This window comes from endosymbiont of Galathealinum brachiosum, assembly GCA_003349885.1.
Classification (GTDB): Bacteria; Pseudomonadota; Gammaproteobacteria; order SZUA-229; family SZUA-229; genus SZUA-229.
The window spans coordinates 230686-288356 of record QFXC01000013.1; the positions used below are offsets into that span (position 1 = coordinate 230686).

The 57671-nt window shown below is 38.9% G+C and carries 48 protein-coding genes, 3 tRNA genes and 1 pseudogene (2 of these 52 only partly in view); 11 read left to right on the forward strand and 41 right to left on the reverse strand.

The features are described from left to right. From DIZ80_13840 to DIZ80_13905, 14 genes are all read right to left on the reverse strand, one after another. On the reverse strand, nt 1-799 hold the 5' portion of the coding sequence (locus DIZ80_13840) for an NADH-quinone oxidoreductase subunit F (GenBank protein RDH81186.1). Its footprint begins 491 nt before the window's first position; the window shows 799 of its 1290 coding nt (coding positions 1-799); it begins with the start codon at nt 797-799; its stop codon lies beyond the left edge, outside the window. A 2-nt stretch (nt 800-801) separates the two neighbouring features. After that, on the reverse strand, nt 802-1293 hold the full coding sequence (locus DIZ80_13845; GenBank protein RDH81187.1) for an NAD(P)H-dependent oxidoreductase subunit E: 492 nt from the start codon (nt 1291-1293) through the stop codon (nt 802-804). Nucleotides 1294-1297: 4 nt separating this feature from the next. Continuing rightward, the gene (locus tag DIZ80_13850) at nt 1298-2551 is read right to left on the reverse strand and encodes an NADH-quinone oxidoreductase subunit D (GenBank protein RDH81188.1); all 1254 of its coding nucleotides are present in this window, start codon (nt 2549-2551) and stop codon (nt 1298-1300) included. Between the two features lie 2 nt (nt 2552-2553). Further along, nucleotides 2554-3273 carry an NADH-quinone oxidoreductase subunit C gene (locus tag DIZ80_13855; protein ID RDH81189.1) on the reverse strand — a complete coding sequence of 240 codons (720 nt, stop codon included), beginning with the start codon at nt 3271-3273 and terminating at the stop codon, nt 2554-2556. Nucleotides 3274-3278: 5 nt separating this feature from the next. Next, complete coding sequence (locus DIZ80_13860) at nt 3279-3761, reverse strand: NADH-quinone oxidoreductase subunit B (protein ID RDH81190.1); 483 nt, start codon at nt 3759-3761, stop codon at nt 3279-3281. Continuing rightward, nucleotides 3752-4111 carry an NADH-quinone oxidoreductase subunit A gene (locus tag DIZ80_13865; protein RDH81191.1) on the reverse strand — a complete coding sequence of 120 codons (360 nt, stop codon included), beginning with the start codon at nt 4109-4111 and terminating at the stop codon, nt 3752-3754. Before DIZ80_13865 ends, DIZ80_13860 begins: the two co-directional genes overlap by 10 nt. A gap of 275 nt (nt 4112-4386) precedes the next feature. Further along, nucleotides 4387-4472: transfer RNA gene (locus tag DIZ80_13870), tRNA-Leu, on the reverse strand. Nucleotides 4473-4704: 232 nt separating this feature from the next. Next, nucleotides 4705-5127: a preprotein translocase subunit SecG gene (locus DIZ80_13875; GenBank protein RDH81192.1), complete on the reverse strand. Its 423-nt coding sequence runs from the start codon at nt 5125-5127 to the stop codon at nt 4705-4707. A gap of 13 nt (nt 5128-5140) precedes the next feature. Beyond that, complete coding sequence (locus DIZ80_13880; protein ID RDH81193.1) at nt 5141-5893, reverse strand: triose-phosphate isomerase; 753 nt, start codon at nt 5891-5893, stop codon at nt 5141-5143. Nucleotides 5894-6078: 185 nt separating this feature from the next. Beyond that, nucleotides 6079-7431: a phosphoglucosamine mutase gene (locus tag DIZ80_13885; GenBank protein RDH81194.1), complete on the reverse strand. Its 1353-nt coding sequence runs from the start codon at nt 7429-7431 to the stop codon at nt 6079-6081. Between the two features lie 103 nt (nt 7432-7534). Further along, nucleotides 7535-8359: a dihydropteroate synthase gene (gene folP / locus DIZ80_13890; GenBank protein ID RDH81195.1), complete on the reverse strand. Its 825-nt coding sequence runs from the start codon at nt 8357-8359 to the stop codon at nt 7535-7537. 275 nt (nt 8360-8634) lie between these two features. Further along, nucleotides 8635-10566: an ATP-dependent zinc metalloprotease FtsH gene (locus DIZ80_13895; protein RDH81196.1), complete on the reverse strand. Its 1932-nt coding sequence runs from the start codon at nt 10564-10566 to the stop codon at nt 8635-8637. 121 nt (nt 10567-10687) lie between these two features. Then, the gene (locus DIZ80_13900) at nt 10688-11308 is read right to left on the reverse strand and encodes a 23S rRNA (uridine(2552)-2'-O)-methyltransferase RlmE (GenBank protein RDH81197.1); all 621 of its coding nucleotides are present in this window, start codon (nt 11306-11308) and stop codon (nt 10688-10690) included. Between the two features lie 38 nt (nt 11309-11346). Beyond that, on the reverse strand, nt 11347-12441 hold the full coding sequence (locus DIZ80_13905; protein RDH81198.1) for a hypothetical protein: 1095 nt from the start codon (nt 12439-12441) through the stop codon (nt 11347-11349). 170 nt (nt 12442-12611) lie between these two features. On the opposite strand from DIZ80_13905, the gene yhbY reads away from it, so the two are divergent. After that, nucleotides 12612-12911, forward strand: a complete 300-nt coding sequence (gene yhbY, locus DIZ80_13910; protein ID RDH81199.1) for a ribosome assembly RNA-binding protein YhbY — start codon at nt 12612-12614, stop codon at nt 12909-12911. Between the two features lie 7 nt (nt 12912-12918). Here yhbY and DIZ80_13915 read toward each other — a convergent pair whose 3' ends face one another. The 5 genes from DIZ80_13915 to DIZ80_13935 all read right to left on the reverse strand — a co-directional run bounded on the left by DIZ80_13915 (nt 12919) and on the right by DIZ80_13935 (nt 20077). Continuing rightward, nucleotides 12919-14328 carry a hypothetical protein gene (locus DIZ80_13915; GenBank protein RDH81200.1) on the reverse strand — a complete coding sequence of 470 codons (1410 nt, stop codon included), beginning with the start codon at nt 14326-14328 and terminating at the stop codon, nt 12919-12921. 264 nt (nt 14329-14592) lie between these two features. Continuing rightward, nucleotides 14593-15069 (reverse strand): transcription elongation factor GreA, encoded by a 477-nt coding sequence (locus DIZ80_13920; protein ID RDH81201.1) that lies wholly within the window; start codon nt 15067-15069, stop codon nt 14593-14595. Between the two features lie 153 nt (nt 15070-15222). After that, the gene (gene carB / locus DIZ80_13925) at nt 15223-18456 is read right to left on the reverse strand and encodes a carbamoyl phosphate synthase large subunit (protein RDH81202.1); all 3234 of its coding nucleotides are present in this window, start codon (nt 18454-18456) and stop codon (nt 15223-15225) included. A gap of 5 nt (nt 18457-18461) precedes the next feature. Further along, on the reverse strand, nt 18462-19595 hold the full coding sequence (locus DIZ80_13930; protein ID RDH81203.1) for a carbamoyl-phosphate synthase small subunit: 1134 nt from the start codon (nt 19593-19595) through the stop codon (nt 18462-18464). Between the two features lie 406 nt (nt 19596-20001). Further along, nucleotides 20002-20077: transfer RNA gene (locus tag DIZ80_13935), tRNA-Glu, on the reverse strand. Between the two features lie 821 nt (nt 20078-20898). On the opposite strand from DIZ80_13935, the pseudogene DIZ80_13940 reads away from it, so the two are divergent. Then, nucleotides 20899-20985, forward strand: a pseudogene (locus DIZ80_13940) (PEP-CTERM sorting domain-containing protein). Nucleotides 20986-21056: 71 nt separating this feature from the next. Here DIZ80_13940 and DIZ80_13945 read toward each other — a convergent pair. The 16 genes from DIZ80_13945 to DIZ80_14020 form a co-directional block, all read right to left on the reverse strand. Continuing rightward, nucleotides 21057-22742: a glutamine--tRNA ligase gene (locus DIZ80_13945; GenBank protein ID RDH81204.1), complete on the reverse strand. Its 1686-nt coding sequence runs from the start codon at nt 22740-22742 to the stop codon at nt 21057-21059. Nucleotides 22743-22905: 163 nt separating this feature from the next. Continuing rightward, the gene (gene galE / locus DIZ80_13950) at nt 22906-23886 is read right to left on the reverse strand and encodes a UDP-glucose 4-epimerase GalE (GenBank protein ID RDH81205.1); all 981 of its coding nucleotides are present in this window, start codon (nt 23884-23886) and stop codon (nt 22906-22908) included. 174 nt (nt 23887-24060) lie between these two features. Next, complete coding sequence (locus DIZ80_13955; GenBank protein RDH81206.1) at nt 24061-25350, reverse strand: hypothetical protein; 1290 nt, start codon at nt 25348-25350, stop codon at nt 24061-24063. Nucleotides 25351-25669: 319 nt separating this feature from the next. Continuing rightward, complete coding sequence (locus DIZ80_13960; GenBank protein ID RDH81207.1) at nt 25670-27100, reverse strand: undecaprenyl-phosphate glucose phosphotransferase; 1431 nt, start codon at nt 27098-27100, stop codon at nt 25670-25672. A gap of 79 nt (nt 27101-27179) precedes the next feature. Continuing rightward, a complete protein-coding gene (locus DIZ80_13965) occupies nt 27180-28292 on the reverse strand; it encodes a glycosyl transferase (GenBank protein ID RDH81208.1) in 1113 nt (370 codons plus the stop codon). Then, a complete protein-coding gene (locus DIZ80_13970) occupies nt 28282-29427 on the reverse strand; it encodes a glycosyl transferase (protein RDH81209.1) in 1146 nt (381 codons plus the stop codon). The genes DIZ80_13965 and DIZ80_13970 overlap by 11 nt, the downstream gene beginning before the upstream one ends. Further along, entirely contained in the window at nt 29424-30308 is an 885-nt protein-coding gene (locus DIZ80_13975) for a hypothetical protein (GenBank protein ID RDH81210.1), read from the reverse strand. The genes DIZ80_13970 and DIZ80_13975 overlap by 4 nt, the downstream gene beginning before the upstream one ends. Then, a complete protein-coding gene (locus DIZ80_13980; protein ID RDH81211.1) occupies nt 30286-31764 on the reverse strand; it encodes a hypothetical protein in 1479 nt (492 codons plus the stop codon). The genes DIZ80_13975 and DIZ80_13980 overlap by 23 nt, the downstream gene beginning before the upstream one ends. Then, entirely contained in the window at nt 31761-32528 is a 768-nt protein-coding gene (locus DIZ80_13985) for a hypothetical protein (GenBank protein RDH81212.1), read from the reverse strand. Before DIZ80_13985 ends, DIZ80_13980 begins: the two co-directional genes overlap by 4 nt. Beyond that, the gene (locus tag DIZ80_13990) at nt 32521-33825 is read right to left on the reverse strand and encodes a hypothetical protein (protein ID RDH81213.1); all 1305 of its coding nucleotides are present in this window, start codon (nt 33823-33825) and stop codon (nt 32521-32523) included. The genes DIZ80_13985 and DIZ80_13990 overlap by 8 nt, the downstream gene beginning before the upstream one ends. 362 nt (nt 33826-34187) lie before the next feature. Next, nucleotides 34188-35063, reverse strand: coding sequence for a dTDP-4-dehydrorhamnose reductase (rfbD, locus tag DIZ80_13995; protein RDH81214.1), 876 nt, complete (start codon nt 35061-35063; stop codon nt 34188-34190). Beyond that, on the reverse strand, nt 35056-35631 hold the full coding sequence (rfbC, locus tag DIZ80_14000; GenBank protein ID RDH81215.1) for a dTDP-4-dehydrorhamnose 3,5-epimerase: 576 nt from the start codon (nt 35629-35631) through the stop codon (nt 35056-35058). The genes rfbD and rfbC overlap by 8 nt, the downstream gene beginning before the upstream one ends. 3 nt (nt 35632-35634) lie before the next feature. Continuing rightward, nucleotides 35635-36513 (reverse strand): glucose-1-phosphate thymidylyltransferase, encoded by an 879-nt coding sequence (gene rfbA / locus DIZ80_14005; GenBank protein RDH81216.1) that lies wholly within the window; start codon nt 36511-36513, stop codon nt 35635-35637. After that, a complete protein-coding gene (rfbB, locus tag DIZ80_14010) occupies nt 36510-37574 on the reverse strand; it encodes a dTDP-glucose 4,6-dehydratase (protein RDH81217.1) in 1065 nt (354 codons plus the stop codon). The genes rfbA and rfbB overlap by 4 nt, the downstream gene beginning before the upstream one ends. Before the next feature lie 36 nt (nt 37575-37610). After that, nucleotides 37611-37686: transfer RNA gene (locus tag DIZ80_14015), tRNA-Ala, on the reverse strand. A 236-nt stretch (nt 37687-37922) separates the two neighbouring features. Continuing rightward, entirely contained in the window at nt 37923-39317 is a 1395-nt protein-coding gene (locus tag DIZ80_14020) for a glutamate--tRNA ligase (protein ID RDH81218.1), read from the reverse strand. A gap of 217 nt (nt 39318-39534) precedes the next feature. On the opposite strand from DIZ80_14020, the gene queG reads away from it, so the two are divergent. After that, nucleotides 39535-40602: a tRNA epoxyqueuosine(34) reductase QueG gene (gene queG / locus DIZ80_14025; protein ID RDH81219.1), complete on the forward strand. Its 1068-nt coding sequence runs from the start codon at nt 39535-39537 to the stop codon at nt 40600-40602. A 154-nt stretch (nt 40603-40756) separates the two neighbouring features. Here queG and DIZ80_14030 read toward each other — a convergent pair whose 3' ends face one another. After that, nucleotides 40757-42427 carry a glucose-6-phosphate isomerase gene (locus DIZ80_14030; protein ID RDH81220.1) on the reverse strand — a complete coding sequence of 557 codons (1671 nt, stop codon included), beginning with the start codon at nt 42425-42427 and terminating at the stop codon, nt 40757-40759. Between the two features lie 150 nt (nt 42428-42577). On the opposite strand from DIZ80_14030, the gene DIZ80_14035 reads away from it, so the two are divergent. The 8 genes from DIZ80_14035 to DIZ80_14070 all read left to right on the forward strand — a co-directional run bounded on the left by DIZ80_14035 (nt 42578) and on the right by DIZ80_14070 (nt 54189). Continuing rightward, the gene (locus DIZ80_14035) at nt 42578-45391 is read left to right on the forward strand and encodes a phosphoenolpyruvate carboxylase (protein ID RDH81221.1); all 2814 of its coding nucleotides are present in this window, start codon (nt 42578-42580) and stop codon (nt 45389-45391) included. 159 nt (nt 45392-45550) lie between these two features. Further along, nucleotides 45551-46951, forward strand: coding sequence for a hypothetical protein (locus DIZ80_14040; protein RDH81222.1), 1401 nt, complete (start codon nt 45551-45553; stop codon nt 46949-46951). Further along, nucleotides 46951-47406 (forward strand): hypothetical protein, encoded by a 456-nt coding sequence (locus tag DIZ80_14045; protein ID RDH81223.1) that lies wholly within the window; start codon nt 46951-46953, stop codon nt 47404-47406. The genes DIZ80_14040 and DIZ80_14045 overlap by 1 nt, the downstream gene beginning before the upstream one ends. Nucleotides 47407-47418: 12 nt before the next feature. Next, nucleotides 47419-48690, forward strand: a complete 1272-nt coding sequence (locus DIZ80_14050; protein RDH81224.1) for a hypothetical protein — start codon at nt 47419-47421, stop codon at nt 48688-48690. A 4-nt stretch (nt 48691-48694) separates the two neighbouring features. Next, nucleotides 48695-49354, forward strand: coding sequence for a hypothetical protein (locus DIZ80_14055; protein RDH81225.1), 660 nt, complete (start codon nt 48695-48697; stop codon nt 49352-49354). Nucleotides 49355-49364: 10 nt separating this feature from the next. Next, nucleotides 49365-52079: a hybrid sensor histidine kinase/response regulator gene (locus tag DIZ80_14060; protein ID RDH81226.1), complete on the forward strand. Its 2715-nt coding sequence runs from the start codon at nt 49365-49367 to the stop codon at nt 52077-52079. Nucleotides 52080-52088: 9 nt separating this feature from the next. Then, entirely contained in the window at nt 52089-53075 is a 987-nt protein-coding gene (locus DIZ80_14065; GenBank protein RDH81227.1) for a chemotaxis response regulator protein-glutamate methylesterase, read from the forward strand. Between the two features lie 112 nt (nt 53076-53187). Beyond that, nucleotides 53188-54189: a diguanylate cyclase response regulator gene (locus DIZ80_14070; GenBank protein RDH81228.1), complete on the forward strand. Its 1002-nt coding sequence runs from the start codon at nt 53188-53190 to the stop codon at nt 54187-54189. A 21-nt stretch (nt 54190-54210) separates the two neighbouring features. Here DIZ80_14070 and DIZ80_14075 read toward each other — a convergent pair whose 3' ends face one another. From DIZ80_14075 to folK, 5 genes are all read right to left on the reverse strand, one after another. Continuing rightward, the gene (locus DIZ80_14075; GenBank protein RDH81229.1) at nt 54211-54591 is read right to left on the reverse strand and encodes an aspartate 1-decarboxylase; all 381 of its coding nucleotides are present in this window, start codon (nt 54589-54591) and stop codon (nt 54211-54213) included. Between the two features lie 154 nt (nt 54592-54745). Continuing rightward, a complete protein-coding gene (locus DIZ80_14080; GenBank protein RDH81230.1) occupies nt 54746-55591 on the reverse strand; it encodes a pantoate--beta-alanine ligase in 846 nt (281 codons plus the stop codon). 33 nt (nt 55592-55624) lie between these two features. Further along, the gene (panB, locus tag DIZ80_14085) at nt 55625-56443 is read right to left on the reverse strand and encodes a 3-methyl-2-oxobutanoate hydroxymethyltransferase (GenBank protein RDH81231.1); all 819 of its coding nucleotides are present in this window, start codon (nt 56441-56443) and stop codon (nt 55625-55627) included. Nucleotides 56444-56546: 103 nt separating this feature from the next. Further along, nucleotides 56547-57191, reverse strand: a complete 645-nt coding sequence (locus DIZ80_14090) for a deoxynucleoside kinase (protein ID RDH81232.1) — start codon at nt 57189-57191, stop codon at nt 56547-56549. After that, nucleotides 57178-57671: the 3' portion of a 2-amino-4-hydroxy-6-hydroxymethyldihydropteridine diphosphokinase gene (gene folK, locus DIZ80_14095; GenBank protein ID RDH81691.1), read on the reverse strand. 7 nt of this gene lie beyond the right edge of the window; only the last 494 of its 501 coding nucleotides appear in the window; the start codon falls outside the window, past its right edge; the stop codon is at nt 57178-57180. Before folK ends, DIZ80_14090 begins: the two co-directional genes overlap by 14 nt.

Here is a 57671-nt window from a genome sequence, read left to right on the forward strand (position 1 = left end):
ATTCTTTAAATGGTATACCCATGTTAACTTCAAAGTTACCGGGATTTTGCACATGACCGGAAACTGAAAAACATTTTGTCCCACCTGAATTTTCAACACCAAAGTTTTTAAACCACTCTGCACCTTCACGCACAATGCTTGGTACCGAAGCAAGTGATTCAGTATTATTGATAGTGGTAGGTTTTCCATATAAACCCACATTCGCGGGGAATGGCGGCTTAAATCTTGGTTGACCTTTTTTACCTTCAAGTGATTCTAATAACGCGGTTTCTTCACCACAGATATAAGCACCTGCACCGAGTGTTGGATACAAATCAAAATCAACACCCGAGCCATTAATATTTTTACCTAAGTGACCTTTTTCATAAGCTTCTTTTACTGCGCCAGCGAAATGATCATATACATCATCCATAAACTCGCCGCGCATATAGTTGTAACCCACGGTTGCACCTATGCAATAACCTGCAATCAACATACCTTCAACTAAAGCATGTGGATTAAAACGTAGTATATCTCGGTCTTTACACGTACCCGGTTCTGATTCATCCGAATTACATACAATGTATTTTTGTACCGGTGCATTGCGAGGCATAAAGCTCCACTTCAAACCGGTTGGAAAACCTGCCCCGCCACGACCGCGTAAACCGGAAGCTTTTACAATTTCGATCACATCTTCCGGAGATAACTTTTCTTCCAGAATTTTATTCCATGCCTGATAACCACCTACTTTCAGGTAATTTTCATAGGACCATTGCTCGCTTTCAAATTGCAGCGTTGCGTAGCAAACTTCGTTAGCCATGCTTACTCCAGCCCGTCGATGATCTCATCCACTTTTTCAGGGGTGAGCTCTGTGTAATATTTATGATTAACCTGCATCATTGGGCCACCGGCACAGGCTGCAAGACATTCTTCTTCAACTTTTAAATAAATACGACCATCATCGGTGCTTTCACCAAGCTTAATGCCTAGTTTTTTCTCAAGGTGATTAACAATCGTATCTGAACCCATTAGCATGCAACAAACATTGGTACAAACCGCAACATTATTCCTGCCAACCGGATTTAATTCATACATAGAATAGAAGCTAGCCACTTCATAAACTTCTATTTTTGAAAGTTCTAATTTTTTTGCTACTGCATCCATTAAAGGCACGGTTAAGAAACCTTTATTTTGATGTTGGGCAGCATTTAATGCCGCTAACAACGCAGATTTTTTATGCTCGGGCGGGTAACGAGATTCCCACTCGGCAATTTCTTCTAAGGTATGTGCTGAGAGTATTTGTTCGTCTGTCATAATCTTATCTATCTATCTCGCCAAATACGATGTCCTGCGTACCAATAACTGCAACCACATCGGATAACATATGTCCGCGAGTCATTTCATCTAGTGCAGACAAATGCGCGAATCCCGGTGCTCTAATTTTCATACGGTAAGGTTTATTCGCACCATCTGACATCAGGTAAACACCAAATTCACCCTTAGGATGTTCAACTGCACCGTAAGCCTCACCTTCTGGCAAACAGTAACCTTCAGTGAACAATTTAAAGTGATGAATCAGAGATTCCATATCACCTTTCATTTCTTCTCGTCTGGGTGGTGTTACTTTATGATCCTGAGCCATTACGATACCCGGGTTAGCCCTTAACCAGTCAACACATTGCTTGATAATGCGATTTGACTGGCGCATTTCTTCCATACGCACAAGATAGCGATCATAAGAATCACCATTTGTACCAACAGGAATATCAAAATCTATTTTGTCGTAAACAGCATAAGGCTGTTTTTTACGCAGATCCCACTCAATACCTGAGCCACGCAACATGGGGCCGGTAAAACCTAACTGCATAGCTCGCTCAGGCGAAACAATTGCAATATCAACCAGACGTTGTTTCCAGATACGATTGTCTGTTAACAGTGTTTCATACTCATCAACATAACCGGGGAAACGCGTTGTAAAATCTTCTATAAAATCAAGAAGAGACCCGCTACGAGTATCATTTAATCGACTAACTTCTTTCTGGCTATGCCATTTAGATGCTTTGTACTGAGGCATTGAATCAGGCAAGTCACGAGCTACACCCCCAGGGCGATAATAAGTTGCGTGTAAACGCGCACCGGATACCGCTTCATATACATCCATTAAATCTTCACGTTCACGGAAGGCATACAGAAACATGGTCATCGCGCCCACATCCAGACCGTGAGCACCTATCCATAACAGATGGTTTAATAATCGTGTAATTTCATCAAACATCACTCGAATGTATTGAGCTCGCTCTGGCACTTCAACACCTAGAAGTTTTTCTAACGCAAGAATATAACCATGCTCATTTGACATCATGGATACATAATCAAGACGATCCATATAACCAATACTTTGATTATAGGGTTTTGACTCCGCCAGTTTTTCAGTTGCACGATGCAACAAACCAATGTGTGGATCGGCTCGCTGAATAACTTCTCCATCCATTTCTAAAATTAGACGTAGCACACCATGGGCTGCAGGATGCTGGGGACCAAAATTCAGTGTGTAATTGCGAATTTCAGGCATGTTTATTCTTCACTTTCCGATTCATTAGCAGACAGGTCTTGACGATTATTATTTTCTCTAATAACCCGTGGCACAAGAACGCGTGGCTCAATACTCACAGGCTCATATACAACACGTTTCTGTTCTTCGTCATAACGCATTTCAACATTACCTGACAAAGGAAAATCTTTTCTAAAAGGGTGACCCACAAAACCGTAATCGGTAAGAATACGACGTAGATCAGGATGCCCGTCAAAATGAATACCAAATAGATCAAACGCTTCTCGCTCAAACCAGTTAACACCATTCCAGATATCTACAACTGATTTAACAACAGGGTAAGCATCATCTTCAGCAAACACGCGAACACGAATACGTTGATTATTTTTAATTGATAATAAATGAGACACGACTGCAAAACGTTTACGGTCAGACTGGTTTTTAGGAAGCTCGTCACCAAATTTTAAACGACCATGCTGCGCACTATCAATACCCCGGCTAAAGCCGTTTGCGGATGCATCGGTTTTCCATTCATCCTGACCATAAGCAGAATAATCAACACCACACAAATCTATTAGAATCTCAAAAGCAAAAGCGTCATCATTATGCAATTTTTTACAAACCGCGAGATAATCACTTGCAGATACTTCGATTGTGATCTCACCCAGCTCTAATGTTTTACTTTGCAGCTGACTTCCAAAGGACTGTTCAAGCTGTTCTGATAACTTTTCAATCTTGCTCATATTTATTAAGCCTGACGCGCAATAGTGCAGGTGCGCTTAATTTTGTTTTGCAATTGAATGATGCCATATATCAGCGCTTCAGCTGTCGGAGGACAACCGGGCACATAAATATCTACGGGAATAATTCGATCACAGCCCCTGACCACAGAATAAGAGTAATGATAATAACCACCACCATTGGCACATGACCCCATTGAGATAACCCAACGTGGTTCTGGCATCTGGTCATAAACTTTGCGAAGTGCCGGTGCCATTTTATTTGTCAGGGTACCCGCAACAATCATTACATCTGATTGACGAGGTGAACCGCGAAATATTATACCGAAGCGATCCAGATCATAACGTGAAGCTCCAGCTTGCATCATTTCTACTGCGCAACAGGCCAGACCAAATGTCATTGGCCACATAGAACCAGTACGCGCCCAGTTAACAACCGTATCAACAGAGGTTGTTACATAACCTTTTTCCAGAATGCCTTCTATTCCCATTCTAGCGCCCCTTTTTTCCACTCATATATAAAACCAATCACTAATATTCCAAGGAAAATGCCCATTGCAACAATGCCGAATAAACCAACATCTTCAAGCACAATAGCCCAGGGGAATAAAAAGGCGATTTCTAAATCAAAAATAATAAACAGGATAGCAACCAGATAGAAACGCACATCAAACTTCAGTCGCGCATCTTCAAATGCGGAGAAGCCGCACTCATATGGTGAATTTTTTACCTCATCGGGCTTGCTGGGAGCAAGAATAAATCCACCAAGCGCAATCATAGCGACACCAACGAATAAACCAACACAGATAAATATTAAAACGGGTATGTAATTTTCGAGCATTTTATAATTTTCTCACAGCCAGTAACGACGAGGTAAAGCTCTTGTAATATTTTTTCAGCACTGACTTTAGTCAAAAAGTTTGCGATTGTCATCACTTATTATGTGTATTCCATGATAAGTGCGATTTATAGTAATTGTTATGTAAGTAAGGTTTGCTGAATTTTTGAATTTTAAAATGCGTTATTCTTTTTAAGAATATTATTATTTTATTATTTTGCTTTTATAAATATCAGGTGTATTTTAATGTTAAAAATGAACCTGATATTTATTAAATATGGTGCCGATGACTGGAGTCGAACCAGCACGAGCAAAGCCCACTACCCCCTCAAGGTAGCGTGTCTACCAATTTCACCACATCGGCGTGATTTATACTTTATTATCTTCACGAACGCTCGGGCCTCCTGCCCTCCCTTAATTTTACGCATACCCGGCACAACATCCTGTTGTGCGTGAATGGCTCCTTGCCCGCCATTCACCCAATTTCACCACATCGGCGTGAAATATATTACAAACAAAATCGCGATCTAAAGACCGCTCCTACATTTGAGGTTTTCACAGTAGGAGCGATCTTTAGATCGCGATAGAGTAACTTTCTATTCTGAAGCAGGAATATCGCTAGCTGGAGCTTCATCAGCTACAGGAACATCACTTGCCGGTGCTGAGTCTACAGGCGCAGGCATTTCTGCATCAGGCATATCAGCTGGCATAGGCATATCTGTTGCCGGTAACTCAGCAGGCTGCTCAAGTACTGAACCATTATCCACACTACTTTCGCCACCCAACTGGGCAGAAAAATAAGCTAAACCCAGACTGGTTGAGAAGAAAGCAGCAGCAAGTATCGCTGTAGTTCGACTCAGAAAATTAGCTGCACCACGTGCACCAAATACCGAGCCCGATGAACCGCCGCCACCACCTAAAGCTGCACCTGCATCAGCACCTTTACCGCGCTGAAGCATTATCAGGCCAATAATGACCAGAGAAAGCAACACATGTATAACAAGAAGAATTGAAATCACTTAGTTTTTACCCTTAACCTGCCGCCTGGCAGATTGCTAGAAAATCGGCAGGCTTCAGTGACGCACCACCAATCAGACCACCATCGATATCAGACTGACCAATAAGCTCTTTTGCATTACCTGCATTCATTGAACCGCCGTATAATATTTGTAAACCTTCAGCCACTTCAGCATTAAGCGCAGCTATTTTGCCGCGAATAAATGCGTGTACTTCCTGAGCTTGTTCAGGAGTTGCTGTTTTGCCCGTACCAATTGCCCATACAGGCTCATATGCAATAACACCATCAGCTAGCGCTTCAACACCCTCTAGTGAAATTACCGCATCAATTTGACGTGAACAAACATCATTTGTTACACCAGATTCACGCTCTTCAAGCGTTTCACCAATACAGAAGATAGGCTTAAGACCATTACGACGAGCCGCAGCAAAACGTTTTGCAACCAGCTCATCACTTTCGCCATATAAAGCACGGCGTTCAGAGTGACCAATAATGGCATACTCACAACCAATTTCTTTCAGCATTTCACCTGAAATTTCGCCAGTAAACGCACCTTTATCTTCATCACAGATATTCTGTGAACCAATTTTGATATCAGAACCATCAGCTGCACCTGATACGCGTGGAATAAATACCGCAGGAGGACAAACCACTACAACCGCATTATTTATCGAACCCATACCTTCTTTGATACCCGCAACAAGCTCTTTAACCGATTCACATGAACCATTCATTTTCCAGTTGCCAGCTACCATTGGTTTACGCATAGATCCACTCCGAATTCTTATTTTTAAAGGGGGCACAGTTTATAGGGCTGAACGCCTTGTTGCAAGCTGGAAGTGACCGTCTTATGTCGTAAGTTAGAAGCCTTAAGTCAATAAACACAAAAAAAGCGAACCTCCCCGAGGGTGGCTCGCTTTTGACTTCTAACTTACGCCGCCTGACTTACGGCTTAGCTCGGATTGGCATGCGCCACAGAAGCTGATACTGCATCTGCAATTTGCTGCGCATAAGCTGTAACCTGCTTACCTTCTTCTCCTTCAACCATAACCCGTATCAAGGGTTCAGTACCTGAAGCACGCAATAATACACGACCCCGTCCATTTAACTGCTTTTCTACTTCTTCTACAGCCTGCTGCACTTTAGGCTCACCAATCGGATTGGTTTTAACCGGCAGGGGCACATTAATTAATATTTGAGGCATCATCGTCATATCCGCTAATGCTTCTACCAAAGTAGAATTCGAATCAGCCAGATACGCCATTACCTGTAAGGCAGATACGATACCATCACCCGTTGTAGTTCTATCAAGACAAATGATATGACCTGAGTTTTCTCCGCCTAATGACCAGCCTTTCTCCCTCAGGCACTCCATCACGTAACGATCACCCACATCAGTACGTACAAACTCAAGACCCAGTTTCTTAATAGCAAGCTCCAGCCCCAGGTTACTCATCATCGTTCCTGCGACACCACCCTGGGGCTCACCAGCAGCCAGTCTGGCTTTGGTAATAATATACAGAATTTCATCTCCATCTATAATCTGCCCCTTACTATCAACCATCATCAGTCGATCACCATCACCATCAAAAGCAATACCAATATCAGCTCGATTCTGCAATACGGCTGCTGCTAATGTATTAGGGTGAGTTGAACCGCAGTTCTCATTAATATTTACACCGTCAGGTTTATCAGCAATGGTTATTACCTCGGCACCCAGCTCAGCAAATACATTCGGTGCTATGTGGTAGGTTGCTCCATTAGCACAATCCAGCACAACTTTAATACCTTTAAATGTTGTGCCAATCGGTATTGTTGCTTTACATGATTCAATATAACGGCCCTGCGCATCTTCAATACGTTCAGCTTTTCCAAGCGATGCCGAGTCAACAATTTCCATTTCTTTTTCGAACATTGCCTCGATTTCATTTTCAATATCATCTGGCAACTTGGTACCTTCTGCAGAGAAAAATTTAAGCCCGTTATCGTAGAAAGGGTTGTGTGAAGCTGAGATAACAATACCAGCCGAAGCGCGTAATGTTCGCGTGAGATATGCAATACCAGGTGTTGGCATTGGACCAATAATCTTCGAATCTACACCTGCAGCAGATAAACCCGCTTCAAGTGAAGCCTCAAACATATATCCGGAAATACGAGTATCTTTACCAATAACCACCAGATTATTACCATGATTTGCCAGCACTTTACCGACAGACCAGCCCAGTTTCATTACCGCCTGAGGCGTCATCTGCCCCTGACCAACACGCCCACGAATACCATCTGTTCCAAAATATTTTTTTGCCATTCAATTTTCCATTAATTACTTTTATATTTATGCCGTAAATCCGTTATCAGTATTTATTTTTTAATCAATCTGATAACTAGCGCTTAATAAGTATAGATCATCATTACACAGCATTCATAACATCACAAACCTTAAGCGCCTCAACAGTCGGCTGCACATCATGCACCCTAAAAAGACTAGCCCCGTTTGTTCTGGCAAGTACCGCAGCAGCAACACTTGCATATAATCGCTGATCAGACGGTGCATTTTCAAGTATTGCACCCAGCATACTCTTACGTGATAAACCGACTAATAATGGCAAATCAAAAGATTGAAATTCATTCAGATTTTTTAATAACTGTAAATTATGTTCAAGACTTTTACCAAAACCAAAACCCGGATCCAGTATTAAATTATTACGTTTAATTCCAGCGTCAACACACGATTTAATACGCTGCTCAAAAAAACACTTAATATCATCAACTACGTTTTTATAATGTGGATTTACCTGCATCGTTCTCGGTGCTCCCTGCATGTGCATTAAACAGACCGGCACATTTAATGACGCACAAGCCTCTAAAGCTCCATTCGCGCGCAAACCATTTACATCATTTATGATATCAGCACCCGCGTTAACTGCTGCACTCATCACTTCAGGTTTACTGGTGTCAATTGAGATACACACGTCACTTTGCTTTCTGATCAGCTCGATAACAGGAATAACTCGCTGCAGCTCATCACTAACAGACACCTCTTCAGCACCCGGACGAGTAGACTCTCCACCCACGTCAATTATTACTGCACCCTGGCGATGCATTTCCAGAGCCTGTGTCAGCGCCGATTCAACAGTGTTAAATCGCCCCCCATCTGAAAAAGAATCCGGGGTTGTATTGAGAATACCCATAACCAGAGATTTATTAGATGACAACAAAGAATAAAAACGACTCATAATATTTAAATTAAAACTCTACTTATTATTTATTTGCTACTTTAATTCCAGACAAATATTAAAAAACATGCCCCAACTCAATAAACCATAGCATCAACAATTGCCCCGTCAAATCACAATAGCTTTACTACACTTTAACAACAACCTTACCAACAGACAGCTTTGATTATGCACATGACTTCAGACAATAAAATACTATCACCATTAACAGGCACCATAAAACGAAAAAGGGCACCTATATCAGGTGCCCTACAATACTAAGATTACTGTATTCGTTAGTGAAGACTGGCTGGACCACCTATAGACCCATCACCTTTATCTTCTTTTTTAGCTTCTTCTTTTTTTGAAGAATCTGGTGTTGATGGCTTATCATCATCACTCCAGTCTTTTGGAGGACTCACGTCCTTACGTGCCATCAATTGATCGATCTGGTCTGAATCAATCGTTTCATACTTCATTAAAGCATCTGACATGGAATGCAGAATATCCAGATTATCATTCAACATTTCTTCAGCGCGCTTGTAATTACGATCAATAAATTCACGAATCTCTTCATCTATTACTCGAGCAGTATCATCCGCAAGATTTTTATGCTGAGTCACAGAACGCCCCAGGAATACTTCACCTTCATCTTCAGAGTACGCCAATGGACCTAACTTTTCTGACAATCCCCACTTGGTAACCATATTACGCGCAATATCGGTAGCACGTTCTATATCATTTGAAGCACCAGTAGTTACATTATCAAGACCAAAAATAACTTCTTCAGCAATACGTCCACCAAATAAACTGGAAATCTGACTTTCCAGACGACGTTTGCTATAGCTATAACGATCTTCTGTAGGCAAGAACATAGTCACACCCAAAGCACGACCGCGGGGAATAATACTAACCTTATAAACCGGGTCATGATCAGGCACTAAACGACCAACAATGGCATGACCTGCTTCATGGTAGGCTGTTAACTTCTTCTCGTCCTCAGACATAACCATTGATTTACGCTCAGCGCCCATCATGATTTTATCTTTAGCTCGTTCGAAGTGATCCATATACACTTCTCTGGCATTCTCACGAGCCGCAAACAATGCCGCTTCATTCACCAGGTTAGCCAGATCAGCACCTGAAAAGCCCGGTGTACCACGAGCAATCAAAGACGCTTTAACATCATCAGAAGCGGGCACTTTACGCATATGAACCTTAAGAATCTGTTCACGACCACGCACATCAGGAAGCGGCACAACGACCTGACGGTCAAAACGACCAGGACGTAATAATGCAGGATCAAGCACATCAGGACGGTTAGTTGCTGCAATAACGATTACACCTTCATTACCTTCAAAACCATCCATTTCAACCAATAACTGATTCAGTGTTTGCTCACGTTCATCGTGACCACCACCAACGCCAGCACCACGATGACGACCTACCGCATCTATTTCATCAATAAAGATAATGCAAGGTGCATGTTTTTTAGCCTGCTCAAACATATCACGCACACGAGACGCACCGACACCTACGAACATTTCAACGAAGTCTGAACCTGAAATAGTAAAGAATGGAACTTTAGCTTCACCTGCAATAGCTTTAGCCAGTAAAGTTTTACCTGTACCAGGAGAGCCCACCATCAAAACACCACGTGGAATCTGACCACCCAGTTTCTGGAATTTACCCGGATCACGCAGAAACTCAACCAACTCACCAACTTCGTCTTTGGCTTCTTCAACACCCGCCACATCTGCAAATGTTGTTTTAATTTCTTCTTCGCCCAGCATACGCGCTTTGCTCTTGCCAAATGACATAGCACCACGACCACCGCCGCCGCCCTGCATCTGACGCATAAAGAAGATCCAGATACCAATTAACAACAGGAACGGGAACCAGGATATAAAGATATTCATTAATAACGAAGGCTGCTCAGGCTCTTTCGCAACAATTTTTACATTATTCTCAAGCAAAACACCTAACATAGCCGTATTGTCAGTTTCAGGACTATAAGTACTAAAAACCTTTAGATCACGCGTTTTACCAGTGATTTTACGACCTGCTATAACAACTTCTGAGACATTTCCATTCTTTACTTCAGAAGTAAAATCGGAATAGGCAAATTCAGCCTCTTTATTTGCTCGTTGAGAGAAATTACTGAATACAGATAACAGAATAAGGGCAATAACACCCCATAGAATCAAATTTTTGACCAGGTCGTTCAAGACAACACCTCGGTTAATTAAACATTATTATAAAAATACTACACAGACAGGCTAAAAGCTAGCATCAAATACATCTCTGAATGCCTTTTACAATGGGGGCATTGGAGAGAAAAACAACCGCCTAACCTTTAAACCCCGTAGCAAGGCCGTATACTTCCTTGCTTCGCGCCCGAGACGCCTTAGGCTTACGCATAACAACACGATTAAAGTGAAGCCGCATCTGTTTGACATACTCATCAAAACCTTCACCCTGAAAGAGTTTGACCAGTAAACCCCCTTCAGGTTTCAATACCTGCTGAGATAAATCAAGCGCCAGTTCAGCCATATACATGGCTCGGGGAATATCTACTGCCTGCTGCCCACTCATATTGGGGGCCATATCACAAATTACAAGGTCCGGTTTATCAGATCCCAGTGTATTTAACAGCTCATCAAATATCTCCTCTTCAAGGAAATCACCAGTAATGATCTCTACACCCTCCATTGGGTCCATAGGAAGAATATCCAGAGCAATTATACGCCCCCTGCCTTTAAGTTTGCGCACAACATACTCACACCAGCTACCCGGGGCCGCGCCTAGATCTATAACAACGCTTCCCGGTTTGAGCAGGTAATCTTTTTCATCGATTTCTTTGAGTTTATATACGGCACGTGAACGATAGCCGTCTTTTTGAGACTGCTTGACGAATTCGTCGTCAAAATGCTCTTTCAGCCAGTTACCGCTTGATTTGCTTCTTGCCACAATAATTTACTTTGTAAACTCTGAATTAAGGAATTAGATTATGCAGTGGTGGCCTGCTTTTTAACTTTTTCAAGAAACTCTGCGAAAAAACCAACAAATAAGGCAATACACAACCCCGCAAAAAACGATACAACAACTATTATTATCCGCCCCATACCCACCGACTTTAATGATTGCAGAGGCTCTGTAATCGCACGAGTCTCTAACAAGTTGTTTTGCTGTATAACTAACCTTTCAAGCTCTTCATTTGTCTGAAGCTGTTTTCGGTGGTTTTCAGTGAGTTTATTGCTGTTAATTTCACGTGTATTTTCTAAAGTTATCTGTAACTGCTCTTCTAACCTTGCCAATGTATTACGGTTTTTTCTAATCTCAGCATCGACCATCATTAATGAAATAGCCTGCCCTTCAGTACCCACTTCCCTCATTGCTTTTCGTTTTATCTTTGTCGAAGCCTTTACAAAATCACCCGTTTCTTTTATTCGGTTTTCCAACAGAACTTTCTTCGTATCTAAACGTTTATTTTGCGAAACCAGCAAACCTTCTTGCTCTTTCAACATCATAATTTCATTTTTAAATTGATTTTCTGACAACTCTAGGTCTTTTCTTTTTAATAATGAAACCCTTTGATGATCTTGTTTTATCTTGAGAATAAGAGAATTAAGTAATTCAATATAAACATCGGCGTAGTCTTCCTGCCCTTTTAAATCAATAAAAATGATATTACTGTTTTTTTCTAATTTAACTTTTATATCGGGCATTTTTTCAAATTCAGGATGAAGAACCAAATACTCTTTTGCCATTAACGGTATGTAACTCTGCTTAATTTTAGCTAACAGGCTTGATGGCTTTTCTATATAAACCGGTTGACCCGATGTCCCATAAGACATAGCTCCGATTTCAATTGCAGTTGAATAATTATACTGCTTTGGCATCGAAAACGAAAAAATGAGACCCGCAGCAGTAAACACCAGCATTACTGTAAACAACAATATTTTTCGTTTAGCCAGCACCAACCATAAATCAATCAGGCTAATTTCATCATCCTGCTGAGCTGAATTCAGCATCACAAAACGTACATTTGACTCTAATTCGTACTGCGAAGCCATATGATCGGTGTTTTTCAAATCACTCATATTAATAATATCTTCCAATTTTTATGATTCACTACTACTTTAACGCGCAAATTCTACCGTTATAAGAACCGACATATCAACCTCTATTTAGTATATAATTATGACCGCGTTTAGCATTTGCTAACAGAACACTCCACATTTAAACGAGCCCTTGTGACGACTAAAGCCATATGCCACTTTTAAAACATCAACTAAAACACCTTAAAACCCTGACACATAACCTCAAACCCGTGATAATGATTGGCCAGAACGGCGTCACAGACAATATTCTAAAAGAACTCGAGATTGCGCTAGACTTTCATGAACTAGTAAAAATCAAGATAGCTGGCGAGAACAAAGCCAGCTGCGCATCTGTAATTGAACAGCTGATTAATACCTCTTCGGCTGAAACAGTTCAAAAAATTGGTAAAACATTAACGCTATATCGGCGCAATCGTGAAAAACCCAAAATTGAATTACCTAAAAAATAACCATTAATTAAACAGTTTGAGCACGTTTTTTGACATTCGACAGGAACTCAGTAAAAAACACAACGAAAATAGCCACAAACAAGCCGGCCATTAACGACACAATTACAATTAATTTCTTACCTATACCAACAGACTCTAATGACTTCATTGGTGCAATTACTGCTCGTGTATCCCTTAAACCGTTTAACTCATATTGAAGACCGGCTATTACTTCTTTTTTTAATAATATATTATTTTGATGATCAAGCAGCATTTTAGCCAAACCCAATTGTAAAGCAGATCCCTTACTTTTTTCTATTTGCTGAGCCTGCTCATTATCTATATCTTGCTTTTGCAACTTATTATCTATATCCGATATTAATTGCTTGTGATAATACTGGGATCTCTTATTCGACTTTATTTGATTATTAAGTTTTTCTCGTAAACTTTTTTGCTTAATCGTTAAGCGTTCTTCAATATCCGATAATTTATTACGGTTAGATTGAATTTGATTATCAAGCAATAATACGGTCATTGCCTCAGGTCCTGAATTAATATTGTTAATCGTTTTCTTACGGCTATGTAGTTCTTTTTCGATCGTATCAGACAAATCAGTAATACGACTTTCCAGAAGCTTATCAACCTCATCTATACGACTTAAATCAGCTGTAAGTTTTCCAAACTCATCTGATAATGCGGCTAGCTTAATACGATTATTTTTATTCTGCACAATCAATTGCTGTTTATGCACGCTAACTAATAATTCATCATTTAAATTCTGAATAATAATATTCGAATTTAATATTTTTGTTTCAAATGTTTTTTTCTTCAATTTCAATGTAACCGGATCGGTAAGCACCTCAAGGGCCATCACCTCCTTCTGCAATGCAAACTCATACTTATTTTTAAAAACATCTAATTGTGGCTGATGATCCTTCTGAATAGAGTCGACAACACTCTGAATCACAGCTAAGTAAATTAATGCATCACTTTCCTGACCTCGAGTAGTAACAACCAGTAAATCACTATTTTTAGACAACTTAACTGTGATTTTAGGCGCCTGAGTTAATTGAGGGTTTTCATTAAGATATTGAACTTGCGCAAGTGGAATATAACTCTTATTAAGTTTTTCAAGCACATTACCAGGAGACTCAATAAATTCTAATGATTTCACACCATCATTATCGACTAGTATTTTACCAATTTGTAATACAGCCGTGTATTCAAAAGCAACAGGCTTAATAAATGAAAAAGCAATACCCGCTATTAAAAAAGCCAGAAATATAGCAAACAACATAAAACGACGTTTAGTTAAAACAAGCCACAAATCAAGTAGATTAATTTCATCATCACGGTCAACATTCATAAGCTGTACAAATTGCTGTTGATTATCCTGACCTAATACATGAATTTTAGACAATTCTTCTTTATTAGTCATTTTGACTGTTCCACGCTTCTACTCTGTAAACCAGATTGGTATTATTCATACGTGTTTTAGCTGTTTTTGAGATGAAAGTCTATCAGTAATCAGGTGTTTACTCTTATTCACTAGATGTTTATGATATAAACGCATTTTTTCAAATACATTTCATAATAGAATTTTATACGCGGCCTGACTCGAGTCACTGAGCGATAACTTAGAACAAAACCAGAATCATTACATTTTTATTGATTGGAATTCTAACCAATTTATTAGCGTACTTTAAATATAATGAACTTCAACAACCTCCAGCCCACGAATACCACCTGGCGTCTTAACTTCAGCAACATCACCTTCCTGCTTGCCAATTAATGCTCTGGCAATAGGTGAATTCACAGAAATCATATTTGCCTTTATATCCGCTTCATCTTCACCGACGATTTGATAGGTAATATCTTCACCTGTTTCTTCATCACACAAATCAACAGTGGTACCAAAGATTACTTTGCCATTGGCATTTTGCTTAGTTACATCAATAACAACAGCAACACCTAATTTTCCATCAATCTCTTTTATTCGCCCTTCACAAAAACTCTGCTGCTCACGAGCTGCATGGTATTCTGCATTTTCCTTTAAATCACCGTGCTCTCGTGCCACAGCGATTGCTTCTATAATTCTCGGACGATCAACCGTCTTTAACTGCTTTAATTCATCCATTAGCATTTTTGAGCCACGGACAGTCATGGGTACTTTATCCACTTCGTTATCTCCTTATGAGAAAATTTCACGAAACATATATTCTATATTTCAGTTTTATTACTGAATATTAGTGACTTCATTCATATCTAAAGTCGCTGGATCCTGAGTATAAAAAAATACCAGGATAATTAGGTTTTTATTTTTAAATAAAGACTATCTAGACGCTATCTCTTGATGAAGATCCTGCAATCGGTTTACCTGGTTTTCCGATTGAGACTTAAGAGCCATGCAGGTAGCTTTTGCACCTGCAATAGTAGTCGTATAACTCACCTTATGCTGCAATGCGGCAGCACGAATAGTAAATGAATCAGAAATCGCCTGTTTACCTTCAGTGGTATTTACAATCAGCGCAATCTCATCATTCTTAATCATATCCACAATATGAGGACGACCTTCATACACTTTGTTTACCACTGTGCAGTCAACGCCATTTTCATTTAATTTCGCAGCGGTTCCTCGAGTTGAAAGCACTTCAAAATTCAACTCATTTAATAATCGCCCAACCTCAACAGCCGCTTTATGATCACGCTCACGCACACTCACAAATACTTTGCCTGAAGTTGGTAAATCTACACCTGCACCTAACTGAGCTTTCGCAAAGGCTTCGCCAAAAGTACGACCAACACCCATTACTTCACCCGTTGATTTCATCTCAGGACCCAGCAAAGGATCAACACCCGGGAATTTAACGAATGGGAATACCGATTCTTTTACTGAATAATAATCAGGAACTACTTCTTCAGTAACACCCTGGTCTTTCAGCGAAACACCCGCCATACAGCGTGCAGCTACTTTAGCTAAAGGCACACCTATCGCTTTAGAAACAAAAGGCACAGTACGAGATGCACGAGGATTAACCTCTAACATATAAATTTCTTCACCCTGAATCGCAAACTGGATATTCATTAATCCAATTACCTGCATTTCAAGCGCAATTTCTTTTGTTTGTTCACGCAATCTATCCTGAATTTCTTTAGATAAACTGTAAGGCGGTAACGAACAAGCAGAGTCACCGGAGTGAACACCTGCTTGCTCGATATGCTCCATAATAGAACCAATTAAAACGTCAGTACCGTCACAAATTGCATCAACATCTACTTCGATTGCATCATCCAGGAATCGATCCAGTAAAACTGGCGCATCATTTGAAACGCTCACTGCTGTTTTCATGTAGTGAGCTAAATCTGCTTCGTTGTGAACAATTTCCATAGCACGACCACCTAAAACATAAGATGGGCGCACAACAATCGGATATCCGATTTCTTCAGCTTGACCTGTCGCTTCTTCTGCAGAGCGAGCAAGACGATTTGGTGGTTGCTTCTGACCCAGTTTTTCAATTAACTGCTGGAATCTTTCACGATCTTCTGCCAGATCAATTCGATCAGGTGACGTACCAATTATAGGCACACCAGCTGCTTCTAAATCACGAGCCAGTTTTAATGGTGTTTGCCCACCGTACTGAACTATCACACCTTTGGGTTTTTCCAGCTCCAGCACTTCAAGCACATCTTCCAATGTTAATGGCTCAAAATACAAACGATCTGAAGTATCAAAATCGGTAGAAACTGTTTCAGGGTTACAGTTAATCATAATGGTTTCATAACCATCTTCGCGCATTGCTAAAGCAGCATGAACACAACAGTAATCAAATTCAATACCCTGACCGATTCGGTTTGGGCCGCCGCCTAGAACAACAATTTTTTCCTTGTTGCTGGTTTGCGCTTCACATTCTTCTTCATACGTCGAATAAAGATAAGCTGTTTCAGTTGAGAACTCAGCCGCACAGGTATCAACACGTTTGTAAACCGGACGAATGCCCAGAGATTGACGATGCTCGCGTACCGTATTTTCAGAAACGCCCATCAATACAGCCATACGACGATCAGCAAAACCTTTACGTTTTAGCTTAAACATTTCATCTTTATCAATATCGGTTAACTTACGCGTGCGTAAATTTTCTTCAATATTAATAATGTCCTCAACCTGCACCAGGAACCAGGGATCAATATGAGTTAACTGTTGAATGGTATCGTAATCCATTCTCCCCTTACGGAAAGCTTCAGCTAAATACCAGATACGATCGGCACCGGGTTGCTGTAACTCCTGACGTAATGTGGTTTCTATATCTTCATCAGACATATCTTCAGGTAAAATTTCACTGAAACCATCCACATCCACTTCAAGACCGCGCAAGGCTTTTTGCATTGATTCCTGGAAAGTACGACCAATCGCCATAACCTCACCCACAGACTTCATCTGTGTAGTTAAGGTATTTTCGGCCTGCGGGAATTTTTCAAATGTGAAACGTGGAATTTTTGTTACCACGTAATCAATTGAAGGTTCAAATGATGCAGGCGTCGCACCGCCAGTTATGTCATTGCTTAATTCATCCAGCGTATAACCTACCGCTAACTTTGCTGCTACTTTTGCAATTGGGAAACCCGTTGCTTTTGAAGCTAATGCAGATGAACGTGAAACTCGTGGGTTCATTTCAATAATGGTCATACGGCCATCAGCAGGATTTACTGAGAATTGAACATTTGAACCACCGGTTTCAACGCCGATTTTACGTAACACCTTCAATGAAGCATCACGCATAATCTGGAATTCTTTATCCGTTAAGGTTTGTGCCGGCGCAACCGTTATAGAGTCACCTGTGTGAATCCCCATAGGGTCAAAGTTTTCTATTGAACAGATAATGATGCAATTATCATTTTTGTCTCGCACCACCTCCATTTCATATTCTTTCCAACCGAGAATAGACTCTTCTACTAATAATTCTTTAGTTGGTGAAAGATCTAAACCGCGCTTACAAATTTCTTCAAATTCTTCTTTGTTATACGCAATACCACCACCGGAACCACCCATGGTGAATGATGGGCGTATGATCGTTGGAAAACCTACCATTGCCTGAACCTGATAAGCTTCTTCCATGCTATGCGCAACAGCAGCACGGGGCATATCTAAACCAATTTCTTCCATCGCAATTTTAAATTTCTCGCGATCTTCAGCCATGTCGATGGCTTCTTTTTGCGCACCGATCATTTCTACATTAAATTTTTCCAGCACACCTTCACGATCTAAATCAAGCGCACAGTTCAATGCGGTTTGACCACCCATAGTAGGCAACAATGCATCCGGTTTTTCTTTTTCTATAATTCGTGCAACCGTTTTCCAGGTGATCGGTTCAATATACGTCGCATCCGCCATACCCGGATCGGTCATGATTGTTGCTGGATTCGAGTTAACCAGAATGACACGGAAACCTTCTTCACGAAGCGCTTTACAGGCCTGGGCGCCGGAATAGTCAAACTCACACGCCTGACCAATTACGATTGGGCCTGCGCCTATAATTAATATACTTTTTATGTCGGTGCGTTTTGGCATGGTTTCTATCTTTTCTCAATCAGTTCAATAAAGTGATCAAATACGGGTGATACGTCATTGGGCCCCGGACTTGCTTCAGGGTGCCCCTGAAAACCAAATGCTGGTTTGTCGGTACGGTGAATTCCCTGCAAAGACCCATCAAACAGTGAACGATAAGTCGGTTTCAAATTATCCGGCAATGTCTCTTCATTCACAGCAAAACCGTGGTTCTGGCTTGAGATCATAACCGTTTTAGTTTCTGTATCCTGTACGGGATGGTTTGCACCGTGATGTCCAAATTTCATTTTTTCCGTTTGTGCGCCACAGGCTAAAGCCAGTAACTGGTGACCCAGGCAAATACCAAACATGGGTATATCAGTTTCTAAAACTTCTTTGATGGCGGTAATTGCATAATCACATGGCTCAGGATCACCTGGACCATTTGACAGGAACACCCCGTCTGGAGACATAGCTAACACATCAGCAGCAGATGTTTTTGCCGGTACTACCGTTACCTTGCAACCACGATCAACCAGCATATTTAAAATATTACGTTTGATACCAAAATCGTAAGCAACTACGTGATGAGATAAATCTTTAGCCTCAACCTGTTTATGAGTATTTGTCTCTATTCCCCAGCTACCCTGAGTCCACTCAAATGCTTTTTCAGTGGTTACTTCTTTTGCCAGATCCATGCCTTTTAAACCGGCAAATGCCTGTGCTTTTTCTATTGCTGCTTTTTCATCAATATTATCACCCGCAACGATGCAGGCATTTTGTGCACCTTTTTCTCGTAAGATGCGAGTTAAGCGACGCGTATCAATATCTGAAATCGCGACTACATTGTGCTTTTCAAGATATTCTGACAGTGTCATTTCACTGCGCCAGTTGCTAGCGACTAACGGCAAGTCACGAATAACCAGACCCGCGGCATGCACCTGAGCAGATTCTTCATCGCCTGAGTTAACACCCGTATTACCAATGTGCGGATAGGTAAGCGTGACTATTTGTCTCGAATAAGATGGATCGGTAAGAATTTCCTGATAACCGGACATGGCAGTATTAAATACACACTCACCGATTGACTCACCGGAAACACCAATGGATAAACCCCAGAACAGGCTACCATCTGCTAACGCTAACAGCGCTTTTTGACTCATTATGCCTCCGCTAAACATACGAAACGGGAGCAACCAATGAATGACTGCCCCCGCCTAAGAATAAAGTATTAAAAATCGTGTAAAAATCCGGCTGAGTATAGCAAATATATGGAATCGCCTCCATTACTATTTGCTTATCTAGGTTGGTATTTTGTGGATAATTTTCCTGATTTATTTACTCAAAGTCAGGCCCAACTTTTTACAAATCTAATTCTTTGAGGTAATTCCGCTCAAATTAAGCACTCAAGTAAGTGACTTCGTATTACTTTTGATGGCATCACAGCAGGGGGACAGAGCGCAAAAAGCGGCAATCTTTCCCCGATGGAGTCATGTTATAACAGTGTAATTAAAGTTTTTTATAGACATAAAAAAAGCCGGAACTCGTAAGTTCCGGCTTTAGTAATAGTGGCGTCCCCAAGGGGAGTCGAACCCCTGTTGCCTGGATGAAAACCAGGTGTCCTAGGCCTCTAGACGATGGGGACGCAGTCCCATCTCGATCAGCACTCAAATAAAGAGACTCATCAAAAGAGAGCGCGAATTATAGGGAGCAATTTACCACCCGTCAACAATATATTTAAGAAAATCCCCTTTATTTAAGTAATTCCTAATACTTAAAAGATGCTTGCCATTTAAAACGGCCATAGGTTAGGGTTTGCGAGCTACTTTTCACAGGTAGCTCACATCCGCAGTGGAGCACATGATGTGATCAAATTTAATATGGAGGTTTCAAATGAAACACTTAAAAGTATCATTTACCCGATTATTTTTTTCTACGGGTTTTGTATTAGCGTGTATTTTCTCATCAACTGCTCAAACGGCTACTGTCAGTGATTTATTAATTACCGAAATCATGGCAAACCCGTCAGCCGTTTCTGACACTCAGGGAGAATGGTTTGAATTATTTAACCCTACCAGTGAAAGCATAAACTTAAGCGGCTTAATGCTTTCAGACGACGGCAGTAATAACCATACCATTTCCACAGACAGCAGTTTACAAATAAGCTCTGGCAGTTACTTTGTAATGGCTCGTAATGGTAACAGCACCTTAAATGGAGGGTTCACTGCAGATTATGTTTACAGTGGCTTCTCATTAGGGAATAGCAGTGATCAGATTATTTTTTCTGACGCACTGGGAGAGTTGCTACGCCTGGATTACGACTCTGGTTTCGCACCAGCAGGTGCAAGCATGGAATTAATTGACGCAGTGATGCTGCCATCAAATTATGCGGCAACAACAACCGCATTTGGTTCAGGCGATTTTGGTACACCTGGAACTGCGGGCTCATTTAACCACACAACCCCGTCACCTGTTCCATTACCCGCTAGCGCATGGCTTATGGGCTCAGGCTTACTGGGGCTAATTGGCCTTAGTCGTAAGTCACAGACCTGATAAACAGTTTTTCTTTTAACCCTTCCAGTTTCCAACCACTGCGGGAAACTGGAAGACTTACGATCAATGACTTAAGACTTCTTTTCTTCCTTAGCCCATGAGTCACGAAGCGTCACAGTACGGTTAAACACCAGATCATCAGGCGAACCCGCATCACGACAAAAATAACCTTCACGCTCAAACTGAAAACGCTCACCTGATTCAGCATCTGCCAATGCAGGCTCAAGCATGCATTGTTTTAACACAAGAAGTGAACCCGGGTTCATACGCTCTTTAAAATCAATACCGTCTTTACCATCATCAGGCGTTGGATGATTAAACAGGCGATCATATAGGCGCACCTCTGCCTGTATAGCATGAGCTACTGATACCCAGTGAATAACCCCCTTCACTTTACGACCCTCCGGTTTTTTACCTAAAGTATCAGGGTCATATGAACAACGCAGCTCTGTAATTTCACCCTGCTCATCTTTAATAACCTGATCACAACGAATCACATAACCTGAACGCAAACGCACCTCTTTATCCAACACCAGGCGTTTAAATTTATTATTGGCCGATTCGCGAAAATCCTCTCTATCTATATAAACTTCACGACTAAAAGGCACACTACGTTTACCAAAATCTTCGTTTTGAGGGTGATTAGGAACATTTAACTCTTCGACTTTATCTTCAGGATAGTTCTCAATAACTACCTTAAGCGGATTCATAACAGCAAGGCGTCGAGGCGCGTTAACATTAAGGTCTTCACGAATGGTTGCTTCCAACATGCCCATTTCAACAGAGTTTTCGACTTTACTTATACCAATACGAATACAAAACTCACGAATAGAGCCCGGAGTAAAACCACGTCGCCGCAAACCCGCAATAGTTGGTAAACGAGGATCATCCCAACCACTAACCAGTTTTTCATCAACCAACTGAGTCAATTTACGTTTACTCATCACCGTATACTGCAAATTCAAACGAGAAAATTCGATTTGCTGTGGATGACATTCAATTGAAATATTATCCAGCACCCAGTCATACAAAGGGCGATGATCGGCAAACTCAAGTGTACAAAGAGAATGAGTAATACCTTCAATTGCATCTGAAATGGGATGAGTGAAATCATACATTGGATAAATAGACCACGCATCTCCTGTTTGATGATGCTCAACCCCTTTTCGAATTCGATAAAGCATTGGGTCACGCATATTTATATTGGGCGAAGCCATATCAATTTTGGCACGCAAAACCCGCACACCATTATCAAATTCACCCTTTTTCATACGCTCGAACAAATCAAGATTCTCTTCAACAGAACGATCACGATACGGACTGTTCTTACCCGCTTCTTTTAACGAGCCACGATATTCACGGGTTTCTTCCGCATTTAAATCACAGACATATGCCTTTCCTGCTTTAATTAACTCAAGCGCATACTCAAACAACTGATCAAAATAACTCGACGAATAATACAAACGATCCTGCCAGTCAAAGCCCAGCCACTTAACATCTTCCTGAATCGAATTAACGAAATCAACATCCTCTTTTTCAGGGTTGGTATCGTCAAATCGCAGGTTACAGGTGCCGTTATAATCTTCAGCAACACCAAAATTCAGCACTATAGATTTAGCGTGCCCAATATGTAAATAACCATTTGGCTCAGGTGGAAAACGAGTAGCGACTTTGCCATCATTTTTATTTGCGGCGAGATCCGCATCGATGATATGACGAATAAAATTTGCAGGTTTTGTGGTTTCTTCTGTGCTCATTACTTGTTGATTCTGTGGTTAATTTTGAATTGGCGGGTATTTTAGCCTTTATTAATGAAAGTTATAAGATGCAAAAACAAAATCCCCCTCTTTTTCAAGAGCGGAATTAAGGAGAGTTAGCATTATTTAATTTATAACTCCAGGCAAACTACTAAGGTGATACCTAACCCCACTCGGAGTATTTCAGCTCCCACTCCCAGGCATGCCGTAAAATCACATCTAGCCCGGCAAATTCTGGCTTCCAGCCTAACTCCTTCTGCAATAAAGAAGAATCTGCTACCAGTCGAGCCGGATCACCATCACGTCGCTCGCCCATCAATACTGTAAAATCTTTACCTGTGACTTCTTTAGCTATATCGATCAACTCTTTAATAGAATAGCCAAGACCATTACCCATGTTGTACGCTTTTGTTTCACCACCAGCAACCAGATGCTCCAGCCCCAACAAATGCGCACTACATAAATCATTAATATGTATATAATCACGTATACAGGTCCCATCGGGCGTATCGTAATCAGCACCAAAAATAGTAATATTGTCACGACGGCCTGAAGCGGCCTGCAACACAAGAGGGATTAAATGAGTTTCTGGTATATGTCGCTCACCCAACTCTCCATCAGGATCAGCACCCGCAGCATTAAAATAACGCAAACTAACTGACTTCAAACCATAGGCATGGTCAAAATCGCGAAGAATTTGCTCAACCATTAATTTACTGTGACCATACGGGTTAATAGGTTTCTGAGAATGCGCTTCATCAATGGGCGTATAATCAGGTTCACCAAATGTGGCCGCAGTTGATGAGAAAATAAAACTCTTAACTCCATGATCAACCATCGCATCAAGCAATACCTGCGTATTGCTTACATTATTACGATAATACATAGATGGCTTTTCAACGGATTCACCCACCTGGATATAAGAAGCAAAATGCATCACTCCATCAAAGTTATTATCAGAAAATAACTTATCTAATAAACTTTCATCGGCAATATCACCTTCTACAAACTCACCATACTTAACCGCATCTTTATAACCATTTGAGAGATTATCTAAAGTAATTACATCATGACCTGCTTTGTTAAGCATTTTCACCATGTGGGAACCAATATAACCCGCACCGCCGACGACTAAAACTTTCATTTAATTATCCTGTAAACCAGTGTGTTTTTATAAAAAATATATTTCCACAAGAACCACTTTACATAAAACAGCCTATAAGAATAAATTCACACCTATAACCATCACTCGATTCTTGCGTGAAGGGAAGCTGTTAATGATACAGGCACGATACAAAAACAAGCCAGAAAAAAATGACTAATGAGCAATAACCTTTTTATCATCATTATGATTAAAAACTTCATCACCAGGGTCGCGAATACCCGCCATAAACAAAGCCAAATAAAAGATAAAAAACGAAACCGTACGAGAACGCTCAAGCAAGCTTTCTGACATATTGAAAATAATAAAGCCTACCATCAATAACAGTCCAGCTAATGCAATAGCTTTAGTATCATCAGATTTTTCTGGTGATCTACAAGCGTTATAGAATATTCGAGAAGGTATAAAAAATAACAGAATAATAGCTAATAATGCGAATACTCCACCACTTACCATTGCAGAAAAATATTGGTTATGCGGGTGACTCCAGTTACTAATCGATTTATTTCTTTCACCTTTAGACACCAGTATTTTAGCATTTTCCTGATAATGCCCCCAACCAACTCCAATCAATGGGTTATCTATAAAAATAGACCATGAGGCCTGCCACATTTCAAAACGAGATGTAACCGAGGTACCCCCAGCCGTTTTCATTTCTTTTACTGTGAAGTATTTTTGCATATTATCAATCGTTCTATCCATCCTCACCTTAACACCAGATTGCGGCACATGATAAGCGGCAACAAATATACTTCCCACTACAACTAAGCTTAATAAAATTTTTAACTTTGATAAGTGAAGTGAAGAAAAACGTAAAAACACAATTGCTAAAAAAGGAATAGCTACCCAACCACCACGAGATTGAGACAAAATACTTGCCAGAAGACCACAAATCACAGCAACCACAGGCAGTAACGTAAACCAACGCCCCTGTGATTTAAACCAGGAAAGCCCTGCTAACGACATTACCCCCATTAACAATGCTAAGTTACCATAAATAATAGGATGCGTAACACCATAAGCTCGTCCACGATATTTAGGGTCATAATAAATACCATTTGTAATTTGATAAACACCAACAAGAGCAGAAATAATAGCCCCTAAAGCTAGACCATACCAAATCCATTCTGGTTTAATTCGAACTGTTTTAAAATAATAATAAACTGGAATAACCATCAAAAGATATACGAATTTCCCAAGCTTTTTAGAAGCCATATGGTCGATTCCAGACAATGCAGTAGACAATACCGCCACAATCACAACAAATACGATCGAAAAATAAAACACCCGATCTTTATGTTTGATTCGCTGAACCACTTCAAATGGAAATAAATATAAGGATACTGAACTGAAAAAAGCCAAGACAACAACCAATCCGGAGACAGAATGCAACACAGTAGAAGAAAGAGGGAAAATCAATAAGTAAATAACAGACATCAAGCTCATTACTCTATACCGAGTAGAGCTAACGGCTAACGCCTGATCCTGTGAATTAAGATAAATATCCAAAAAACATCCGCAAATAGCTAAAAAGAACACTTGCCTTTATTTACTTTAAAATCAACAAGTTACAATATAAACCATCTAAAAACAAACCGAATTATAACCGTTATTTAAACAACTATCTACTTTCACTCTCTCAAAAAAAGAGGAAACACAAATAATACAGAGGTCTACCAGATAAACTATAAGCTACGCATATATAGCCGAATATTTTGACTTTCATTCCCCCCTTAGAAAAAGAGAAACAAAGAGGAATTAATATCTAATAAGCATTCTTACCAACAAATCCCTTAAATATAGTCAAAAAAATAATTTTCAAATCAAACCAAAGCGACCAGTTCTCAATATAAAACAAATCAAATTCAACCCGCTTCTTCATCTTATCCAAAGTATCCGTCTCACCACGATACCCATTAACCTGTGCCCAGCCCGTAATTCCAGGCTTCACCATGTGGCGCAACATATACTTATTAACCTGATCTTTGTACATTTCATTATGTTGTACAGCATGGGGCCTTGGTCCAACAATAGACATACGCCCCTGCATTACATTATAAAACTGGGGCAATTCATCTAAACTGGTACGCCGTAAAAAAGCTCCTAATGGCGTTATACGGCTGTCGTTTTTAGATGCCTGAGTAATACAACCTTCGTCTTCTGCATGCACCTCCATAGTTCTAAACTTGTACACATTAATAATTCTACCATCCCAACCATGACGCCTTTGTTTAAATAAAATAGGCCCTGGAGATATCGCTTTTATAGCAATAGATATAGCTAAAAGAAGTGGACAAATTAATATAAAAATACACAAGGCCAACAATCTATCTTCAATAGCTTTTATCAACTGATTAGACCCACCCATAGGCGTATCAGATAAATTAACCGCTGGTAAACCAGCAATTTCAGTCATTGAGTGATTTAATAATGAAAAACCAAAAATATCAGGGATTAGTTTAATGTTTACAGGGTGATGCCTAAGCTCATACAGTAACTCTTTAACTCTCTGCTCTGCCCTTAATGGTAACGCAATCCAAACCTCATCTACATGGACATGGCCATTATTAAAAAAAGCCTCAACATCAGATATCCCGCCCGTTACCTTATATTCACCTACCATTTCACCATGTAAATGCTCATCATCATCAAACAAGGCTACTATATTAAAACCCATCCAAGGCGATTCATTTACCTGATTAATCAATCTTTCGCCTAAATCACCCGCACCAACAACGATAACTCGGCGAAAGTTTTTACCTTTCATACGCTGGTATTGTAAAAAGCCAAAAATAAACATACGAAAGGTAAGCAAAGAAGCCAGTCCGAGCATCATCCACCAACCTAGCCATAATCGAGAATAATCAGCTGAGATTTTCAAACTAAATAAGATAATTATCATCAGCAATACAACGGTTAACCATGCCAAGAATATACTTCTAGCTTGCTTTAAAAGACTTTGACCACGCCAAGAGGCATATAAACCAAATGATGGGAATATTATTACAACACAAAAAATGGCGAATAAAACAAGAGAACGATAATCATGAGGCAATAAAGCCTCATTAAAAGGAAATCGAACGAAATATGCAGCAATTGCCGCTATAACAACAACCAGTGGATCTGCAACTCGTGAAAAGAGATTTATAAAACCAGAGTAACTTTTAAATATTGATTTGCCAAACACGCTGTGGATGAGTCCTGATAGAATTTAAGGACATTATAAGCCAATTTATTGAATTGAAATAGGCGATTTCTATATATTGAAATAAAAACTATGCTTCAGGTAAGTATCTCAACAATAAAGCTTCATACTGCTTTAATATATCATCCCACTGAAAATTAGCTTCAAAATTACGTCTAGCAGCAGCCTTTAATGGGCTAACTAACTCATCATCTATTAAAAACTGATCAAATAATTTTTCAAGTGAACTTATTCCATCAAAGTAAACTGCTGCATCTTTTGCAACCCATTGATTAAAAGGGTTGTCGTGTGCTATGACAGCACCCCCTGCTCCTAATGCTTCGACTAATGATGGATTAGTACCTCCTACTTGATGCCCATGAACATATACTCTAGCAAAAAATCGAAGTGCACTTATAATCTCAGAATCATAAATAGCCCCTACAAACAAGACCTCGTCACTAGCCGCATCAACAACCGCTCGATGATACGCATTACCCTCTAACTGATAGCTCCCTAAAACCACTAATTTAAAACTACGTTTAATAGCTGAAAATGCAGTAACCACTTCAAGAATTGAATTTTCAGGTTCTGGACGTGCAATGAGGATAGCATAGCCATTCTTTTCTAGCCCATATTCTGACAATGCGGACTCATTCGCTTCTGTAATTTTACAGCCACCATAAGCTATCATAGTAATTTTCTCACGTGAAACCCGTACCGCCAAGTGATCCTCTATACAAGGATGATCAGCCACTAAATGATTACCAAACCAACATCCAAACCGCTCATTAAGCCAAAACCATGCCTTAGATACAACACCCCACTTTTGTCGTTTCCACTCTATTCCGTCCATGTTAATGATATTAATCTTACCTTTTAAACGATGTAAAGCATTAAAGATTGCAGTGTTATATCCTAGAGTCAAAAACACTCCATTCTGACGAAGGGAGTGAATGACAGATTTCCAATCAAAGATAATAGTACCTAGTGGCCCAGCAATATCTACGGGTATATGAATACGCGTTACCCCCTCCCACTCAGACTGATAAATGCCCCCCCCCCCTTTTTCTTGACAGTAGACTAATATATTCCAATCACGTGCAATCAAATAACGACAAAGGTATTCAGCAAATGTTTCAAAGCCTCCGTGTTCAGCTGGAACGCCACGAATTCCTAACACAACAACTTGTTTACTTGCCATAACAAATGGTCTCATAAACCTTACAAGTCATACTACCTATTTGACTCCAATCATGTTCTGTAACTACAGTCTTATGCCCTGCAACACCCATTTTTGTTAAATCTTTTGGATTCATTAGTATTTTTTTTAACCTCATGCTCATATTATTTACATCCTCTGAAACAAACAAGAAACCATTATTCCCATCTTGAACAATTTCAGTCATTCCTAAAATATCAGATGCCAATACGGGTACACCATAGCTCATTGCCATGAGCAAAACGCCACTCTGATATATCTTTCTATAGGGAAGAACAACAAGGTCCGCAGAAAGATAGTAATTAGCAACATCACTATCAGAAATATATCTAATATGGCTAATAACATAATTTTCCAATTTGTTATCACTAATAAGTTTTTTATATATTGAAAAGTCATCTTTCCATACCTTCCCAGCTATTACCAGTTTAAGATCAGGATGTATTTTTATTACCCGAGGAAGTGACTTCAATAAAATATCAAGCCCTTTCACCTTCTTAATCTGACCAAAAAAGAGAAGCACCTTATCATCAACTGATAAACCTAACTTCTCCCTTGCTAGTGTTTTATCAGGCAAAATCCCAATTGAGTCAAGGTAATGACCATGAGGAATAATGCAAGTAGAATCTTCTGACAATAACACTTCGGCAACCAATTCACATTTGCTTACCTCGTTATGAGCAATGACTTTATCAACACTTTGAAGAATTTTTTTAGCTCTAGACCCACCTCGCTTAACAGCAAAGCTTTCAACATCATGAGCAGTAACAACCACTTTAAAACCAAATTTTTTCGCAAGCTTTACACTTAAAACTTCGAGAACTGTATAATGAAAAAAATGAAAATGAATAACAGCAACATCATTAACCTTGGCATCCTTTAAAGAGTCATAAAGCCCATAGACAAATCTAACAGCTCTCAATACCTTAGGAGCTTTCCCCCAGACACCTTTAAAAGTTTTTTTAATTTCAAATGCACTCACTCCTTCAGAACTTGTTTCTTCAGAAGTATACAATATGACTTGGCAATTTGATTTCACTAACCCATTAGCAAGCCCAAAGTCGTAATAATTCATCCCGCCATGAGCGCCAACAGGCTCAATAATACCAACTTTCATTTAGCATCAACCCAATGCGACAAGTCACGATTGATAAGTTTTTGCAACTTACCTATATCATCTTTATAAAAACAAAATAACTTTTCTTTTATTTCACAGTCAACTGTTTTTTTAATTGATTTTTTAAAGAATAAAGCCTTTAAATACAACTTAATATTTTCAGGAATAAGTTTTGATACAAAACACCTAAATGATGTATTTCTATAAAGGAATGAGATATATTTATTCTTACCCTCAATTGCATCATTATAAATCACCCCATCAAAACAAAACTCAGATTCGTCTACGTTTAAAAACAACAAAATCTGTAAAAAAACAGAATACGAGTCTTCCACTATCTCATCAAAAAGAAATATTTTCACTTGATCCTCTCCAAACACATCCAAATACCTTTTGACTTGATCGTAATAAAGCCCAAGCTTAATATACTGTTGATAAAAATTATCATCCCCCCCTTCAAGAACTTGATTAAGACTTTTATCTACATAACCCAATCTAGAGTCCATTTCAAAATGTGAAATAGCTCTTTCGACGGGATTTCGTAACGCAATTATTATTTTTGCATTTTGGTTATATCTATATATTTTAGAGGCCACCTCAGGATAATATAAATATGAGACACTAGCCTCCCCACGCAACTGCTCTGTACTCGCATTCCCGAATAGAGATAAGTACTGGTCATAATCACAGACACTTTTTACTTTATAATAAAGATTTTGATTTTTTATATCTGAGCAAGAAAAATAATTTGGTTCCTTTATATCGCTCATGTATATCTCATCACAACCATCAAGATAATGATAAAACGATGTCGTGCCAGACTTTGGCGCTCCTACAATAAAAAAATCAGGACATTTATTATTTTTTTTGTAATTGGACATATTTATGCTCGACTTTTTCTCGAATTGTTATTATAGAGCCAGACACCAAAAGAACATTTATTATTACAATTGGAGAAATACTTGAATTCGCTAGAAATGACGTTAAAAAAACCCCAAACATAAACGCCGAAGAAAATCTTGATATCAAACCAACAGCATTACCTCCCACAAATTTTATAGTATTACTCAAATATCGTATAAGAGCCACCATAAAAACAACATAAGAAATAACACCCGAAAAACCTATTTGTATAGCTAAAGAGCCAACATAACTTTCCTCTACAAGCCCAGTTTTTTGCTCTCCATATAATACCGCCATTTGCCCAGAAGTCCCCAAACCAATCCCAAACGGATCATGCAACAATGACTGCATGCCTCCCAAAAGCCCCGCGACATGCCTGGACAAAACAGGACTATATATATACCCACTAACACTCATATAAACAAGAAAAATAAGAATTAACAAACCAATATAAAAAATCATATCCTTATTGTACTTAAAGTTAAAAAACATTATTCCAACCAGCGCAATCAACAAACCACCTCGACCTATAGAAAACAACATAGCTAGAAAAAACAAAGTAGATACGACATACTTTATGAAAATCTTACCCACTTTATCGCTAATGATTACACTATAACAAACTATACTTAACAACATTGAAAAAGCGAGATAACGAGATAATGTAGGTGCATCACCAATACTAGAGACCATGCGACGATATGGCACATCCCCGATATATGAATACCATTGCGATGGCACACCACCCATCACCCATGCACCAGGATTATCAACACCAAACTTTAGCTCCATATATAATAAAGCACCTACATAACCCCAAAATGATTCCCCTACCAAAAATCTTTCTACAAAACCAAACGCCAGAACACCAGAAGCAACCAGAAACATGCTTAACATCAAAAGCTTAAGCTCCTTTAACTGTAAATTTGAATACCGACCTAAAAAATAAATCATTACAATCATTGCGCCTTCCCTATAAGATACCAATCTCACAAAAAGTGGCGCATCTGATAAAACAAACGCTATACTATAGATGATAAAAAAAATAATTAAAAAATAATCTACACTAATCAACTTAACTTTATAATAATTCTTCGTACAAGCAATAACTAACAACACAAAAACCATTGATTCCTTAATAGAAACAAGAACCTTAGCCCCCATCATATCTATATATTGTGAAATAAACATAGAGAACAATGGCTGAATCGGGACTATAGCCACCAAAATAACTAATCCATAATATATATTTTTATTAGCCAAGAAAAAAAACAGTAACATTACTGGAATATATACGAATAAAGCAGAGTAAAATGAAACATCACAAAAATTAACTACAAAAACAACACTCAAAATAACAATAAAAACAAGAATGAAATTAATGAATAACAATTCATATATTTGATTAGAGGTTTTCTCTAATGTTCGCATCATCTCCCTTTTACACCTGTATAAAACAAAGTATCTGAAAGTCGAGGAAAAATGAAGCTTATTGCTTGTGCAACCTTTCTTGCGTATGAATTTTTAAACACAAATTCATGTTCTTTAAATCCAGCCTCAGAAAAAAGATAATGTAATTCTGATTCTGTATACTCTTTATAATGCCTCGCATAAAATGGCAAATCGAAAAACCCATTACCAGACCCAGCTTTATTTTTATCAACTTCTGGCCAGCCTATACCTCTGCCTAAAAGTGTTTTAATACGGTTTTTGAACTTTACTGCGTTTGGTGTAGAGATAATAAGCTTACCTCCTGGTTTAAGAATTCTATTAATTTCATTTAGTATTTTTGGTACATTAGTCATATGCTCAATAACTTCAAACATTGTGATTACATCGCAAGATGAATCTTCAAATGGAAATAACTCTTTATCTAGATCACATGAATATGCATCAATAGCTAACTCTTTAAAACGGGCAGTTATTATTTCGTCTTGCCACAAACCCAGCACGCTTACATTTTGAGAACAATGACTTTTAATTATATTTGTAATATGCCCAGGCTCACCACCTATATCGAGCACAACATCATTTGAATTAATTGTTTTTTTCAATCGTTCAAATGCATGGACATACCTTCTTTGATGTACATTAAAATAATGATCTTCATTCTCTATGTTTTTACCATCATATTTTATAGGATAATACGGAAGGTTTTTTACTGCTTTACAAACCTCGCTTAGTGTTTTTTTATTCATATGCACTCTTCCTAAAATCAAAATAAGTTAACAATTTAAGCGACAATAAACTAACTATAGAACCACCAAAGACCGCGAATGCCGTACCAACATAGCCGTAAATATCAGCAACAAATAAAACGACAACATATACCGCAATCAACGCAGTCACACTTGAGCCAAAAACCAACTCAGTTTTCATCAATATCTTATGATAATTAGCAACACCTTGATACTTTGCCATAACAACAAAATATAAATAGAGATAAACAACTGATATAAATTCCACATCAAAATTATCACCATATAAAGATTCTATAATGAAATCTGAAAACCAAACCACTGGCAATAATACAATCATCATAATAACAGCCATTTTATTTCCGACTTTATTCGCTATTGAGTAAGCCTCGGCTCTCGACTTATTAACTAGTGAAACCGATAATTTTTTTAAATAATATACATTTAAAGCCTGCAAAATCACTTGCGAAACGCCTAAATAATTTAAAACAACCATGAAATACCCTGCATCTTTTGAACTAGAAAGTAGACTTAGAATAAATGGCATAAGCTGATTACTCATATAAGCAAAAAGAGCAACCAAAATCATCCATCCATTATAGCGAAACATCATTTTTATAGAAACTGCTACATGCCTCCATCTAAAACCGCCACCCAATCTACTCTTTTTTAAAAAAAAGTAATAAACAAAGCTAATTACCGAAACCATTAATAATATAAAGAAAGAACCATATAAATCTATGTTTTCAAAAAACACAAAGCTTGCAACTAAAACACACAAAATAACAACATTTAAAAACATTTGCTCTATCGCCATAGAAGAAATGAGTAACAACCTTCTGTTAAACTCATTATAAAACCTAATAATGAGAAACATCATAAACATCATTGAGAAAAACAGATCATAGTTATAATATACATAAAACCCAATACTTAATAAAATGGGTAAAAAAACCACAAACCCAGGCATTAGCGTTCTTCTGACGCTATTGCTTACCTTCGCTGAAATTACCGTGTAGTACTGCAATACAAATGAACTTTCAAGAACCACGAATAACATAAGGAGCACATATAGGGATGAAAATTTTCCAAACTGTTCTGGACCTAAATTATTAGCTACTAAAAACACATATACAAATGTAATAACAGAATACAATGTCTGCTCGTATATATACTTTAATCTTTCAGACAATAAAACGTTATAAACACAATCAAATCTTTTTTTTAAATTCATATATAATGACATTTCATTAGTACAATTCAGTTTATCAAAAAACAGTGTTCGCAGAAAAAACATTAAAGCTCTTTTTACCTCTATCCCTGCCCCTATTCAAAATATTCTGCATTCCCTCATACGGAACCGACTAAGTCTTTTTTGATAAATCATGTAAATTCTACAATTATAATATTCAGGAATTTCTATACACATAAAATCATGTATGATTAAAATTTCATTAACACCTAATCCTGAAAAACATGTTTAAGTAAAGAAATCAATTAACTAACTACCATTCATCATAGATACTTTCAAAACTTTTTAAAATCAAACTGCATAGCTTGACTCTAGCTAATTTAATTCCTTGTTCTCTCAAATCAACTTATGAAATAAAATCCATATTTGTTACCCGCGAACATTACGCTATGAAAACTAAAATAATTTCAATCCTTTCTTTGCTTTAAACATCTTTCTAACGCATCCTTCCAATAAGGAATTTCTATATCAAATATATCTTTTATTTTAATTTTACTCATCAAACTATATAAAGGTCGCTTTGCTGGTGTTAAATATTTTTTTGTTTCAATCGGCAAAACATTACAATTTATTTGCTCAAACTCGAAAATAGCTTTTGTAAAATCATACCAACTTGCTACACCTTCATTACTGTAATGATAAATATTAGAGATTACCGTTTGATCTTCAAATTTTGAATGCTGTATAACATTTAAGATAGCTTCAGCTAAATCTCTGGCATAAGTTGGTGTCCCCACTTGATCAGATACAATATTTATTTGATTTTTTTCTTTACCTAAACGTAACATTGTATTGACAAAATTCTTATCAAATTCAGAATACACCCAACTCGTACGGATAATTATTCCTTTTGGGTTTATTTCTTGCAACACCTGCTCTCCAGCAAGTTTCGTTTTCCCATAAACATTTAAAGGATCTGTGGCATCTGCTTCTATGTAAGGCTGAAAATTCCTACCATTAAAAACATAGTCAGTACTAATATGAATTAGATTTATATCTTTTGTTTTACAAATTTCAGCTATTCTCTTCACTGCCAGATGATTAACTAGATTTGCTAATTCATATTCGGTTTCAGCTTTATCTACTGCAGTATATGCCGCACAGTTAACAACCACATCAAACACTTTGCCCTGAAAAAAAACATCTATATTTTCCAGGGGATCAAACTCCAGTTCTTTCTGGGTAACAAAAGTAAAATCTAAATCTTTATTAGCTGATACCAATTTTGCTATAGATTGTCCAAGTTGACCATTTGCTCCTGTCACCAAGATTCTTTTACGCATAGTAGCTCACCCCATAACTAAAGCATTGTCCTAAATTTTCCAAAACTGGTTGCTTTTGATCTTTAATTGAAAGCTGCAACTCTTCTTTTGATAGTTGCCAACCTATATCAAGTTCTTTATCGTCAAAAGCTAAACCACGATCTGACTCAGCCGAATAATAATTATCAACTTTATAAGAAAAAATAGCCATATCACTCAAGACAACAAAGCCATGAGCAAAACCACGGGGTATAAATAACTGTCGCTTATTCTCCCCACTGAGCAACACTGAAACATGCTGCCCAAAAGTTGGGCTTCCAGTACGAATATCTACCGCAACATCAAGCACTTCACCTTCTACAACCCTTACCAATTTACTCTGCGCAAATGGTGGTAATTGAAAATGCAAGCCCCTTAATATTCCTCTAGATGACTTAGATTCGTTATCTTGAAGAAAGTTAACTTTATAGCCAATTGCTTCTTCAAACTTATCTTGTCGGAAAGTTTCAGAAAAGTAACCGCGCTCATCCCCATGAATTACAGTTTCAATCAAAACTATCTCAGCAATAGATTGAGGGATAAATTTCACAGGCTACAGCTCATTTGCACGTCGAATAAGATATTGACCGTATTGATTTTTCTTTAACGGCTCAGTTAATGCCAGGAGGCTTCCTTTAGAAATATAGCCTTTTTCGTACGCTATTTCTTCTATACAGGCAATTTTTAACCCTTGTCGATTTTCAATTGTCTGAATAAAATTAGAGGCTTCAAGTAAGCTTTCGTGAGTACCCGTATCCAACCAGGCATAACCTCTGCCCATTAACTCAACCATTAACGCCCCTTGATCGAGGTAAGTTTGGTTAACTGTTGTGATTTCGAGTTCACCTCTCTCTGAAGGCTTAATCGTTTTCGCAATTTTAACGACACTATTCGGATAAAAATATAACCCAACAACAGCATAATTACTTTTAGGCTCTACAGGTTTTTCAACTAGACTCAGAACATTGCCCTGCACATCAAATTCTGCAACGCCATAACGCTCAGGATCTTTTACGTAATAACCGAAGACCGTTGCTTTATTTAAATTACTAACATTTGAAATAGATTTTTCTAATAACGCCGTTAAACCATGTCCATGAAAAATATTATCTCCCAGAACAAGACACACATCATCGTCACCGATAAAGTCTTCACCTATAATAAACGCCTGCGCCAATCCATCAGGTGTTGGTTGTTCTGCATAGGAAAGACTAATTCCTAAATTAGTGCCATCTCCCAATAATACTTTAAACTGCGGCAAATCATGCGGTGTAGATATAATAAGAATATCCGTAATGCCCGCTAGCATTAAAACTGATAAAGGATAATAAACCATAGGTTTATCATAAATAGGCATTAACTGTTTGCTCACGCCTTTAGTAATTGGGTATAGCCGAGTACCCGAGCCCCCAGCTAGAATAATACCTTTCACTCTTCATTTTCTCCTGTACCCAGGCGCTGACCTTGATAACTACCATCCTGCACATGTTCACACCACTCACTATTGTTCAAATACCATTGAATAGTTTTTGCTATACCCGTTTCAAAGGTTTCATCGGGAGTCCATCCCAGGTCTTTTTCAATCTTACCAGCATCAATTGCATAACGTAAATCATGACCGGGCCTATCTGTTACGTACGTAATTAGGGATTCGTGGGGAATATATGGTGAATCAGGTACTAGCTTATCCAGCAAAGAACAAATTGTTTTTACAACTTGTAAATTTGTCTTCTCATTATGCCCCCCAATATTGTAAGTCTGGCCATTTGCTCCCTTTTCAAGAACCAACCTTAACGCCCTTGCGTGGTCATCAACATGAAGCCAGTCACGTATTTGCTGACCAGTTCCATATATTGGCAATGGCTTCCCTTCTAACGCATTAAGAGTAATTAGAGGTATCAGTTTTTCTGGAAATTGAAAAGCCCCATAATTGTTTGAGCAATTAGTAATCACAATAGGCAGACCATAAGTTCTATGCCAAGCTCTTACCAGATGATCCGAAGAAGCTTTACTTGCAGAGTAAGGTGAACTTGGTTCATAACTTGTTTCTTCGGTAAATAGACCCGTTTCATCTAAGTCACCATAGACCTCATCTGTTGAAACATGGTGAAACCTGAAACTATCCTTTCGAGCTCCTTCTAACTCACCCCAATACTTCCTAGCAACCTCAAGTAAATTGAGCGTGCCAACAATATTAGTTTGAATAAAGTCTGCCGGGGCATCAATTGAACGATCAACATGTGATTCAGCTGCTAAGTGCATAACAGCATCAGGTTTATGCCGCTCAAATACACGCTTAACCTCGTTAATATCTTTAATATCGACATGTTCAAACTGATACCGAGGCTGCTCTACAACAGATGCTAACGACTCAAGATTCCCAGCATATGTAAGGGCATCAAGGTTTATAACTTCATGTTCTGTTTCTTGGGTATACTGTCTGATAACTGCAGACCCAATAAACCCTGCACCACCAGTGACTATGATTTTCAACGTTACACCCTGAAAAAATGAAAAAAAATAATAATTTGGTGGAGCTATGCGGGATCGAACCGCAGACCTCAACACTGCCAGTGTTGCGCTCTCCCAGCTGAGCTATAGCCCCAAATTTGGATGTGGATTTTATGGGAAAAAGGCTTTTAAGTCAAAGGATTACGTTGTTTTTGCGCTATTATTACTTCTAAAAACTATTTAGTTTGATAACTTAATCAATCCTTTGGGATACCACTTAAGTTCAAATCATTAGCAAAAGTCACTGAATCCTCGATACAAACATTCGTGAATGACAGGATAAACTTTTTTACCCTGCTATTTTCTAAGCTTAAAGCATAAAAAATAAGCTTATACCTTAATAAATTCAATCGCTTTATCTAATCGAGAAAGAGTCTCCTCTTTACCCAATAATTCCAACGTAACATCTATAGATGGTGAACGGCCATGCCCTGTAACCGCCAAACGAAGTGGTTGCCCTACTTTTCCAAAACCAATCTCCAGTTTTTCAACGGTACTTTCTACCACTTGATGTATCGACTCCGCATGCCAGTCTTCCAACGCTTCATATGAGTCTTTCAAACTTAATAACACTTCAGCTGCTGCGGGTTTAAACTGTTTCTTCGCCTGCTTCGGGTTGTATTCAGTTATATCTTCATAAAAATAACGAATATCTTCCACCAGCTCCACCAGCGTTGAACAACGCTCCTGATATACTTTCATCACTTCCACCAGATCAGGGCCACTTGATACATCCAGGTTTGCCTGTTTTATATAAAACTGTAATTCTTCGGCCAGTTTTTCTGGTGTCATTTGTTTCATGTAGTGCTGGTTGAGCCACTGAAGCTTTTCTATGCTCAGGCTTGATGATGATTTATTGATATCATCTATATCAAATAACTCAATCATTTCTTCCAGGCTAAATACTTCCTGATCACCGTGACTCCAGCCTAAACGCACCAGATAATTAATGACCGCTTCTTTCAGGTAACCATCATCTCTATATTGCATTACGCTTACTGCATCACGCCTTTTTGAAAGTTTTTTACCATCTGTACCATTTATCATGGGCACATGAGCATATTCAGGTGTAACAGCACCCAGGGCATTTAATATATTAATTTGTCTTGGTGTATTGTTTAGATGGTCGTCACCGCGAATCACATGGCTTATTTCCATATCCATATCATCCACTACAACAGTTAAGTTATAGGTTGGGTTGCCATCTGAACGCTGGATGATTAAGTCATCTAATTCCTGATTACTGATTACTACCTTTCCACGCACGTGATCATTTATTTCCACCTCACCTTCTAGTGGATTTTTAAAACGCACCACTGTGTCATCGGCTTCGCTTAAACCCTTCTCTCTGCAGCACCCATCATATTTAGGTTTTTGTTTATTGGCCATTTGCTGTTCGCGCATTTCATCCAGGCGCTCTCTTGAACAATTGCAGAAATAGGCATCACCCTGGTCTAATAATTTTTTGATGACTTCATTATATCTATCATAACGTTCCGTTTGATAGACAGGGCCTTCATCGTGACTTAAACCTAACCAGTTCATGCCTTCTAATATTGCGTCTACAGCTTCCTGAGTTGAGCGCTCACGATCGGTATCTTCTATGCGTAAAACAAATTCACCAGCCATTTTTTTGCTATAGAGCCATGAGAACAGTGCTGTTCTGGCGCCACCTATATGCAGGTAACCGGTTGGGCTTGGGGCGAATCTGGTGCGGATTTTCATGTTTTAAGAACCTGTAATTTTATTATGCTACTTAGAATCGGAGATAATATAGTATTCGCTTTAGAACGCCTATACCCCCGATCGCGAGCTAAAGCTCGCTCCTACATTTAAGAGAAGTCATTTTCTGGCGCGTATATGACCAAAAAACGCTGAAATTATCAACTGGATTGTTATAGCATATGCTTAACTTTTAATTTAAAAATGATATTTACAACTTTTGAAAACACTTCCTGAAAATTTTCTAGGTAATATCGAGCAATGGGCAGCTGAATTCGGCTTTTCTCAACTCGCTGTTACCAATATTGACCTGAGCCAGCATGAAACTCACCTACAGGAGTGGCTGGATAACCACTATCAGGGTGAAATGGGATACATGGCAAAACACGGCACTAAACGCAGCCGACCCAACGAGCTTGAGCCTGGTACCCTGAGAGTTATTTCAGTAAGAATAGATTACTTCCCACCCGAATCCACATCAATACAGAAAGTGCTGGGCAATAAAAATCTGGGGCTCATATCACGCTATGCCACAGGGCGTGACTACCATAAGTTAATTCGTAAACGACTACAGAAACTTGTGGATAAGATGCAAAAAGAAGTGGGTGAGTTTGGTTATCGCGCATTTACAGATAGCGCCCCCGTACTGGAAAAAGCATTAGCTGAAAAAGCAGGTCTTGGCTGGATGGGCAAACACACCAATCTTATCAACAGATCAGCTGGATCCTGGTTTTTCCTCGGCGAAATTTACACAGACCTGCCTTTACCCATAAATAAGAGCAAGCCTGAAAACAACTGTGGCACCTGTTCTGCCTGCATTGATATATGCCCAACCAAAGCCATCATTGCACCCTACAAACTAGATGCCCGACGCTGTATTTCTTATTTAACTATTGAATTAAAAACAGCTATTCCAGTCGAGTTTCGCAAAGCTATTGGCAACCATATTTATGGTTGTGATGACTGCCAGCTGGTCTGCCCCTGGAATCGTTTTTCTAAAGCCAGCGATGAAAAAGACTTCGAAGTTCGTCATGGACTTGATGCACCACAATTGCTGGATTTATTTAACTGGACTGAAACTGAATTTTTAAAAAAAATGGAAGGTTCGCCTATTCGCAGAATTGGTTATATGCAATGGCTCAGAAACATTGCTGTTGCTTTAGGTAATGCACCTTATTCAGAATTGATTATTGAGGCATTAAAAGCCAGACGACCTGACGTTAATGAAATGGTGGTAGAGCATATTGACTGGGCGCTTGAGGAAATAGCCGTAAGTCGTAAGTCGTAAGTCGTAAGTCGTAAAATTATAGTTTGTAACTCTTGTCGCGCACGAAGGATCTACCCCTTTTTCAATCAAAACACTTCACCAAACAAGATCATTATTTATCATTCAGGATAACAACATTGCATTTGACCAAAGGCTTACGACTACTGACTATGCTTTAATCATGTTTCTTTCCAAATTCATCATCAAAGTAAACTTTTTTTCGATAATTAACCAGTCCATTCGTGGATGAGTCGTGCTTACTAACATCACCGGGCTGCGCTAAATCCTGCTGAATTTCACCCGCCAGCACCTTGCCATATTCCACACCCCATTGATCAAATGAATTTATGTTCCAGACAATGCCCTGCACAAAAATTTTATGCTCATACATCGCCATAATCGAACCCAGTGTTTTAGGATCTAACCTTTCAAAAATAATGGTATTCGTGGGTTTATTCCCTTCAAAAACTTTATGCTCTATCGCATCATCAATCTCATCAGGAGAAATACCTGCCGCCTGCATCTCCTCCAGAGCTTCAGTGTATTTTTTACCCAGCATTAATGCTTTAGTTTGCGCCAGACAATTAGAAAACAACACCCTATGATGCAACCCTAAAGGGTTTTGACTAAGTGCAGGAATTAAGAAATCGGCAGGCACCGGCTTGGTACCCTGATGCAATAACTGAAAGAAAGCATGCTGGCCATTCGTGCCCGATTGCCCCCAGATTATCGGGCCCGTTAAATAATTTACCCGTTGATTTTCACGATCTATAGTTTTGCCATTACTTTCCATATCCAGCTGCTGAAGATAAGCAGGTAAACGCTCCAGATACTGACTATAAGGCATAATTGCATGACTCTGCGCATCAAAAAAATTGTTATACCAGATACCTAACATTGCCAGTATTACCGGCATATTTTGATCTAACGGTGCTGTTTCAAAGTGCTGATCCATTTCATGTGCACCCTGTAACATAGCTTCAAAATGATCCATACCAATATAAAGAGCTATAGGTAAGCCTATAGCCGACCAGAGAGAGTAACGCCCACCAACCCAGTCCCAGAATTCAAATACATTTTCACTATCAATACCAAATTTTGTCGTCGCTTCTAAATTCGTACTCACCGCGACAAAGTGTTTAGCTATTGCGGTTTCATTACCCACCATATCCACAAACCAACGTCTGGCACTATGGGCATTCAGCATGGTTTCCTGTGTAGTGAATGATTTAGACGATATAACAAACAACGTGGTTTCAGGCTCGACCAGTTTCAGTGTTTCTACCAGATGAGTAGCATCTGCATTTGATACAAAATGCACTTTTAAATCTCGCTGCGCGAAAGGTTTCATTGCTTCACATACAACATGTGGACCTAAATCAGAGCCTCCTATACCTATGTTTACAATACTTCTAATTCTTCGACCGTTATAACCTCGTAACTGCCCGCTTCTTACCCGCTCGGAAAAATCACGCATTTTTGCCAAAACAGCATTAATTTTCGGCATAACATCTTTGCCATCTACCATCACTGGTTTATTAGAGCGATTTCTCAATGCAATGTGCAAAGCCGGTCGAAATTCAGTGCAATTCATATTTTCACCGGCAAACATATGAGTACGACTCTGTTCAACCTGCGAAAAACTCGCCAGATCCATCAATAACTTAAAAGTCTCATCCGTAATGCGATTTTTAGAAAAATCCAGCAAAATATCATTCAAACCCACTGAAAACTGCTTAAATCGCTCAGGGTTTTCATCAAATAGATCACGCATATGTACGTGAGACATGCTGTTAAAGTGTTTTTTTAATGCTTTCCATTCAGCTGAATCGGTTAATTCGCTCATTTTCACCCTAAGTCTTTTTTAATATTGTTCAGTATGCTTGCAAGAGTATGATTATTAATCAATTTTATCAATGCCTTAATCATTTTAGCCCCCCTTTGAGCTTTCATGTATAATATCGCGCCTTGAATCAACTTCGTTAAGAAAATACTTATGGTAAGCACTGCTAAAAAGTCGACCCTTCCTAATGACAAAAAACTCCGCGCCCGGGTAAAGCTATTTGGCAACCTGCTGGGTAATGTTATTAAAAATCTCGCTGGCGCCCATGTATATGAGGCTGTTGAGAAATTACGTAAGGGTTACATTAGTTTACGCAAAGAAGATAATCCGAAAAAACGTGCCCAGTTAATGGCGTTTATCGAAACACTCGATGCTGACACTTTGACTCAGGTTGTGCGTGCTTTTAGCATTTACTTCAGCCTGATCAATATTGCCGAAGAAGACTATCAACATCTACAACGTCGTGAACAGGTATTTAACGGTAAATCACTCTGGACTGGCTCATTTGATAATACACTGGAGCAGTTTCGTTTAGATGGCATAGATGCATCCCAGCTTCAGGATTTACTGGATGAGCTTGCTTATGTCCCGGTATTCACTGCACACCCAACAGAATCCAAGCGTCGCAGTGTAATGAATGCATTACGCCGCATCTTCCTGTTAAACGACAAACTCAACGACACACGTATCGGCAAACTTCAGCGTGCGGAATTAACCGAAGAGCTGGAAACTGAAATTCAGCAATTGTGGCGCACCAATGAAGTACGCGAACACAAACCTCAGGTACGTGATGAAATTAAAAACGGTATGTATTACTTCCGTACTAGTCTGTTTAATGCAGTGCCACATATTTATCGTAATTTAGAGCGCAAGATTAGAAAGCATTACCCCAATGACAGCATCACCGTGCCTAGCTTTTTGCGCTTTGGCTCCTGGATTGGTGGTGACCGAGACGGTAACCCATTTGTAAAACCAGATACCACAGCAATGGCTCTGCGTATGCAAACTCAGGTTATTTTGCAGGAGTACATATACCGTGTAGTTGAGGTTAATAAGCAGTTAACTCACTCAATTGACTTATGTACTCCAACAAAGTCATTTATGGACAGCCTTGAGACGGATGAGAATATTCGCTTTGAAGTATATGCCGCATCACCAAATGCATTTAGTAATGCGCCTTATCGTCGCAAGCTGTCATTTATGCATTATCGACTACAGCAAAATCTGGCGCAGGTGAATGCACGCCTGGCGGGTGAAAGCGCTGAAGGTTTTGATCAGGCATACCCTTCTGAAAAAGAATTCATTGCTGATTTACAGCTTATTCGCAGTTCATTAATCAGCCATGGTGATGAAAACATTGCTAATGGTGATTTAAAAGACTGTATTCGTGTTGCAGAAACCTTTGGTTTCTTCCTGCTTAAACTCGATATTCGTCAGGAGTCAACTCGTCACTCTGACGCGGTTGCAGACATTATTAAACAGATTTCAGGTGCACCAGACTATAACGATCTGGATGAAGAACAACGTCAGAAATTACTGTCTGAGTATCTGAAAAAACCACCAGAACTGTCTATAGATAAAAAGCAGCTAGACGAACTTAACATCGAAACACTCAATGTATTTGAATTAATTGCCAATATGCGCAGTGAGATTTCACCCAATGCATTTGGTGAATATGTTATCTCCATGACCCATGCAGCAAGCCATGTACTTGAAGTAATGTGGCTGGCAACTATAGCAGGTTTAACCGGTAAAGATGAAAATGGAGAGACGTTCTGTCAGGTTAAAATTTCTCCTTTATTTGAAACCATTGAAGATTTAGAGCATATCGAAGAAGTATTAAAAGCACTGTTCGAAAATCCGATTTATAAAGACCTGCTCAAATCATCAGGTAACCTGCAGGAAGTCATGCTGGGTTATTCTGATTCCTGTAAAGATGGCGGTATTATGGCGTCATCATGGAATCTGTATGATGCACAACAAAAAGTAATCAAACTGACTGATGCCTTTGAAATTGATTGTCGCCTGTTCCATGGCCGTGGCGGCACCATCGGTCGCGGCGGCGGCCCTACTCACGATGCTATTTTGTCTCAACCTGAAGGCACGGTTCACGGACAAATTAAATTCACCGAGCAGGGTGAAGTGCTGTCTTATAAATACAGCAACCAGGAAACAGCTATTTATGAGCTGACTATGGGTGTATCTGGTTTAATGAAAGCCAGTAAATCAGTTGTAACCGAAAAAGCCAAACCAGCTAAGAGTCAATTCCTGCAAACTATGCAGGCATTAACAAAAGACGGTGAGGATACATATAGAGATTTAACCGATCGCACGGAAGGTTTCCTGGATTATTTCTATGAAACGACTCCGGTGACTGAAATAGGCCTGATGAATATTGGTTCTCGCCCATCTCACCGTAAAGCGAATCGCTCCAAAGCCTCTATTCGTGCTATCCCCTGGGTATTTGGCTGGGCTCAGTCCCGAACCACACTGCCTGCCTGGTATGGAATTGGCACCGCTTTAGCTAATTTCATCGATGGTAAAGAAGAAAACGTTAAATTATTACAGGATATGAATGCCAACTGGCCTTATTTCAAAGCCATGCTTAATAATACGCAAATGGCATTATTGAAGGCCGATATGTCAACGGCTAAAGAATATTCTGAATTATGTGAAGATAAAGATGTTGAACAACGGGTATCGACAAAAATTTTCGACGAGTACAAACGTACTGTTGATAATATTCTGGCGATCACCTGTAATGAACAGTTATTATCTGATAGTCCGACTTTATCGCTTTCTTTACAACGTCGAGACCCTTACCTGGATCCATTAAGCCACATTCAAATTCTGATGTTAACCCGATACAGGGATGAGCAGGCAACTGAGAATGAGCAGGATACGTGGATTAATCCTCTGTTACGGACAATAAGCGCTGTTGCAGCCGGGATGCGTAATACCGGGTAAAGATAATCATAAGACAGAAGCCTCAAGTAAAAAACGGTCTCCCTCTACGGAAGGCCGTTTTTTTTGCTTTCCTAAAAAGATCTGCTATATACATACAGTAGAATCAAATACTTACAATAACTAAGTAAACCAGTTTTTAGGGAATCACGCAAAAAGACCATGAAGAAGCTAATAAGAGCATTTAATGCTTACTCAATTAAAAAACGCCTAATTATACTATTTACCCTGCCGCAGATTTTTCTCGGACTATCATTTCTCTATTTACTCGAACAGCACCGATCTCTGGAGCTAACCGGCATATTTATCTTAATTGTAATGGGCACCATTCTCGCGCTTTATTACATCATCCAAAAGAGCATTATCAAACCTATAATGAATTCAATTGAGGGGGGACTTGAGTCGATTTCCTCTACCCTTGATGGCTTTATGGTCGCACGTGCAGAGCCTCCAAGTTTAAAATTAACCCATGATCGATCTGAAATTACTCAAGTTGTTCATAGCTTTTTTTACCTGGCTTCCGAAATGGATGATATTGCTGAGCGAGAAAAAGAAATCAATTCTGATCTCGAAGGTAAAGCTGAATTTGTACTTGATGTTGTTTCAATGGCCGCTCAGGGTGACCTAACCTCAGACATGATGGTTTTTTCATCAGATGACTCTATCGCTCAGGTTGCCTCTGGCGTTAAAACCATGCTTGAAAATTTAAACAATCTGGTCAAGCAGGTACAAATATCAGGTATTCAGGTAACATCTTCAGCAACACAAATATCAGCCAATGCAAAAGAGCACGAAGCGACCGTTGCTGAACAGGCTGCTAGCACCAATCAGATTATGTCTACCATCACGGAAATTTCAGCGACAGGTAAAGAGCTTTTAACCACGATGGGAGAAGTTAAAAAAGTCGTACAAAACACATCTGAATCGGCCACAGATGGTCATAATTCTCTGGTTTCTATGGAAAACACCATGAGCCAGATGCAATCAGCTACTGACAGTATTTCCTCTAAGTTAGCTGTCTTAAGTGAAAAAGCAGATAACATTAACACCGTCGTTACAACCATTAATCGGGTTGCCGATCAGACGAACCTACTCTCACTTAACGCAGCGATAGAAGCTGAGAAAGCCGGTGAATATGGTCGTGGTTTCTCGGTTGTAGCGACTGAAATTCGTCGGCTTGCAGATCAAACCGCTGTAGCTACCTGGGATATTGAGCAAATGGTAAAAGAAATGTTATCTGCTGTGTCTGCAGGTGTGATGAGTATGGATAAGTTCTCCGAAGAAGTAAGCCGCGGTGTATCAGATGTAGCCACAGTTGGCGCACAACTCACACATATTATTGAACAGGTACAGGCATTATTACCTCGCTTTGAAACAGTTAGTGAAGGCACACGTTTACAGGCAGAAGGTGCAGACCAGATTAAGGAAAGCATGATTCAGTTAAATGAAATGGCACAACAAACAGCCGAAACCTTAAAGCAGTCAGGCGTCTCAGTTGAGCAATTAAAAGATGCTGCTCGTGGATTACAACAAGGGGTATCAACCTTTAAAGTGACCGATTAATGTTAATATTAGGACTCAATGTTGGTAATGAACGATATGGCGTTGAAGCGACTCGCGTCATTGAAATAGTACCTCTAATTGAACTTAAAAAAGTACCATTAACCGACAATGCAATTAAAGGTTTATTTAATTACCGCGGCACCCCTACTCCCGTTATAGATCTGTGCCAGCTTTTCGAAAGCCGCAACTGCAGCAACAACCTGAGCACACGCATTGTCATTATTGAATATAAAGCCCTCTCCGGTGTATCACGACCTATTGGTCTGGTTGCCGAAATGGTTACTGATGTAATGCAATGTGAAATCGACGAAATGTCTAACACAGGAATTCATTCAAAACAGAATGATTTTCTTGGTCTGGTTTATAAATACAATAACGATATGATTCAACTTATCGACACACATAATGTATTACCAGAATCAATTAGCAACCAACTTTCAAGTCATTTCAGTTAAGGACATCTGATAATGCATTCGCCAATTAATAAGATAAAATTAATCGTAAAAGAAAAAATTGGACTGGATAGCAACACCATTGGGGATTCAACGCTTGAAAAAATAATCACGCAACGTATGCACCAATGTGGTATTGATGATTTTGAAATTTATTGTTCTCTTGTAAAAAACAGTAGAGAAGAGTTAAGTGAATTACTCGAAGTTGCTGTAATACCTGAAACCTGGTTTTTTAGAGACATAAAGCCTTTTGAAATAATTTATAAAACAATCAAAAAACATCTCAACGAAAACAGCTCATCAATATTAAAAATATTAAGCATACCTAGCTCTACCGGTGAAGAACCTTATTCTCTTGCTATGTATCTGATTGATAAAGGCATAGATGAATCACGGTTCACCATAGACGCTGTTGATATTAGTACACGCGCACTTCAATGTGCCGAACAGGGTTTATATGGTAACAACTCCTTCCGAGGAAAACACTACCACGCATACCAGAACAAACACTTCATAAAAGAAGATGATTTCTATAAAATAAAAACAGCTATAAGTAAAAAAGTTAAATTTTATCAATTAAATATTTTGCAGGGAGACCCTGCACTTAAGAACAAATTTGATGTTATATTATGTCGAAATCTACTTATTTACTTTGACATTCCAACCAAATTAACTGCGTTTAATAACCTGTCGAAATTCCTTAAAGATGACGGCTATTTATTTATAGGGCACTCTGAATTCGGTTCTGTTCCCGATGATATATTTCAAAACACGGGATTTGAACAGGCATTTGCGCTAATTAAACACAGCCATCCTGATTTCAAAGAAAAAAAACCTGTCAGTCATGCGAGCGCAACACCTGCAGAAACTGTAAAACCAAAAATAAAAGAACAGGCTTTTAAACAGAAAGTACCTTTTGAATCTCTTATCCATAAAACAGCCGATACAGATACTCAAAACAAAAATAAAAATGAACACCTTTCTCTTATCAAAGTACGTGAACTGGCCAATTCGGCAGAGTATAAAGAGGCCGAGTCATTATGCCACCAATATATTGATCATCAAGGTGAAAATGCTGAATCATTATTTCTCCTGGGGTTAATTGCAAATAGTCAGAACAAGTCAAAAATCGCTGAATCACTATTTCGAAAGTGCCTTTTTCTTGAACCCAGGCATTATGAATCACTCGCTCATCTATCATTATTATTGCAGAAGAATGGCGATTTAAAGAGCGCTGATCTTTTCAAAAAAAGAGCTGATAGAGCTCTTATGACTAATCAAGATTAAATTTATGGCTACTTTAAATATAAACGACTGTTGGAATAAAATTGGTGTCTGGGGTGACCAGTCACCTCGTTGCGAACGTCTTAAAGACTTAACACATTGTCATAACTGTGAAATTTATAGTCAGGCTGGTAGCCTCCTGTTAAGTCGACCGGCCGAGGAAAGCTACCTATCCGAATGGAAAAACAATCTCAATCAACAGCGTCAAAATAAAAATATAAATCTTAAGTCAGCTCTGGTTTTTCGTATGGGCGATGAATGGTTTGCTTTAGCATCAAAATTTGTAAAAGAAATTACCCATTGCGACAAACACCACTCGCTACCCCATAGGAAAAACCAGGTACTACGGGGGCTAGTTAATGTTCATGGAGAATTATTATTGAATGTATCTTTAGGTTATTTATTCAAAATAAGTAAAAGTGAAAACCAAAGTAAATATACTCATGAGCGTTATATCGTAATTGATGACAACGAAGAATTATTTGCTTTCCCGGTAACCGAAGCAAGAGAAATAATTCATTATAACATGCAAGATGTGCAGGCCACTCCGTCCACAATAAACAAAGATACTTCCTGTTTTATCAACGGCATTATTCGTCATAAAGACACAGATGTTGGCATCTTAAACAGTGATCTGGTTTTCTCAGCATTACACAAGAACATATAATCTATTAACAATGACAGATAAAAGCAACATAAACGAATCCATGCTCGACCTTTTCAAGGCCGAAATAGACACGCAATCAGAAAAGCTATATTCATTTATTAATCAGATTGAATCAACTGATGATCTCAGCGCAACATATGAATCTTTAATAAATTCAACACGCGCCATTAAAGGCGCAGCAAAACTGGTACATGTGGATATTATTATGCCCGTGATCGAGTTACAGGAAAGCGTGTTTTCCCACTATCAGAGCATTGACATAAAAGCAGACAAATTAAGTAGCGACATTTTCAAAAGTACAATTGACTTATTCATCCAGATTGCATCATTACCCGCAAATAAGTTAAGCACACCCGAAAGTAAAACAGAAACCAGCATCAATTCATGCCTGGATCAGCTCAATATTTTACTTAGTACAAAAAACACAGATAAAGCAGCTGACGACAAAAACAATGAAAATCAAAAAGCAGTAGAAGATACTCAATTTTATTCTACGGCTGAAAACATTGATCCTGAAATGTTTCAACTATTTTGTACTGAACTACAAAATAGTGTGGATACTATAAATAGTAACTTACTTGAGATTGACAATAAGAATCAGGACAACGGCCTGCTAGAGGCCATGATGCGTGCAGCACATTCAATAAAAGGCGCTGCGAGAATGATAGGAATAGAAGGTGTTGTTAAACTCGCTCATTCAATGGAAGATGTATTTGTTGCCGCACAGAACAGAAAAATCGAATTACAAACAGATAGTATTGATCAAATTTTCAGCTGCAATGACCTGTTGATACAAATTGAGTTTTTAGATGAAACAGAAGTTGCTCAATGGACTCAGGACAACACTCATTATATAAATCAGTTCATACAATTATTAACTCAAATACATAATGGACAGACGATTATACCTGTCAAATTAGAACAGGATAGCCTGACACCTACAAACGATGACATATCTTCAGGAGCCAGTACCCAAACAAATGACAATATGGTTAGAGTTAGCACAAGCCGCATAAATAAACTTGTTGGTCTTGCCGGGGAACTTACTGTTTCATCTAACTGGATACGTCAGTACTCTGATTCCATGCTTGTCTTAAAACGCAAACACAATGATATCCTGGATCAGATAGATCGCCTGCGCAGCGTGATTGAAGACAATAATCACTCTGAACACGAACATAAACTAATCACCGGTATTCAACATAAAGCTGAAGATTATCGTGATGAGATTACATCCAGATTAATGAGTCTGGATAATTTTGACCGTAGATCTTCAAGTATTAATTCACAGATCAATCATGAAATTATTGCTAGCCGAATGAGGCCCTTTAGTGACAGCACTCAGGGTTTTAAACGCATGGTACGCGATATATCAGGCTCATTGAATAAAATCGTACAACTACATATTGAAGGTGAAGACACGCCGGTTGATAGAGATATTCTTGAAAAACTCGATGCACCACTTAACCATATGATTCGAAATGCAATAGATCATGGGATAGAAACACCTGACGAGAGATTATTAAAAGGGAAACCGGAATCAGGCACTATTACGGTTAGTGCCAGCCATCAATCAGGTCGGTTACGTATTCAGGTTAAAGATGATGGCAAAGGCGTTGATATAGAAGATTTAAGAGACAAAATTTTAGACAAAAAACTGGTTAATGCCAACATGGCTGAAAATCTGTCTAAAACAGAATTACTGGATTTTCTATTTTTACCCTCTTTTTCAACACGCAGTGAAGTAACAGAACTATCAGGGAGAGGCGTTGGTCTTGATATAGTACATAGCGCACTACAGGAAGTACGTGGGAAATTACATGCTGATACTGAAATTGATCAGGGCATGGAAATTAATATGGAGCTACCTTTAACGCTTTCTGTAATAAGAAGTTTAATGGTAAGCATAAGTGAAGAACTCTATGCATTTCCACTGGCTAAAATTCAAAGCCTCGTTACTATAAAAAAACAGGATATTTCTATATTTGAAGACAAGCAATATATATCCATTGATAATAAACATATAGGTTTAATACATTGTGCACAAATACTCGGTATAAATCACTCTTCTCTTGAGGGTGATGACATTCCAGTCATTATAATTGGCGACTGGAATATGAGTTATGGCCTGGTTGTTGATAAATTAATAGGAGAAAGGGGTTTAGCCCTTCGAACATTAAATAAAAAACTAGGTAAAATTAAAGACATTAGTTCCGCTGCAATCACTGATGATGGAGAGCCTGTTTTAGTCTTTGATATAGATGATTTGAAACAAAGTATCCATGACATTATTAGTGGCAAAGATTTATATAAAGTAGGTTCAAGCAATACTCTCGACACAAGCCAACAAAAACGAGTACTCGTTGTTGATGACTCTCTCACTGTCCGTGAAATCGAGAAGAAATTACTCGAATCAAGAGGTTATCTCGTTGACATTGCCATTGACGGTGTCGATGGCTGGAATACGGTACGCAATGCTGACTATGATCTGGTAATTTCTGATATAGATATGCCCCGTATGAACGGCATCGAATTTATAACGATGATAAAAAATGATGCTGCTTTGCGCAGTATACCTGTAATGATGGTTTCATATAAAGATCGACCAGAAGACAAACAGAAAGGTCTGGAAGCTGGCGCAGACTATTACCTTACTAAAGGTAGTTTTCATGACGATACTTTACTTGACGCTGTTATAGACCTGATTGGCGAAGCCAAAGGTTAACGACTTATTATGCGAATCGCCATTGTTCATAATAGTGAAGATATTATTCGACTATTCACTTACCTAATTGCAGACCTTGGCTTCAATATTTGCTGGACATGCAATACTGCAAAAGAGGCCATTAAAAACGCTGCGAATGACTGTCCCGACCTGCTTCTTGTTCAACTCGATTTAACAGACATGAAAGGCAGTGAGCTTATCCAAAAAATAATGGAAAGCTCACCTACTACAATTATTGCTATAAACAATTCGGTTAAACAAAAACCGGGAGACATATTTGATGCAATGTCAGCAGGTGCACTGGATGCTTTTTCTGAACCATCAACCGAAAATACTGATTCTATACATGAGCTGAAAAATAAAATATTAAATATTAGTAAACTCCATGATAGCCTGAAAAAAATTGAAAAAGAAAAACAGGCCTCTTCAATTAAAAATACACCTCTGGTTGCCATTGGTTCTTCAACAGGTGGGCCGGCCGCATTACTAACAATTCTTAAACAACTACCTGAAAAAACAAATGCTATCTGGGTGATCATTCAACATATGGATAACCAGTTTAGCCAGGGTATGGCAAAGTGGCTTAATGAGCAAACAAGTATAAATATAGAGATTGCTAAGGATAATCAGGTTCCAAAAATTGGGCATGTTTATATGGCCGGAACAAACGATCACCTTATAATTAATAAAACAGGTCGATTTGAGTACACAGAAGACCCGCTTGACTACCCTTACCGTCCCTCTGTTGATGAGTTTTTTAAAAGTGCTGTTAGTCACTGGCCAAATAAATTAATTGGTGTTTTACTGACCGGAATGGGACGAGACGGTGCAAATGGTCTATTATCATTTTATAACCGTGGTATGCATACTATTGCTCAGGATCAGAATAGCTGCGCAGTATATGGTATGCCCAAGGCTGCTTGTGAGCTTAAAGCTGTAACAATTGAACTCGATATTAACGACATAGCAAAAAACATAATGGAAAACTTAATCTAGGGCCTGTTTAAATATCAATGACACCCCTTGTCTACAATATAATGGACAACGTAGATCTCAACTTTAAGTTTACTTTATTAACTAAAGGGAAAACGATGCTGAAAAACAAAGTATGAGTAAAAACGACATAATTAATACCGATAAGATCATTAGAATTATGCTGGTAGACGATCAACCGATTATTGCTGAAGGCATACGTCGGATGTTAGCCAATGAAACAGATATGGAACTTACTTATATCGAAGACCCCGCACTGGCCATTGAAAGCGCGGTTGATCTCGATGCTACGATAATACTACAGGATCTTGTCATGCCAGATGCAGACGGTATGACTTTATTGCGGTTTTACAAAGCCAATCATGAAACCCGTGATATACCGGTTATTGTTTTGTCATCTAAAGAAGAAGCCACGACTAAAAGTGAAGCGTTCAGTTATGGTGCAAGTGACTATCTGGTTAAACTCCCCGATGAAATAGAGCTCATTGCCCGTATTCGCTCTCATGCAAAAAACTATATATTACAGAAAGAGCGTGACTCTGCATTTTACGCCCTGAGTCAGCTAAAAAAACAACTCGAATCAAGTAATAAACAATTACACAAGTTATCCATGCAAGATGGCCTTACAGGCATCTCTAATCGTCGTCACTTTGACGAACAACTTGAATCAGACATGGATGATGCCAGAGAAAACCAGACGCCTGTCACCTTAATTCTCATGGATATAGATTACTTCAAAGTATTTAATGACAGTTATGGCCATCAACTTGGAGATGAATGCCTGAAAGAGGTTGGAGCACTACTGGCTAAAGCCTGCTTTAATCCTCAGGATATGGCTGCCCGTTATGGTGGTGAAGAATTTGTCGTATTATTACCGGGTACCACTGAAATCAATGCATTGAAAGTTGCTAAACGCTTTGCCGAATCTTTAAAGAAAGCGCAGATTGAACATAAAGACTCTGATGCAAATGAGTATGTCACCGTTAGCATGGGAATTGCGACACATGATAAAGGCAGTAAATACGATGTGAAAAGTTTAATCGAGGACGCAGACAAAGCGCTTTATAAAGCAAAAGAAAATGGTCGAAATCGAGTTGAACTGGCGTCAGAGAACTAGATATAACACCGTAGACAGTGTTTAAGCCACCTGCACAGGTATACGGTCACTAGTATGAGTAATCTGGTTTTGCTCATTCAAATAAACCAGCTTAGGCTTGAAATTAGCAACTTCTTTCTGATCTAACTGTGTATAACAACAGATAATAATACGGTCACCCGGGCTCGCTTTATGAGCCGCTGCGCCATTTACTGAAATCATTCCACTACCGTCTTCACCTCTAATAGCATACGTTGTGAAACGATTACCATTTGCCAGGTTATATATCTGAATTTGCTCATATTCATGAATACCCGCCTCATCCAGTAGTTTTCCATCAATCGCACAGGAGCCTTCATACTCTAACTCTGAGAGCGTGACGTGGGCTTGATGTAATTTGGCTTTGAGCATGGTCAGGTGCATAGATATTCCTGTTCAAACTTTATAACTGACGAAAACACTAATTATGATGGAATCAGACGATTCTATCAAGTTTAGATTTTGCTTATATATAGGTATATAGCTGATTTAAGTGAGATTATCCCGAATAATTGAATAATCTTCTTCGAATGCCTGACTAATCGATTATCAGATTATCAATAAGTCGCACCTCACCCAGACGAGCAGCAGCCAGTACTAGACGATTTGTGCTTTTTTTATCGGATATTTTCAAATTTAATCGATCTCTTACTGATATATACTCAACTTCAAACCCGTAACTCTGAAGTTCATTTTTTGCCTGTACTTCTAATTCAGACAAGGCCTGCTCACCTTGTAAAACCTGTCTGGATACCTGTTGTAATGCAGCATACAATTTAGGTGCAAGGCCTCTTTGCTCGTCACTTAAACGGGAGTTTCTCGAACTCATTGCCAGGCCATCGGCTTCACGACAGGTTGCAACCGATTGAATTTCAACTGGCATATTTAAATCTTCTACCATTTTTCTTATTAACAACAACTGCTGAAAATCTTTTTCACCAAAAAAGGCAATATCAGGCTGTACTAAATTAAATAGTTTATTCACTACCGTTGATACACCATCAAAATGACCGGGACGATGTTCACCTTCCAGTTCCTGTGTTATTTCCGGAACACATATTTTTGTCGTCGCCAGCTGCCCATTTGCATACATCATTTCACTATCAGGCAAAAACAGTAAATCTGTCTGTGCTGTGATGAGTTTTTTCTGATCTGCATCCAGTGTTTTCGGGTATCCATCAAAATCACTCTTTTCGTTAAACTGCAGAGGATTTACAAAAATACTGACAACAACTTTATCGCAAAGTAATCTGGCCTGATTTATCAGTACAATATGACCTGCATGTAAGTGTCCCATAGTTGGAACAAATGCAATTCGTTGACCATCTAACTGCCATTGTTTAGTTGATTGTTTTAAAGAAGGTATGGTTTTAGATATTTTCATATGCACATAATAGTAGAGTGAATATTCTACTATTTAATTAAAGGTATGCTCATTGTCTGGAAATTTTTCACTTTTAACTTCTTCAATATATAATTCGACAGCCTGTTGAATTGAGTTAGCCTGCTGCATATAATTTTTTGAAAACTTTGGAATACGCCCAGCAGAAATACCTAGAATGTCATACAACACCAAAATTTGGCCATCGGTCTGATTACCAGCACCAATACCAATTACAGGTATACCTGACTGCTCGGTTACCTTGTTTGCCAACTCGGCCGGAACACACTCCAACAATAATAAATCAGCTCCCGCCTGTTCTAACACACGAGCATCATTCAACATTTTTTCAGCGGCAACAGCATCACGCCCCTGAACCTTATAACCACCGAGTTTATGAACTCTCTGTGGCTGTAAACCTAAATGTGCACAAACAGGAATCCCCAGACGAGTTAATGTCTCGACCAGTTCTTTCTGGTCTGCTCCACCTTCAAGCTTGACCATATTTGCACCACACTCTTTCATAAAGCGCCCTGCATTTTCTACTGCTTGCTGGGTGGATGCATCTGACATAAATGGCATATCAAGAATTAATAATGCCCGTTTCAATCCACGAGAAACAACCTGACCGTGATATATCATTTCATCCATAGTGACTGGTATAGTTGAATCCAGCCCCTGAATAACCATGCCCAGTGAATCCCCAACCAATACAATATCAGCTCCCGCATCATCTAATAATTGAGCAAAACTCACATCATAAGCAGTGAGACAGGCAATTTTATCATTACCTTCTTTCATTTCACGCAATGTATTAATAGTGACCTTAGCGTTTTTTTTGGGTTGTGTGCTCATGACTGCTTCTTATATCACTTTGTAGGTGCTCCTTCAGGTGCACATTATATTAAATTCCATATTACCCCATGTGCACCTAAAGGAGTACCTACAGGGATTATGATTAAATTAACTCAGGCTGAGGATTATAATAATGTCTTCCGCTATTTATAGACTTAAGTCGTTGCAATAATTGCTGATAATCATTTTCATTATTTGCAAAATCAATATCTGCCGCGTTAACAATTAACAATGGCGCATCGCTGTAATGATAAAAAAAATCTACATAAGAATCAGACAGTCTTTGTAAATACGCAGCTTCAATTAATCGCTCATGCTGTATGCCTCGATTTTCAATACGTCCCAGTAATACCTCTACTGGTGCCTGTAGATAAACCACTAAATCAGGTTCAGGCACATCAATCGTTAACTGATCATATACCTGCTCATATAATTTTAGCTCATCTTCATCTAAAGTGAGCTCGGCAAACAAACGATCTTTTTCCATTAAAAAATCGGCAATGCGCACAGGATTAAACATATCTGCCTGACGCAGCTCCTGCATCTGTCTTGCTCTTTGCAGTAAAAAAAATAACTGTGTAGATAATGCGACTGCTTTTGGATTTTCATAAAAGCGAGTCATAAAAGGATTGTCAGCTGCACCTTCAAGCAGTAACTCACTACCAAAACTATGTGCCAGTTTTTTTGCAAGTGTTGTTTTACCAACTCCTATAGGACCTTCTACAACAATAAATTCAGGCTTTTCCATTAAACTCACTCACTTTTTCTAACGCCTGATGACTAACATTGTCTAACATTTTTTTAAAAAATCCTTTACCCGGAATTTCTAATTCGGGAGAAATCTGAAATAGTGGCAACAGCACAAAATTTCTATTTTCAATTTCATTATGAGGCACAACTAAACGTTCAGTTCTAATCTGCTGATTACCATACAACAGAATATCCAGATCAATTGTTCTTGCACCCCAGCGTTTTTCTCTGATTCTACCCTGCTCTGATTCAAGCTGCTGTAGTGAATCCAGCAATAATTCTGCTGTGAGCGTTGTCTCTATTTCAATAACCGCATTTAGATAATCATTTTGTGGTTCATTGTCTAATGTTAATGCTTTGCTTTGATAAATAGATGAACACTGCTGCAATATTGTATCGGGTAATTCGGCAATTTTTTCTTTTGCATTGTTAAGTTGCTGCAATGGATTATTCAGATTACTACCAAGACCGATATAAC

Excerpts from the sequence above, each read along its gene's own strand:
- DIZ80_14050 (RDH81224.1), top strand. The coding sequence starts at position 47,419 with ATGCATTCGCCAATTAATAAGATAAAATTAATCGTAAAAGAAAAAATT.
- DIZ80_13990 (RDH81213.1), bottom strand. The coding sequence starts at position 33,825 with ATGTTTTTTCTGCGAACACTGTTTTTTGATAAACTGAATTGTACTAAT.
- DIZ80_13850 (RDH81188.1), bottom strand. The coding sequence starts at position 2,551 with ATGCCTGAAATTCGCAATTACACACTGAATTTTGGTCCCCAGCATCCT.
- DIZ80_13905 (RDH81198.1), bottom strand. The coding sequence starts at position 12,441 with ATGAGTGATTTGAAAAACACCGATCATATGGCTTCGCAGTACGAATTA.
- DIZ80_14030 (RDH81220.1), bottom strand. The coding sequence starts at position 42,427 with ATGAGCGAATTAACCGATTCAGCTGAATGGAAAGCATTAAAAAAACAC.
- DIZ80_13955 (RDH81206.1), bottom strand. The coding sequence starts at position 25,350 with ATGAGCTTGATGTCTGTTATTTACTTATTGATTTTCCCTCTTTCTTCT.
- DIZ80_13915 (RDH81200.1), bottom strand. The coding sequence starts at position 14,328 with ATGACTAATAAAGAAGAATTGTCTAAAATTCATGTATTAGGTCAGGAT.
- panB (RDH81231.1), bottom strand. The coding sequence starts at position 56,443 with ATGAGCACACAACCCAAAAAAAACGCTAAGGTCACTATTAATACATTG.
- DIZ80_14090 (RDH81232.1), bottom strand. The coding sequence starts at position 57,191 with ATGGAAAAGCCTGAATTTATTGTTGTAGAAGGTCCTATAGGAGTTGGT.
- DIZ80_13970 (RDH81209.1), bottom strand. The coding sequence starts at position 29,427 with ATGAAAGTTGGTATTATTGAGCCTGTTGGCGCTCATGGCGGGATGAAT.
- DIZ80_13880 (RDH81193.1), bottom strand. The coding sequence starts at position 5,893 with ATGCGTAAACCAATGGTAGCTGGCAACTGGAAAATGAATGGTTCATGT.
- DIZ80_13985 (RDH81212.1), bottom strand. The coding sequence starts at position 32,528 with ATGAATAAAAAAACACTAAGCGAGGTTTGTAAAGCAGTAAAAAACCTT.
- DIZ80_13975 (RDH81210.1), bottom strand. The coding sequence starts at position 30,308 with ATGTCCAATTACAAAAAAAATAATAAATGTCCTGATTTTTTTATTGTA.
- folP (RDH81195.1), bottom strand. The coding sequence starts at position 8,359 with ATGAGTCGTTTTTATTCTTTGTTGTCATCTAATAAATCTCTGGTTATG.
- DIZ80_13865 (RDH81191.1), bottom strand. The coding sequence starts at position 4,111 with ATGCTCGAAAATTACATACCCGTTTTAATATTTATCTGTGTTGGTTTA.
- DIZ80_13860 (RDH81190.1), bottom strand. The coding sequence starts at position 3,761 with ATGGGAATAGAAGGCATTCTGGAAAAAGGTTATGTAACAACCTCTGTT.
- DIZ80_13965 (RDH81208.1), bottom strand. The coding sequence starts at position 28,292 with ATGGCAAGTAAACAAGTTGTTGTGTTAGGAATTCGTGGCGTTCCAGCT.
- DIZ80_14055 (RDH81225.1), top strand. The coding sequence starts at position 48,695 with ATGGCTACTTTAAATATAAACGACTGTTGGAATAAAATTGGTGTCTGG.
- DIZ80_14040 (RDH81222.1), top strand. The coding sequence starts at position 45,551 with ATGAAGAAGCTAATAAGAGCATTTAATGCTTACTCAATTAAAAAACGC.
- DIZ80_14060 (RDH81226.1), top strand. The coding sequence starts at position 49,365 with ATGACAGATAAAAGCAACATAAACGAATCCATGCTCGACCTTTTCAAG.
- yhbY (RDH81199.1), top strand. The coding sequence starts at position 12,612 with ATGCCACTTTTAAAACATCAACTAAAACACCTTAAAACCCTGACACAT.
- DIZ80_14020 (RDH81218.1), bottom strand. The coding sequence starts at position 39,317 with ATGAAAATCCGCACCAGATTCGCCCCAAGCCCAACCGGTTACCTGCAT.
- galE (RDH81205.1), bottom strand. The coding sequence starts at position 23,886 with ATGAAAGTTTTAGTCGTCGGCGGTGCGGGTTATATTGGTTCCCACATG.
- DIZ80_13980 (RDH81211.1), bottom strand. The coding sequence starts at position 31,764 with ATGATGCGAACATTAGAGAAAACCTCTAATCAAATATATGAATTGTTA.
- carB (RDH81202.1), bottom strand. The coding sequence starts at position 18,456 with ATGCCAAAACGCACCGACATAAAAAGTATATTAATTATAGGCGCAGGC.
- DIZ80_14075 (RDH81229.1), bottom strand. The coding sequence starts at position 54,591 with ATGCACCTGACCATGCTCAAAGCCAAATTACATCAAGCCCACGTCACG.
- DIZ80_13855 (RDH81189.1), bottom strand. The coding sequence starts at position 3,273 with ATGAGCAAGATTGAAAAGTTATCAGAACAGCTTGAACAGTCCTTTGGA.
- DIZ80_14065 (RDH81227.1), top strand. The coding sequence starts at position 52,089 with ATGCGAATCGCCATTGTTCATAATAGTGAAGATATTATTCGACTATTC.
- DIZ80_13930 (RDH81203.1), bottom strand. The coding sequence starts at position 19,595 with ATGAGTCAAAAAGCGCTGTTAGCGTTAGCAGATGGTAGCCTGTTCTGG.
- DIZ80_14035 (RDH81221.1), top strand. The coding sequence starts at position 42,578 with ATGGTAAGCACTGCTAAAAAGTCGACCCTTCCTAATGACAAAAAACTC.
- DIZ80_13845 (RDH81187.1), bottom strand. The coding sequence starts at position 1,293 with ATGACAGACGAACAAATACTCTCAGCACATACCTTAGAAGAAATTGCC.
- DIZ80_14045 (RDH81223.1), top strand. The coding sequence starts at position 46,951 with ATGTTAATATTAGGACTCAATGTTGGTAATGAACGATATGGCGTTGAA.
- DIZ80_13945 (RDH81204.1), bottom strand. The coding sequence starts at position 22,742 with ATGAGCACAGAAGAAACCACAAAACCTGCAAATTTTATTCGTCATATC.
- DIZ80_14080 (RDH81230.1), bottom strand. The coding sequence starts at position 55,591 with ATGAAAATATCTAAAACCATACCTTCTTTAAAACAATCAACTAAACAA.
- DIZ80_13885 (RDH81194.1), bottom strand. The coding sequence starts at position 7,431 with ATGGCAAAAAAATATTTTGGAACAGATGGTATTCGTGGGCGTGTTGGT.
- DIZ80_14070 (RDH81228.1), top strand. The coding sequence starts at position 53,188 with ATGAGTAAAAACGACATAATTAATACCGATAAGATCATTAGAATTATG.
- rfbD (RDH81214.1), bottom strand. The coding sequence starts at position 35,063 with ATGCGTAAAAGAATCTTGGTGACAGGAGCAAATGGTCAACTTGGACAA.